General features: G+C 74.7%; 51 protein-coding genes, 1 tRNA gene and 1 riboswitch (2 of these 53 cut by a window edge). Of the genes, 33 read left to right on the top strand and 19 right to left on the bottom strand.

Annotation, left to right across the window (positions count from 1 at the left end):
• The 8 genes from hpnE to ACF1BN_RS01090 form a co-directional block, all read left to right on the top strand.
• Positions 1-1,135, top strand: the 3' portion of a protein-coding gene (gene hpnE / locus ACF1BN_RS01125; RefSeq protein WP_392329484.1) for a hydroxysqualene dehydroxylase HpnE. 269 nt of this gene lie to the left of the window's left edge; only the last 1,135 of its 1,404 coding nucleotides appear in the window; the start codon falls outside the window, past its left edge; the stop codon is at positions 1,133-1,135.
• Positions 1,132-2,232: a polyprenyl synthetase family protein gene (locus tag ACF1BN_RS01120; RefSeq protein ID WP_392329483.1), complete on the top strand. Its 1,101-nt coding sequence runs from the start codon at positions 1,132-1,134 to the stop codon at positions 2,230-2,232. Before hpnE ends, ACF1BN_RS01120 begins: the two co-directional genes overlap by 4 nt.
• A 108-nt stretch (positions 2,233-2,340) precedes the next feature.
• Positions 2,341-4,362, top strand: coding sequence for a squalene--hopene cyclase (gene shc, locus ACF1BN_RS01115; protein ID WP_392329482.1), 2,022 nt, complete (start codon positions 2,341-2,343; stop codon positions 4,360-4,362).
• A complete protein-coding gene (locus tag ACF1BN_RS01110; protein WP_392329481.1) occupies positions 4,362-5,021 on the top strand; it encodes a 1-hydroxy-2-methyl-2-butenyl 4-diphosphate reductase in 660 nt (219 codons plus the stop codon). Before shc ends, ACF1BN_RS01110 begins: the two co-directional genes overlap by 1 nt.
• A gap of 7 nt (positions 5,022-5,028) precedes the next feature.
• A complete protein-coding gene (gene hpnH, locus ACF1BN_RS01105; protein ID WP_392329480.1) occupies positions 5,029-6,045 on the top strand; it encodes an adenosyl-hopene transferase HpnH in 1,017 nt (338 codons plus the stop codon).
• Between the two features lie 10 nt (positions 6,046-6,055).
• Entirely contained in the window at positions 6,056-7,441 is a 1,386-nt protein-coding gene (locus tag ACF1BN_RS01100) for an aspartate aminotransferase family protein (protein ID WP_392329479.1), read from the top strand.
• Between the two features lie 74 nt (positions 7,442-7,515).
• Positions 7,516-8,145, top strand: coding sequence for a helix-turn-helix domain-containing protein (locus tag ACF1BN_RS01095; RefSeq protein ID WP_392329478.1), 630 nt, complete (start codon positions 7,516-7,518; stop codon positions 8,143-8,145).
• Positions 8,146-8,165: 20 nt separating this feature from the next.
• Positions 8,166-8,330, top strand: coding sequence for a DUF6126 family protein (locus tag ACF1BN_RS01090; protein WP_189848334.1), 165 nt, complete (start codon positions 8,166-8,168; stop codon positions 8,328-8,330).
• A 24-nt stretch (positions 8,331-8,354) separates the two neighbouring features.
• Here the strand turns inward: ACF1BN_RS01090 and ACF1BN_RS01085 are convergent, their stop codons facing one another.
• Complete coding sequence (locus ACF1BN_RS01085) at positions 8,355-9,176, bottom strand: tyrosine-protein phosphatase (protein WP_392329477.1); 822 nt, start codon at positions 9,174-9,176, stop codon at positions 8,355-8,357.
• 361 nt (positions 9,177-9,537) lie between these two features.
• Positions 9,538-9,728: riboswitch (cyclic di-AMP (ydaO/yuaA leader) on the top strand.
• Positions 9,729-9,732: 4 nt separating this feature from the next.
• Between ACF1BN_RS01085 and ACF1BN_RS01080 the strand changes: the two genes are divergently transcribed.
• Both ACF1BN_RS01080 and ACF1BN_RS01075 read left to right on the top strand, forming a co-directional pair.
• Positions 9,733-10,689: a peptidoglycan DD-metalloendopeptidase family protein gene (locus ACF1BN_RS01080; RefSeq protein WP_392329476.1), complete on the top strand. Its 957-nt coding sequence runs from the start codon at positions 9,733-9,735 to the stop codon at positions 10,687-10,689.
• Between the two features lie 161 nt (positions 10,690-10,850).
• Positions 10,851-11,654, top strand: coding sequence for an SGNH/GDSL hydrolase family protein (locus ACF1BN_RS01075; protein ID WP_392329475.1), 804 nt, complete (start codon positions 10,851-10,853; stop codon positions 11,652-11,654).
• Here the strand turns inward: ACF1BN_RS01075 and ACF1BN_RS01070 are convergent.
• From ACF1BN_RS01070 to ACF1BN_RS01050, 5 genes are all read right to left on the bottom strand, one after another.
• Positions 11,641-12,504 carry an STM4011 family radical SAM protein gene (locus tag ACF1BN_RS01070; RefSeq protein ID WP_392329474.1) on the bottom strand — a complete coding sequence of 288 codons (864 nt, stop codon included), beginning with the start codon at positions 12,502-12,504 and terminating at the stop codon, positions 11,641-11,643. The genes ACF1BN_RS01075 and ACF1BN_RS01070 overlap by 14 nt on opposite strands.
• 9 nt (positions 12,505-12,513) lie before the next feature.
• Entirely contained in the window at positions 12,514-13,851 is a 1,338-nt protein-coding gene (locus tag ACF1BN_RS01065) for an STM4012 family radical SAM protein (RefSeq protein WP_392329473.1), read from the bottom strand.
• Positions 13,848-14,669, bottom strand: a complete 822-nt coding sequence (locus ACF1BN_RS01060) for an STM4013/SEN3800 family hydrolase (protein WP_392329963.1) — start codon at positions 14,667-14,669, stop codon at positions 13,848-13,850. Before ACF1BN_RS01060 ends, ACF1BN_RS01065 begins: the two co-directional genes overlap by 4 nt.
• Before the next feature lie 263 nt (positions 14,670-14,932).
• Positions 14,933-16,093 (bottom strand): STM4014 family protein, encoded by a 1,161-nt coding sequence (locus ACF1BN_RS01055; protein WP_392329472.1) that lies wholly within the window; start codon positions 16,091-16,093, stop codon positions 14,933-14,935.
• Positions 16,090-17,049 carry an STM4015 family protein gene (locus ACF1BN_RS01050; protein WP_392329471.1) on the bottom strand — a complete coding sequence of 320 codons (960 nt, stop codon included), beginning with the start codon at positions 17,047-17,049 and terminating at the stop codon, positions 16,090-16,092. Before ACF1BN_RS01050 ends, ACF1BN_RS01055 begins: the two co-directional genes overlap by 4 nt.
• Positions 17,050-17,217: 168 nt before the next feature.
• Between ACF1BN_RS01050 and ACF1BN_RS01045 the strand changes: the two genes are divergently transcribed.
• From ACF1BN_RS01045 to ACF1BN_RS01035, 3 genes are all read left to right on the top strand, one after another.
• Positions 17,218-17,544, top strand: coding sequence for a hypothetical protein (locus ACF1BN_RS01045; protein WP_392329470.1), 327 nt, complete (start codon positions 17,218-17,220; stop codon positions 17,542-17,544).
• 148 nt (positions 17,545-17,692) lie between these two features.
• Positions 17,693-18,715 (top strand): DUF6745 domain-containing protein, encoded by a 1,023-nt coding sequence (locus ACF1BN_RS01040; RefSeq protein ID WP_392329962.1) that lies wholly within the window; start codon positions 17,693-17,695, stop codon positions 18,713-18,715.
• Positions 18,716-19,576: 861 nt separating this feature from the next.
• Positions 19,577-20,371: an SIMPL domain-containing protein gene (locus ACF1BN_RS01035; RefSeq protein WP_392329469.1), complete on the top strand. Its 795-nt coding sequence runs from the start codon at positions 19,577-19,579 to the stop codon at positions 20,369-20,371.
• 429 nt (positions 20,372-20,800) lie between these two features.
• On the opposite strand, the gene ACF1BN_RS01030 is transcribed toward ACF1BN_RS01035, so the two are convergent.
• Entirely contained in the window at positions 20,801-21,406 is a 606-nt protein-coding gene (locus tag ACF1BN_RS01030) for a TetR/AcrR family transcriptional regulator (protein ID WP_392329468.1), read from the bottom strand.
• 103 nt (positions 21,407-21,509) lie between these two features.
• Positions 21,510-22,688 carry a Glu/Leu/Phe/Val dehydrogenase dimerization domain-containing protein gene (locus ACF1BN_RS01025; protein WP_392329467.1) on the bottom strand — a complete coding sequence of 393 codons (1,179 nt, stop codon included), beginning with the start codon at positions 22,686-22,688 and terminating at the stop codon, positions 21,510-21,512.
• A gap of 112 nt (positions 22,689-22,800) precedes the next feature.
• Between ACF1BN_RS01025 and ACF1BN_RS01020 the strand changes: the two genes are divergently transcribed.
• The 7 genes from ACF1BN_RS01020 (at position 22,801) to ACF1BN_RS00990 (ending at position 29,043) form a co-directional block, all read left to right on the top strand.
• Positions 22,801-24,000 (top strand): MBL fold metallo-hydrolase, encoded by a 1,200-nt coding sequence (locus tag ACF1BN_RS01020; RefSeq protein WP_392329466.1) that lies wholly within the window; start codon positions 22,801-22,803, stop codon positions 23,998-24,000.
• Between the two features lie 622 nt (positions 24,001-24,622).
• Complete coding sequence (locus ACF1BN_RS01015) at positions 24,623-24,895, top strand: hypothetical protein (protein ID WP_392329465.1); 273 nt, start codon at positions 24,623-24,625, stop codon at positions 24,893-24,895.
• A gap of 81 nt (positions 24,896-24,976) precedes the next feature.
• Positions 24,977-25,870, top strand: coding sequence for an ABC transporter ATP-binding protein (locus ACF1BN_RS01010; protein ID WP_392329464.1), 894 nt, complete (start codon positions 24,977-24,979; stop codon positions 25,868-25,870).
• A gap of 112 nt (positions 25,871-25,982) precedes the next feature.
• On the top strand, positions 25,983-26,765 hold the full coding sequence (locus tag ACF1BN_RS01005) for an ABC transporter permease (protein ID WP_392329463.1): 783 nt from the start codon (positions 25,983-25,985) through the stop codon (positions 26,763-26,765).
• Positions 26,766-26,813: 48 nt separating this feature from the next.
• Positions 26,814-28,106, top strand: a complete 1,293-nt coding sequence (locus ACF1BN_RS01000) for a sensor histidine kinase (RefSeq protein WP_392329462.1) — start codon at positions 26,814-26,816, stop codon at positions 28,104-28,106.
• The gene (locus ACF1BN_RS00995; RefSeq protein ID WP_392329461.1) at positions 28,099-28,740 is read left to right on the top strand and encodes a response regulator; all 642 of its coding nucleotides are present in this window, start codon (positions 28,099-28,101) and stop codon (positions 28,738-28,740) included. The genes ACF1BN_RS01000 and ACF1BN_RS00995 overlap by 8 nt, the downstream gene beginning before the upstream one ends.
• Before the next feature lie 114 nt (positions 28,741-28,854).
• Complete coding sequence (locus ACF1BN_RS00990; protein ID WP_392329460.1) at positions 28,855-29,043, top strand: hypothetical protein; 189 nt, start codon at positions 28,855-28,857, stop codon at positions 29,041-29,043.
• Positions 29,044-29,071: 28 nt separating this feature from the next.
• On the opposite strand, the gene ACF1BN_RS00985 is transcribed toward ACF1BN_RS00990, so the two are convergent.
• Positions 29,072-29,584: a GNAT family N-acetyltransferase gene (locus tag ACF1BN_RS00985; protein WP_392329459.1), complete on the bottom strand. Its 513-nt coding sequence runs from the start codon at positions 29,582-29,584 to the stop codon at positions 29,072-29,074.
• 318 nt (positions 29,585-29,902) lie between these two features.
• Between ACF1BN_RS00985 and ACF1BN_RS00980 the strand changes: the two genes are divergently transcribed.
• A complete protein-coding gene (locus tag ACF1BN_RS00980) occupies positions 29,903-30,154 on the top strand; it encodes a DUF6479 family protein (protein ID WP_392329458.1) in 252 nt (83 codons plus the stop codon).
• Between the two features lie 12 nt (positions 30,155-30,166).
• On the opposite strand, the gene ACF1BN_RS00975 is transcribed toward ACF1BN_RS00980, so the two are convergent.
• Positions 30,167-31,240 carry a mechanosensitive ion channel family protein gene (locus ACF1BN_RS00975; RefSeq protein WP_392329457.1) on the bottom strand — a complete coding sequence of 358 codons (1,074 nt, stop codon included), beginning with the start codon at positions 31,238-31,240 and terminating at the stop codon, positions 30,167-30,169.
• 458 nt (positions 31,241-31,698) lie between these two features.
• Between ACF1BN_RS00975 and ACF1BN_RS00970 the strand changes: the two genes are divergently transcribed.
• Both ACF1BN_RS00970 and ACF1BN_RS00965 read left to right on the top strand, forming a co-directional pair.
• Positions 31,699-33,324: an alpha/beta hydrolase gene (locus ACF1BN_RS00970; RefSeq protein ID WP_392329456.1), complete on the top strand. Its 1,626-nt coding sequence runs from the start codon at positions 31,699-31,701 to the stop codon at positions 33,322-33,324.
• Between the two features lie 215 nt (positions 33,325-33,539).
• Positions 33,540-34,805 (top strand): serine hydrolase domain-containing protein, encoded by a 1,266-nt coding sequence (locus ACF1BN_RS00965; RefSeq protein ID WP_392329455.1) that lies wholly within the window; start codon positions 33,540-33,542, stop codon positions 34,803-34,805.
• A 15-nt stretch (positions 34,806-34,820) separates the two neighbouring features.
• On the opposite strand, the gene ACF1BN_RS00960 is transcribed toward ACF1BN_RS00965, so the two are convergent.
• Positions 34,821-35,228, bottom strand: a complete 408-nt coding sequence (locus ACF1BN_RS00960) for an NTP pyrophosphohydrolase (protein WP_392329454.1) — start codon at positions 35,226-35,228, stop codon at positions 34,821-34,823.
• Between the two features lie 536 nt (positions 35,229-35,764).
• Here ACF1BN_RS00960 and ACF1BN_RS00955 point away from each other — a divergent pair.
• The 5 genes from ACF1BN_RS00955 to ACF1BN_RS00935 are packed head-to-tail and all read left to right on the top strand — an operon-like array spanning position 35,765 to position 39,610.
• On the top strand, positions 35,765-37,630 hold the full coding sequence (locus ACF1BN_RS00955; protein ID WP_392329453.1) for a sensor histidine kinase: 1,866 nt from the start codon (positions 35,765-35,767) through the stop codon (positions 37,628-37,630).
• A 7-nt stretch (positions 37,631-37,637) separates the two neighbouring features.
• Positions 37,638-38,072 (top strand): roadblock/LC7 domain-containing protein, encoded by a 435-nt coding sequence (locus ACF1BN_RS00950; RefSeq protein WP_376598372.1) that lies wholly within the window; start codon positions 37,638-37,640, stop codon positions 38,070-38,072.
• Between the two features lie 2 nt (positions 38,073-38,074).
• Positions 38,075-38,446: a DUF742 domain-containing protein gene (locus ACF1BN_RS00945; protein WP_392329961.1), complete on the top strand. Its 372-nt coding sequence runs from the start codon at positions 38,075-38,077 to the stop codon at positions 38,444-38,446.
• Positions 38,424-39,047 carry an ATP/GTP-binding protein gene (locus ACF1BN_RS00940; RefSeq protein ID WP_392329452.1) on the top strand — a complete coding sequence of 208 codons (624 nt, stop codon included), beginning with the start codon at positions 38,424-38,426 and terminating at the stop codon, positions 39,045-39,047. Before ACF1BN_RS00945 ends, ACF1BN_RS00940 begins: the two co-directional genes overlap by 23 nt.
• A complete protein-coding gene (locus ACF1BN_RS00935) occupies positions 39,044-39,610 on the top strand; it encodes a GAF domain-containing protein (protein ID WP_392329451.1) in 567 nt (188 codons plus the stop codon). Before ACF1BN_RS00940 ends, ACF1BN_RS00935 begins: the two co-directional genes overlap by 4 nt.
• A gap of 139 nt (positions 39,611-39,749) precedes the next feature.
• Here the strand turns inward: ACF1BN_RS00935 and ACF1BN_RS00930 are convergent, their stop codons facing one another.
• Positions 39,750-40,958, bottom strand: coding sequence for an acyl-CoA dehydrogenase family protein (locus ACF1BN_RS00930; RefSeq protein ID WP_392329450.1), 1,209 nt, complete (start codon positions 40,956-40,958; stop codon positions 39,750-39,752).
• Positions 40,959-41,330: 372 nt separating this feature from the next.
• Between ACF1BN_RS00930 and ACF1BN_RS00925 the strand changes: the two genes are divergently transcribed.
• Both ACF1BN_RS00925 and ACF1BN_RS00920 read left to right on the top strand, forming a co-directional pair.
• A tRNA-Pro gene (locus tag ACF1BN_RS00925) sits at positions 41,331-41,404 on the top strand.
• Positions 41,405-41,514: 110 nt separating this feature from the next.
• A complete protein-coding gene (locus tag ACF1BN_RS00920) occupies positions 41,515-42,123 on the top strand; it encodes a DNA-binding response regulator (RefSeq protein ID WP_392329449.1) in 609 nt (202 codons plus the stop codon).
• A gap of 9 nt (positions 42,124-42,132) precedes the next feature.
• Here the strand turns inward: ACF1BN_RS00920 and ACF1BN_RS00915 are convergent, their stop codons facing one another.
• Positions 42,133-43,995, bottom strand: a complete 1,863-nt coding sequence (locus ACF1BN_RS00915) for a sensor histidine kinase (protein ID WP_392329448.1) — start codon at positions 43,993-43,995, stop codon at positions 42,133-42,135.
• A gap of 135 nt (positions 43,996-44,130) precedes the next feature.
• Here ACF1BN_RS00915 and ACF1BN_RS00910 point away from each other — a divergent pair, with 135 nt between their 5' ends.
• On the top strand, positions 44,131-46,074 hold the full coding sequence (locus ACF1BN_RS00910) for a serine hydrolase domain-containing protein (protein WP_392329447.1): 1,944 nt from the start codon (positions 44,131-44,133) through the stop codon (positions 46,072-46,074).
• A 24-nt stretch (positions 46,075-46,098) separates the two neighbouring features.
• On the opposite strand, the gene ACF1BN_RS00905 is transcribed toward ACF1BN_RS00910, so the two are convergent.
• The 5 genes from ACF1BN_RS00905 to ACF1BN_RS00885 all read right to left on the bottom strand — a co-directional run bounded on the left by ACF1BN_RS00905 (position 46,099) and on the right by ACF1BN_RS00885 (position 51,809).
• Positions 46,099-47,742, bottom strand: a complete 1,644-nt coding sequence (locus ACF1BN_RS00905; protein ID WP_392329446.1) for an ABC-F family ATP-binding cassette domain-containing protein — start codon at positions 47,740-47,742, stop codon at positions 46,099-46,101.
• Positions 47,743-47,999: 257 nt separating this feature from the next.
• Entirely contained in the window at positions 48,000-48,386 is a 387-nt protein-coding gene (locus ACF1BN_RS00900) for a hypothetical protein (RefSeq protein ID WP_392329960.1), read from the bottom strand.
• A gap of 110 nt (positions 48,387-48,496) precedes the next feature.
• Entirely contained in the window at positions 48,497-49,105 is a 609-nt protein-coding gene (locus ACF1BN_RS00895; protein WP_392329445.1) for an RNA polymerase sigma factor, read from the bottom strand.
• 267 nt (positions 49,106-49,372) lie between these two features.
• Complete coding sequence (locus ACF1BN_RS00890) at positions 49,373-50,992, bottom strand: acyl-CoA dehydrogenase family protein (protein WP_392329959.1); 1,620 nt, start codon at positions 50,990-50,992, stop codon at positions 49,373-49,375.
• 208 nt (positions 50,993-51,200) lie between these two features.
• Entirely contained in the window at positions 51,201-51,809 is a 609-nt protein-coding gene (locus tag ACF1BN_RS00885) for a TetR/AcrR family transcriptional regulator (RefSeq protein WP_392329444.1), read from the bottom strand.
• Between the two features lie 239 nt (positions 51,810-52,048).
• Here ACF1BN_RS00885 and ACF1BN_RS00880 point away from each other — a divergent pair, with 239 nt between their 5' ends.
• Positions 52,049-53,389 (top strand): cytochrome P450, encoded by a 1,341-nt coding sequence (locus ACF1BN_RS00880; protein ID WP_392329443.1) that lies wholly within the window; start codon positions 52,049-52,051, stop codon positions 53,387-53,389.
• 124 nt (positions 53,390-53,513) lie between these two features.
• Positions 53,514-54,188, top strand: coding sequence for a 1,4-alpha-glucan branching protein (locus ACF1BN_RS00875; RefSeq protein WP_392329442.1), 675 nt, complete (start codon positions 53,514-53,516; stop codon positions 54,186-54,188).
• Between the two features lie 21 nt (positions 54,189-54,209).
• On the opposite strand, the gene ACF1BN_RS00870 is transcribed toward ACF1BN_RS00875, so the two are convergent.
• Positions 54,210-56,072 carry the 3' portion of an AAA family ATPase gene (locus ACF1BN_RS00870; protein ID WP_392329441.1) on the bottom strand. It continues 1,113 nt past the right edge of the window, so 1,863 of the gene's 2,976 nt are visible here — the last part of the coding sequence; its start codon lies off the right edge, out of view; it ends in the stop codon at positions 54,210-54,212.

The following is a 56,072-nucleotide window of genomic DNA, read 5'->3' as shown; positions in this document are numbered from 1 at the left end:
GCTCCAGGACCGGCTCGACGTGCCCGTCCTCGACGTCGCCCACCCCCGCGGCCCCCGCCTCGGCCGGATCCGCCGCGACCCGCTGCCGGTCCCCTTCCACCTGGCCCGCAGCCTCGCCACGTACCCCCACCTCTCCCTCGCCGAACGCGCCTCCGTCGGCCGCGCCGCCCTCGCGCTGAAGAAGCTCGACCCCGCGGACCCGGCCCTCGACGGCGTGGACTTCGCCACCTGGCTCGGCCGCCACGGCCAGTCGCCCCGGGCCATCGAGGCGCTGTGGGACCTGGTCGGCATCCCCACCCTCAACGCCCCCGCCACCGACGCCTCCATGGGGCTCGCCGCCATGGTCTTCAAGACCGGGCTGCTCACCGATCCCGGCGCCGCCGACATCGGCTGGGCCCACGTGCCGCTCGGCCACCTCCACGACACCCTCGCCGCCAAGGCCCTCGACGGCCTGGGCGTCCGGACCCTGCTGCGCACCAAGGCCGAGCGGATCTCCCGCACCGACGACGGCCGGTGGACCGTCGAGGTGCCCGGCGAGACCCTGCGCGCCGACGCCGTCGTCCTCGCCGTGCCGCAGACCGAGACCCACGGCCTGCTCCCCGAGGGCGCGCTCGACGACGCCGACCGGCTCCTCGACATCGGCACCGCGCCCATCCTCGACCTGCACGTGGTCTACGACCGCAAGGTGCTGAAGCGGCCCTTCTTCACCGCCCTCGGCTCCCCGGTCCAGTGGGTCTTCGACCGCACCGAGTCCTCCGGACTCGACGGCGGCGGCCAGTACCTGGCCGTCTCGCAGTCCGCCGCGCAGGACGAGATCGACGCACCCGTCGCCGCCCTCCGCGAGCGCTACCTGCCGGAGCTGGAACGGCTGCTGCCCGCCACCCGCGGCGCCGTGGTCCGCGACTTCTTCGTCACCCGGGAACGGACCGCCACCTTCGCCCCCACCCCCGGCGTCGGGCGCCTCCGCCCCGCTGCCCGCACCCGTGCGCCCGGCCTGTACCTGGCCGGCGCCTGGACCGCCACCGGCTGGCCCGCGACCATGGAAGGTGCCGTCCGAAGCGGCTTCAGCGCCGCGGGCGCGGCGCTCTCCGCCTTCGGCCGCCGCCACGACCATCCGCTGCAGGAGGCGGCATGAGTGTGATCACAGGAACTAGAGGAGAGACCGTGCCGACCGTGCCCCCGGGGACCCCGGCCGTCGACACCGCGGACGTGACCGCCCTGCTGGAGAGGGGGCGGGCCCTGTCCACCCCCGTCATGCGGGCGGCCGTCGGCCGGCTCGCGCCGCCCATGGACACCGTGGCCGCCTACCACTTCGGCTGGATCGACGCCGAGGGCAACCCCACCGACGCCGACAGCGGGAAGGCCGTGCGCCCCGCGCTCGCCCTGCTCTCCGCCGAGGCCGCGGGAGCCGCACCCGAGGTCGGCGTCCCCGGCGCCGTCGCCGTCGAGCTGGTGCACAACTTCTCGCTGCTGCACGACGACCTGATGGACGGCGACGAACAGCGCCGCCACCGCGACACGGTGTGGAAGGTGTTCGGCCCCGCCCAGGCCATCCTGGTCGGCGACGCGCTCTCCGCCCTCGCCAACGAGGTCCTCCTGGAGCTCGGCACCGTCGAGGCCGGCCGCGCCACCCGCCGGCTGACCACCGCCAACCGCAAGCTGATCGACGGTCAGGCCCAGGACATCTCCTACGAGCACCGCGAGCGGGTCACCGTCGAGGAGTGCCTGGAGATGGAGGGCAACAAGACCGGCGCCCTCCTCGCCTGCGCCGTCTCCATCGGAGCCGTCCTCGGCGGCGCCGACGACCGCACCGCCGACAAGCTGGAGGAGTACGGCTACCACCTCGGCCTCGCCTTCCAGGCCGTCGACGACCTCCTCGGCATCTGGGGCGACCCGGAGGCCACCGGCAAGCAGACCTGGAGCGACCTGCGGCAGCGGAAGAAGTCGCTGCCCGTCGTCGCCGCCCTCGCGGCCGGCGGGGAGGCGTCCGAACGGCTCGGACGGCTGCTCGCCGAGGACGCCAAGTCGCCCGCCTTCGACTCCTTCACCGAGGAGGACTTCGCCTACCGCGCCGCCCTCATCGAGGAGGCCGGCGGCCGTGAGTGGACCGCCGAGGAAGCCCGCCGCCAGCACGCGATCGCCCTGCGCGCCCTGCACGAGGTGGACATGCCCGCCCGGGTGCGCGACCAGCTGATCGCCCTCGCCGACTTCGTCGTCGTACGGAAGAAATGATCATCCACAACCAGATATGAGTGCGCAGTCGCCGGCCGGTGCCACCCGGCACCGGCCGACGGCAGACCCGCAGGAGCAGAGGAAACCGACTGCCACGAAGGGGAAGCCATGACAGCGACGACCGACGGAAACGCCGGGGCCCTCGGCCCCCTCGCGCCCGCGGCCAGCACCACTCCACAGCACCGCACGACCCCCGCGGACGGCCTCGCCGCCGCCCCCCGCCTCCTGGAGGAGGCCGCCGCCCTCGCCACCCGCAGGGCCACCGACCACCTCCTCGCCCGCCAGGCCCCCGACGGCTGGTGGAAGGGCGACCTGGAGACCAACGTCACCATGGACGCCGAGGACCTCCTGCTGCGCCAGTTCCTCGGCATCCTCGACCCCGCCACCACCGAGGCCGCCGCCCGGCACATCCGGAGCCGGCAGTACGAGGACGGCACCTGGCCCACCTTCCACGGCGGCCCCGGCGACCTCTCCGCCACCGTCGAGGCGTACGTCGCCCTGCGGCTCGCCGGGGACCGGCCCGAGGCCCCGCACATGGCCCGCGCCGCCTCCTGCGTCCGGGCCCGCGGCGGGATCGCCTCCGCCCGCGTCTTCACCCGGATCTGGCTGGCCCTCTTCGGCTGGTGGCGCTGGGAGGACCTGCCCGAACTGCCGCCCGAGCTCGTCCTCCTGCCGTCGTGGTTCCCGCTGAACATCTACGACTTCGGCTGCTGGGCCCGGCAGACCATCGTGCCGCTCACCATCGTCTCCGCGAAGCGCCCGGTCCGCCCCGCGCCCTTCCCCCTCGACGAGCTGCACACCGATCCCGACCGCCCGTCGCCCCCGCGCCCGCTCGCCCCGCTCACCGGCTGGGACGGCGTCTTCCAGCGCCTCGACAAGGCCCTGCACCTCTACCACCGCGTCGCCCTGCCGGGACTGCGCAGGGCGGCGATGAACTCGGCCGCCCGGTGGATCGTCGAACGGCAGGAGAACGACGGCTGCTGGGGCGGCATCCAGCCGCCGGCCGTCTACTCGGTGATCGCCCTCCACCTGCTCGGCTACGACCTGGAGCACCCCGTCATGCGGGCCGGCCTGGAGTCCCTGGACCGGTTCGCCGTCTGGCGCGAGGAGCCCGAGGGCCCGGTGCGGATGATCGAGGCGTGCCAGTCGCCCGTCTGGGACACCTGCCTCGCCACCATCGCCCTCGCCGACGCCGGTCTGCCTGCCGACCACCCGGCGCTCGTGAAGGCCGCGGACTGGATGCTCGGCGAGGAGATCACCAAGGCCGGCGACTGGGCGGTGCGCCGCCCCGGACTCCCGCCCGGCGGCTGGGCGTTCGAGTTCCACAACGACAACTACCCGGACATCGACGACACCGCCGAGGTGGTCCTCGCCCTGCGCCGGGTCCGCCACCCCGACCCTGCCCGGGTCGACGCGGCCGTCCGCCGCGCCACCCGCTGGACCGCCGGCATGCAGTCCGGCAACGGCGCCTGGGCCGCCTTCGACGCCGACAACACCGGCGTCCTGCCGAACAAGCTGCCCTTCTGCGACTTCGGCGAGGTCATCGACCCGCCCTCCGCCGACGTCACCGCCCACGTGGTGGAGATGCTGGCCCACGAGGGCCTGGCCGACGACCCCCGCACCCTCAGGGGAATCGACTGGCTGCTCGCCGAACAGGACCCGAACGGAGCCTGGTTCGGCCGCTGGGGCGTCAACTACGTCTACGGCACCGGCTCGGTGCTGCCCGCCCTCGCCGCCGCCGGCGTCCCGGCCGGCCACCCGGCGGTCCGCCGGGCCGTCGCCTGGCTCGCCTCCGTCCAGAACCCGGACGGCGGCTGGGGCGAGGACCTGCGCTCGTACGACGACCGGTCCTGGATCGCCCGGGGCACCTCCACCGCCTCGCAGACCGCCTGGGCCCTCATCGCCCTCCTCGCCGCCGGGGAGCGCGACTCCGAGACCGCCCGCCGGGGCGTGGCCTTCCTGGCCGAGACCCAGCTCGAGGACGGCTCCTGGGACGAGCCCTACTTCACCGGCACCGGCTTCCCCTGGGACTTCTCCATCAACTACCACCTCTACCGGCAGGTCTTCCCGCTCACCGCCCTCGGCCGGTACCTGCACGGCGAACCCGCGCTCCACCACGGGGAGGGGTGATGGACCACCGCCACCCGGCGGGGGACGCCGGGGCCGCCCCGCCGCTGCTGATCGCCTGCGCCCTCGGCATCGAGCGCCTCGCCCTGCGGGGCGGCGACCGGGACGGGGCGCCGGGACCGGTCCGGGTGGTCCGCACCGGCATGGGACCCGCCCACGCGACCCGCGGGGTCTCCCGGGCGCTGGCCCGGGACGGCTGGGGCGGCGCCGCCGTCATCGCCTCCGGCTTCTGCGCCGGGCTCGCGCCCGGGATGCACCCCGGAGACCTGGTCGTCGCCGAGGAGACCCGCGGCGCCGGCGGCGCCACCGCCTGCGACGGCACCGACCTGCTCGTCAAGGCGCTGACCAGGGCGCTCCCCGGGCGGACCGTGCACACCGGGCCGCTGACCGGCTCCGACCACGTGGTGCGGGGCCCCGAGCGGGCCGCGCTGGCGGCCGGCGGGGCGATCGCCGTCGACATGGAGTCCGCCGCCACCCTCCGTACGGCCCGGGCGGCCGGACCGAGGCCCGTTGCCGCCGTACGGGTGGTCGTGGACGCCCCCGAACACGAACTGGTCCGTATCGGCACGGTACGCGGGGGAATATCGGCCTTCCGCGTCCTTCGTGCCGTCCTTCCCGCTTTCTTCGAATGGCACCGTTCTCTGCTGCTCCCCAGGAGGTGAGCGAGTTATGGCCATGCCGCTCCGTCAGTCCGTCCGGGTCGGGACCTATCTCTTCGAACAGAAGCTCCGCAAGCGGGACAAGTTCCCCCTCATCGTCGAGCTGGAGCCGCTCTACGCCTGCAACCTCAAATGCGAGGGCTGCGGCAAGATCCAGCACCCGGCCGGAGTCCTCAAGCAGCGCATGCCGGTCGCCCAGGCGGTCGGCGCCGTGCTGGAGTCCGGCGCCCCGATGGTCTCCATCGCCGGCGGCGAACCCCTGATGCACCCTCAGATCCACGAGATCGTGCGCCAGCTGGTCGCCCGCCGGAAGTACGTCTTCCTCTGCACCAACGCGATGCTGCTCCGCAAGAAGCTCGACGACTTCACGCCGTCCCCCTATTTCGCCTTCGCCGTCCACATCGACGGACTGCGCGAACGCCACGACGAGTCCGTGGCGAAGGAAGGCGTGTTCGACGAGGCCGTGGCGGCGATCAAGGAGGCCAAGCGGCGCGGATTCCGGGTCACCACCAATTCGACCTTCTTCAACACGGACACCCCGCAGACGATCATCGAGGTGCTGAATTTCCTCAACGACGACCTCCAGGTCGACGAAATGATGATCTCGCCCGCCTACGCCTACGAGAAGGCGCCCGACCAGGAGCACTTCCTCGGCGTCGAACAGACCAGGGAACTCTTCAAGAAGGCTTTCGCCGGCGGGAACCGGCGCCGCTGGCGCCTCAACCACTCGCCGCTCTTCCTCGATTTCCTCGAAGGAAAGGCCGACTTCCCCTGCACCGCCTGGGCGATCCCCAACTACTCCCTCTTCGGGTGGCAGCGCCCCTGCTATCTGATGAGCGACGGCTACGTCCCCACCTACCGCGAGCTCGTGGAGGAGACCGACTGGGACAAGTACGGCCGCGGCAAGGACCCGCGCTGCGCCAACTGCATGGCGCACTGCGGATACGAGCCCACCGCCGTCCTCGCCACCATGGGCTCGCTCAAGGAGTCGCTCCGGGCGGTCCGCGAGTCCGTCCCGGGGCGCTGAGGGGCCGGCCATGACCGACGGCTTCGACCTGCGGGCGCTGCTCGCCGAGCGGGGCGGCGAGCGGTACGGGCTGCACGCCCGCCACCTCAACCCGCAGCTGCCGCGGATGCTGCACACCATCGGCTTCGACAAGGTCTACGAGCGGGCCGCCGGCGCCCACTTCTGGGACGCCGAGGGCAACGACCACCTCGACATGCTCGCAGGCTTCGGCGTCATGGGCCTCGGCCGGCACCACCCCGTCGTCCGCCGCGCCCTGCACGACGTGCTCGACGCGGACCTGCCCGACCTCACCCGCTTCGACTGCCCGCCGCTGCCCGGACTGCTCGCCGAGCGGCTGCTGGCCCACAGCCCCCACCTCGACCGGGTCTTCTTCGGCAACAGCGGCACCGAGGCCGTCGAGACCGCCCTGAAGTTCGCCCGGTACGCCACGGGCCGGCCGAGGATCGTCTACTGCGACCACGCCTTCCACGGCCTCACCACCGGCGCCCTCTCCGTCAACGGCGAGGAGGGCTTCCGGGCGGGCTTCGACCCCCTGCTCCCGGACACGCCGATCGCCCTCGGCGACCTCGACGCGCTGGAGCGCGAGCTCCGCAAGGGGGACGTGGCCGCCTTCGTGGTCGAGCCGATCCAGGGCAAGGGAGTCCAGGAGGCCCCGCCGGGCTTCCTCGCGGCGGCCCAGGCGCTGCTGCGCCGGCACGGGGCGCTGCTGATCGCCGACGAGGTGCAGACCGGCCTCGGCCGGACCGGCGACTTCTACGCGTACCAGCACGAGGAGGGGGTCGAGCCGGATCTGGTCTGCGTGGCGAAGGCGCTCTCCGGCGGGTACGTGCCGGTCGGCGCGACCCTCGGCAAGGAGTGGATCTTCAAGAAGGTCTACTCGTCCATGGACCGCGTGCTGGTCCACTCGGCCAGCTTCGGGGGCAACGCCCAGGCGATGGCGGCGGGCCTCGCCGTGCTCTCGGTGATGGAGTCCGAGGGGACGGTCGCGCACGTGCGGCGGGTCGGCGGGCTCCTGAAGGGCCGCCTGGAGGAGCTGGTGCCCCGGTACGAGCTGCTGCACGCGGTGCGCGGACGGGGGCTGATGATCGGGATCGAGTTCGGCCGGCCGAGCTCGCTGGGGCTGCGCGGGCGCTGGGCGATGCTCCAGACGGCCCGCAAGGGGCTCTTCGCGCAGATGGTGGTGGTCCCGCTGCTCCAGCGGCACCGGATCCTCACCCAGGTCTCCGGGGACCATCTGGAGGTGATCAAGCTGATCCCGCCGCTGGTGATCGACGAGGCGGACGTGGACCGCTTCGTCGCCGCGTTCACGGAGGTCATGGAGGACGCCCACGGCGGTGGGGGGCTGCTCTGGGACTTCGGGAAGACGCTGGTCAAGCAGGCGGTCGCCCAGCGCTGACGGTCACCTCCGCCGGTTTTTGCCTCTGGGGCAAGAAATTTGCCTCAGAGGCACGAACCTGGCGGAATGGACTCATGGACCACGTCCCCCGGGGCCCCGCCCCGGAAACCGCCACCCCCGACATCCTGCCGGACGTCGCCCCGCAGCTGCGGGCCCTGCGCCGGCGCAGGGGGCTCACCCTGGAGGCGGCCGCCCAGCGGGCCGGACTCTCCCCGGCGCACCTCTCGCGCCTGGAGACCGGGAACCGGCAGCCCTCGCTGCCGATGCTGCTGGCCCTCGCCCGTATCTACGGTACGACGGTCGCCGAGCTGCTGGGGGAGACCCCGCCCGAGCGCGACCCGGTGATCCGGGCCGGGCGCTCCGAGCCCGTCGAGGCCGACGGCTGGGTCTACCGGCAGGCCGGTGGCGCGGGCCGGGCCATGCAGTGCCTGCGCGTCCACGTGCCCTACGCCACCCGGGCCGACATCGTGCGCGTCCACCCGGGCGAGGAGTGGCTGCACGTCCTCGAGGGGCGGGTGCGGCTCGCGCTCGGCGAGACCGTGCACCTGCTCGATCCCGGGGACAGCGCCCACTTCGACTCGCTCACCCCGCACCGGATCGGCGCGGCCGGCCGCGCCGGTGCCGAGGTGCTGTTCGTCCATACGCTGTTGCAGAGCCCCGCCGCCGAGCTGTGTCTGGGCGGCGGCGCCCCGCATCCCCGCTGAGTTCTGAAGGGTTGACCGACATGTCCGACAAGTCAGTGAATTCCGCCCCGGTCACCGGCGAGGAGCGCGGTGAGGGCAAGTTCCCCAAGGGGCTGGTGCTCCGCCTCTTCGCGTACCTGATCGCCGGTCACCTCTTCGCCGGCTTCCTCTACCTGCTCTTCATGCTCGGCGGGCAGAACCAGTAGCCGGATCCCGGGACGGCGGCCTCCTCACGCCTCCGTGAGGAACCGCTCCCGCAGCCGCTCGCGGGTCTCGGGCGCCAGCTTGAGGCCGTCCGCGAGATAGGCGTCCACCGAGCCCCAGGTCGCGTCGATCGTCTCGAACGCGGCCCGGAGGTACTCCACCCGCGCGTCGAAGAGCGGGCTCAGCAGCTCCATCACCTCGGGCGCCATCGCGTCCCGGGCGGTGGAGCTGCGGCGCACCTTGTAGCGGCGGTGCGGGGCGTCGGACTTCACGTAGTCGGCCTCGATCGCCTCGCGCTCCACGCCCAGCGCGAGCAGGGTGATGGCGATCGAGAGCCCGGCGCGGTCCTTGCCGGCCGCGCAGTGCATCAGGGCCGGGACGGAGTCCTCGGCGAGGGCGTGCAGGACCCGGCTGTGCTCGACGGTCCGCTCCACGATCATCCGGCGGTACGAGACCGTCATCCGCTCCGCCGCCTTGCCGTCGCCCAGCAGGCCCCGCAGCGTGTCGAGGTCGCCCTCGCGCACCATCCGCCAGAACTCCTTGCCGTCGGCCGGGTCGCTCAGCGGTATGTTCACGTTCCGTACGCCCGGCAGCTCGACGTCCGGCCCCTCCACCTTCGCGTCGGCCGCGTTGCGGAAGTCGAAGATCGTGTGCAGGCCGAGGCCGTCGAGGAAGGCCGCGTCGGACTCGGTGGCGTCGGCGAGGTGGCCGCTGCGGAAGAGGGTGCCGGGGCGGACCGCGCGCCCGTCCGTCGTCGGCAGGCCGCCCACGTCCCGGAAGTTGCGGACCTCCACGAGCTCGGGCTCGCCGGGTTCGAGGGGCTGGACCTGCGGCAACTGCTGCGTCACGGATGCTCCTGGGGGTGAGGTGTTCACGGGACCGGACGAGATCGGTTCCCCCCGCAATCATCCCGGGGCGCGGGTCGCGGCGCACCCCCCTGGTCGGTAATGGGCGATCTGTCCGTATTGAAATGCCTTGGGGTAACGCGCCCTGGTTGAGGGTGAGATGGAATTCCGCGCGTGAGCAGCGTCATAAAGGTGACGGATCGTGGCCGACGCCCCGCTCCAATCACCCGCCCTGAAAAGGGATTCGAGGGACCGTCATCGACGGAGGGTGACCGGAATTCCGGGCCCGAAGATCGCCCCGGAATGCCTGTCGAATACGGCGGCTTGTTCGCGCCGACCCCGCTCGTCTAGCGTCGCCGTCAATCCGGTCGGACCGCCGAATCCTGCCACCGTCCGGAATTCGACCCCTTCCATCGCGTGGCAGGAGCGGGGGACCCAAGGAAGTACGCCGGTCCCGCGACGCAGGACGGCTCGGGGTGAAGTCGCGTGACACACGCGGCCGGACATCTCCAGTCCGAACCCGACAGCTCACCTCGCAGGCGCCGGAGAGGAATTCGCCATGCCCGTGAACGGTAAGCACCGCCGCCAGAAGTCCACCTTCCTGACCCGTGGCCTCGTGGCCGCCGGCACCGGCGGCGCCGTCGTCGCCCTGCCGCTCATCGGCGCCACCGGAGCCCACGCCGCCGAGCAGGCCGCCCCGGCCGCCGTCTCCGCCGGCGTCGTGAGCGCCGCCGCCCACGTCCAGGCCGCCCCCGCCGCCAAGGCCGCCGCGCCGAAGGCGTACTCCGTCGTCGCCGGCGACTACCTGTCCAAGATCGCCGCCGAGCAGAACGTCGCCGGCGGCTGGCAGAAGCTCTACTCCGACAACCGCCAGGTCGTCGGCGAGGACCCCTCGCTCATCCTCCCGGGCATGAAGCTCACCCTCGGCGCCAAGAACACCGCGAAGGCCGCCGCCCCGAAGCCCGCCGCCAAGGCCGCCCCGAAGGCCGCCGAGGCCGCTCCGAAGGCCGAGCGCAAGGCCGCCCCGAAGGCCGCCGCCGGCGAGCAGACCCGCGCCTCGCGCTCCGCCGAGCGCGCCGCGGCCCCGGCCGCCGCCGCCCCGGCCGCCTCCTCCGGCTGGGTCGCCCCGGTCGCCGGCGGCGTCTCCACCCCGTACCGCGCCTCCGGCTCCATGTGGTCCTCCGGCTACCACACCGGCGCCGACTTCATCGCCTCCTCCGGCACCACCGTCCGCGCCGTCGGCGCCGGCACGGTCGTCTCCGCCGGCTGGAGCGGGGCCTACGGCAACGAGGTCGTCATCCAGCACGCCGACGGCAACTACTCGCAGTACGCCCACCTCTCCTCCCTCTCCGTCTCCTCCGGCCAGTCGGTGACCGGCGGCCAGCAGATCGGCCTCTCCGGCTCCACCGGCAACTCCACCGGCCCGCACCTGCACTTCGAGATCCGCACCTCGCCCAGCTACGGCGCGGACATCGACCCGCTGGCCTACCTGCGCCAGCACGGCGTGTCGATCTGACCCGTCCGGCTCCACGGCCGCACGAAGGCCCGGCACCCCTCGGTGCCGGGCCTTCGCCCTATTCCGGCTTGGCAAATTCTTTATCGGTGGCATATATCACCCGCCGTCAACCCCTCCTTACGGTCGCGTAGGTCACATCCGAAACGGAAGGATGTGCTGCCGTGGCAGACGATTCGAGAGAAACAGACAAGAACGCGTTCGGGTCATTCGGGTCGTACGCGGCGATCGGTGACAGCTTCACGGAGGGCGTCGGCGACCCCGGACCCGCCGGCACCTACGTCGGCTGGGCCGACCGCTTCGCGGTGCTCCTCGCCGACCAGCTGCCGGACCCCGAGGACTTCCGCTACGCCAACCTGGCCGTCCGCGGACGCCTCCTCGACCAGATCGTGGCCGAGCAGGTCCCCCGGGCGAAGGAGCTCGCCCCCGACCTCGTGACCTTCTGCGCGGGCGGCAACGACATCATCCGCCCCGGCACCGACCCCGACGACGTCGCCGAACGCTTCGAGCGGGCCGTCCGGGACCTCACCTCCGCCGTCGGCACCGTGATGGTCACCACCGGCTTCGACACCCGGGACGTGCCCGTCCTCAAGCACCTGCGCGGCAAGATCGCCACGTACACGGCCCACGTCCGCGCCATCGCCGACCGCTACGACTGCCCGGTCCTCGACCTGTGGTCGCTCCGCTCCGTCCAGGACCGGCGCGCCTGGGACGACGACCGGCTGCACCTCTCGCCCGAGGGACACACCAGGGTCGCGCTGCGCGCCGCGCAGGTCCTCGGCCTGCCGGTCCCGGCCGACCCCGACCAGGCGTGGCCCCCGCTGCCCGTCCGGGGCCCGCTGGAGGTCCGCCGGGACGACATCCACTGGGCGCGCGAGTACCTGGTGCCGTGGATCGGGCGGCGGCTGCGCGGCGAGAGCTCCGGCGACCACGTGGAGGCCAAGCGCCCCGACCTCATGCCCCTGTAGCTCCCGGACGGCCGGCGGGGATCCGCTCCAGGACCCCGCCGGCGAACACGTCGTACAGCGGCAGCGTCTCCAGGTGCACATAGCCGATGTGACAGTCGCAGACGGCGAGGGGACAGGCCCGGGGGCGCAGCGCGGCACGGTACGAACCGTCGTACAGGTTGCCCAGCTCGGCCCTGACGAAGTGGCAGCGCCGCACCGTGCCCTCCCCGTCGACCGACACCACCGACTCGCCGGTCCGGCAGGGCAGCCCCGCCGAGCGGTGCGGATGCCGGCTGTAGCCGAAGAGCGGGTCGATCTCCGTCCAGGCCGCCGCCTCCGCGTCCGTGTACGTGTGCCCCTCCGCCGCGTTCACCCACAGGTAGACGTGGTCCGGCAGCGCCGCCCGCAGCCGCACCGCCTCCCCCCGGTGCTCGGGCAGGCCCACGACGCCCACGCTGAAGCGGACGCCCCGGGCGGCGAGGTCGAGCGCCTTGCCGAGGAAGCGGTCGTACGGCGTCTGGCCGGGGTGGTACGTGCACCACAGGGCCAGCGAGCCGAGATCGGCCTCGTCGAGCCAGCCGGTCCGGCAGCTCAGGTTGGTCTGGATCGCCACCCGCTCCACGTGCGGCAGCCGCGACAGCTCCACCAGCGCCCGCCGGTACCAGGAGCGGACCAGGCCCTCGCCCCACGGCGTGAACAGGATCCGCAGCCGGTCCCCGTCCTGTCCGGCGGCCCAGCCGGTGAACCGCTCCAGCGCCGCCCGGTCGGCGCGCAGCGTCTCCGGGCTGTCCCGCCGCTTGGCGAACGGGCAGTACGGGCAGTCGTAGTCGCAGGAGGCGAGCGGCCCCCGGTACAGCAGCGTCAGGTCCACGGCCGCCCCCTACTTCGGCTCGTACGCGGCCATCGCGGCCCGTACGGCGGGGGAGAACAGCTCGGGGCCGAGCCCGTCCGAGTGCGCGAGCCCCTCCGCCGACAGCCGCAGCAGCCCGCCCGGCGCCGACCCGTCCAGCCAGCCGTACCCGGCGAACCGCTCCAGCTCCGGCCCGAAGTCCTCGTACGCCCCCGCCCCGAACCGCTCCTCGTACCCGGCGAGCTCCATGCCCTCCGCCTGGAGCAGCGACTGGAGGAGGTGGCGGCGGCGCGCCTCCGCGCCGTCCACCCACCGGCCCACCTCGGCCCGCGAGAAGTCCCCGGCCTCCGTGTACGCGTCGATGATCGAGCGGATCTCCCGCATGTCCACCGCGTAGTCGAAGGAGTAGTGCAGCGCCGAGGTGTACGAGCGGGCGCCGCAGCCGAGGCCGATCATCCCGTCCGTCTGGCAGGCGTGGTCCTCCGGGCCCGACGGCCCTGTGTCCGCCCGCCGGAACATGCGCATCGACACCTGCTCGTATCCGTGCGCGAGGAGGTGGTCGCGCCCCTGCCGGTAGAGCCGCAGCCGCCGGGCGTCCCACTCTCCGTCCGACTCCGCCGGGGCCGAGCGGCCGAGCCCGGTGAGCGGCCGCACGTACAGCGGGTACAGGTACAGCTCCTCGGGGCGCCAGGCGAGCGCCGCGTCCAGCGAGTACCGCCAGGACTCCGGGGTCTGCCCGTCGATCCCGTAGATGAGGTCGATGTTGAGCACCGGCACGCCGGCGTCCCGGATCCGGCCGAGCGCCGCCTCCACGTCGGCGCGCCTCTGCGGCCGGACCGCCGCCCGCGCCTCGTCGTCCACGAAGCTCTGCACCCCGATGCTGAGCCGGGTCGCGCCGCGCTCGGCGAGGACCGCGAGCCGGTCCGCCGTGGCGGTGGCCGGCGAGGTCTCCACGGACAGCGGCACCGCCCGCAGGTCCGCGCCCATGCGGTGCTCGGCGATGTCGCAGAGCCGCTCCAGCTCGGCGGCGGTCAGGAAGGTGGGGGTGCCGCCGCCGAACGCCGCCGTCGCGAACCGCACCTGCTCCGCGCCCTCCAGCGCCTCCCGCACCGCCACGGCCTGCCGGTCGAGGGCGTCGAGGTAGCGGGTCGTCAGCTCACCGGGCGCGCCGATCCGGGTGAACAGGTTGCAGAAGCCGCAGCGGACCTCGCAGAAGGGGATGTGGGCGTAGAGCGAGAGCGCGTCCTTCGGCTCGCCCGCCCAGAGCGCGGCCAGCTCCGGCCGCTCGGGCAGCGGCCGGTACGCCGTCTTGTGCGGGTAGGCGTACACGTACGAGCGGTACGGGCGGGGGAGCGGGATCCCGGTCACGCGGCGGCCCCCTCGTCCGGGCCGGCCAGCGTGAACTGCGCGTACGGCACCGTCCACACCACCTCGTGGCCGAGCCGGTGGCCCGTGAACCCGTCGTCTCCGTAGGCCGTGCCGTGGTCCGAGCAGACGATCGCGAAGCAGCGGCGGCGGCTGCCCATCGCCGCGAAGAGGCGCCCGATGTGCCGGTCGACGTACTCCAGCGCCGCCGCGTGGGTGGCCCGGGTGTCTCCGGCCTCGGGGCTCGCGCCCGGGGTGTGGAACCAGTTGGGCTGGTGCAGCGCGGCCACGTTCACGAAGAGGAAGAGCCGGCGGTCCGCCGGGAGCGCCGCCACCACCTCCTCGGCCCGGGACACCTGCGCCTCGAACGAGGTCGGCGACGCCACCCCGAAGGACGGCTCCCAGTGGCTCTCCTGGAAGAGTCCCGGCAGCACCGAGCCGAGCGGCGGTTGCCCGTTGAAGAAGCCGACCCCGCCCACGCACACCGTCCGGTAGCCGTCGGCGGCGAGCGCCGAGACGAGGTCGGGGGCGTCGTACACGTAGGTGCCGTCCGCGGTGGTCTCGCTGCCCGCGAACCGGGCGGCGAACAGCCTGGGGTGCGGCCCCGGCGTGGCCGGGGTCGGCAGGAAGCCGGCGAAGATCGCCTGGTGGGAGGCGTAGGTGAAGCTGCCGGGGGCGTGCCGTCGCTCCCAGCGGCCGTCCGGGAGGTGACGGGCGAGGTTCGGGATGCGGCCGGCGGCGGCCAGCTCGGCGGCCACGTCGTACCGGAGGGTGTCGAGGGTGACCAGGAGCAGGTCGTGACTGCCGACGACCTGGTTCATGTCGGGTCGGGCCACGGGGTGGGACCGGCCCTCGGGGTGGGGCTGAGCCGCGGGGTCGGGTTCGCTCGCGGGGTGAGGCTGAGCCGCGGGGTCGGGTCGGTCCAGTGCGTGCGGTTGGTCCGCGGGGTCGGGTCGGCTCGTGGGGTGGGGCTGGTTCACGGCGTGGGGCCGGTCCGTGGGGTCGGGTCGGCTCGTGGGGTCGGGCTGGTCCACGGCGTGGGGAGGGTCCACGGGCCCGGGGCGGCTCGTGGGGTGGGGCTGGTTCACGTGGTGCTCGTTCCTGTGGTGCCGGGTGTACGGGGCGCGGCGCCGCCCGGGGCGGGGAAGGCGCGCAGCAGGTCGGCGACCTGAGCGCCGTAGGTGTCCAGGCCCTCCGCGTCGCCGCCCGGGAGACCGGTGAGGCCGGGCAGCAGGTCTCCGAAGGCGTTGACCTCGCCGACCGCGAAGCGGCGCCAGCCGGTGACCGGCAGCAGGTCCACGCCGACGCACCGGGTGCCGGGGAAGGCCGCCGCCGCCCGCTCGGACACCGCGAGGGCCTCCTCCCAGCGGCCGCCGGCCGCGGCGATCGCGGCCCGGGCCGCGGGCAGGTCGCCGCGCGCGCCGCCGAGGTGCAGATTGGTCAGCGGGGAGCGGCTGGTGCGGACCACCGCGTGGGTGGCGCGGCCGCCGGTCACCACCACCCGCAGGTCGGCCGCCCGGCCGCCCTGCGTCGCCTTCGGCAGCCAGCGCTCCACGTGCAGCCCGTCCGGGGCGAGCGCGTCGACCAGCGCGCCGACCTCCCGGGCACCCCTGTAGCGCCGCACCCGCAGCGAGTTGAACAGCCGTCCGGCCGCGTCCCGCTCGACCGAGGTGGCGGCCTGCACCCGGCCCCCGCCCGCCGTCTCCAGGGCGAGCACCCCGGAGGCGGACGAGCCGTGGGCCGGCTTCACGAAGACTCGGCGCAGCCCGGAGCCCTCCATCAGCGCCAGCAGGTCGTCCCAGCCCCGCACCCGCGCCCCGCCGGGGCCGGAGGTCGGCGATGCGGGCACGGGCACCCCGGCGGCGGAGAGCCGCCCGTGGGTGAGCCGCTTGTCGAAGAGCACCGCCGTCTCGGCGGGGTCGTCCACCAGTACGGCACCGGCCCGCTCAGCCTCGGCGGCGAGCCCGGCGACGGCGGCGGTGAACCGCTCGTACCAGAGGCGTCCGCCCTCGACCCGGGCCGGATCCTCGACGCCGCGCAGCAGCCGGTCCACCTCGGGCACCTCCCCGGGCGAGTCGACCCGGACGGTCTCTCCCGCCGCGAGCCCGGCCCCGCCGCGCAGCACGTCGAGCCAGCCGACGGCCCGCGCCCCGGGCAGCCCGGCGGCGCGCAACGCGTCCTGGAAGAACGCGACGCGCCGCCCCGAGGGGTCGCCGACGACGACGAGGCGCGGGCCGGCGGTCATTCGGCGACGGCGACGTAGCGCCAGACGTCCCCGTCGCCGTCGTCCTCCGGGGCCTGCGCCTCGTCCAGGACGACCCGCACCCCGTGCGGGGCGAGCGCGGCGGTGATCCGCTCGCCCATGGCCTCGGTGAGGTAGTGGTGCTCCAGGTCCAGCTCCCCCAGATGGGTGAGCGGCTGGCCGTCCAGGAGCGCGGCGGCGCCCTCGTCGGTGAGCACGCCCATGCTGAGGTCGAGCCGGTCGAGGCGGGCGACGACCGGCGCGCCCGCCACGGCCGCGGCGATCTGGTCCTGGACGACGCTGTTGCACAGGCCGAGGCTGCGCAGGGCGGGGAACGCCTCGCCGGAGAGCAGCGGCGCCAGGTCGTCGGGGGAGGAGTCGCCGCCGTACTCGTCCGTGCCGAGCCACAGTTCGAGGTTCTCCAGGGCGGGCAGGTCGCTGCCGGCGATGCCGCGCACCACCTCGGCGCCGAGCCCGCCGGTCTCCACGACCAGGGTCTCCAGGCCGGTGTGGCGCAGCGACGGGAAGGAGAGGCCGGTGCCGCCGCGCACCCCGAGCTCGCGCAGCGCCGGGTAGGCGGCGAGCAGCGGCGTCACGTCGGACTGGACGATCCAGGAGATCTCGCAGTCCTCGGAGTGCATGTCCCCGAGGAAGACCGCCTCCAGGGCCGTCAGCCGGTCGTTCGCCCCGAGGAGCGCGGTGACGGCGGCGGCCGAGGAGTTCTCGTACGCGTCCTCCCAGCCGCCCACGACGATCGCGCGCACCCGGCCGGTGTCCACGGTCCTCAGGAAGCGCTCGAAGCGGGCGGCCCACTTCTCCTCCCCGGGGTCGGAGTACGTCGGGCTCGACACCCGCCAGGCGACGGCCGCCGCGTCGGGCAGTCCGGCCACCGCGTCGGCGTCCGGGAAGTCGAGGACGGGGAGGCCGTGGAACTCCTCCAGGTGGACCCCAATGGTCATGACGGTGCTCCAGACGACGGACGGCTGTACGGACTGACGGCAAGAGTTCTACCAAGTCCCGCCGACAGAGGGCGGCACAGGGGGGCGGATCCGACGCGTTGTCAGTGGCGGCCTCTAGCGTCGTTCTCGTGTTCGGGCGAGGAGCTCCGGACGGGAAAGGGGAGAGCCATGTACCGGCAGGGGGACGTGCTGATCGTGCCCGTCGACGAGCGGGCCGTGCCCGCCCGGGCGAAGGACGCGCGGGGCGAGCCGAGGGACGGCAGGGGACGGCTCGTGCTCGCCTTCGGCGAGGTCACCGGGCACGCCCACGCGGTGCCGGGCCCCGGCCGGCTGGTGCGGGAGCCGGGACCGTACGGCCCCTTCCTGCTCGAACTGCCCGAGGGCGGCCGGCTGGTGCACGAGGAGCACGCGCCGATCGTGCTCCCCAAGGGCTGGTACCGGGTCGTGCGGCAGCGGGAGTACGTGCCGGGGGCGTACCGGATCGTGGCGGACTGAGCGGGACGGGCGGGGACGGACCGGAGTGAAACGGAACGGACCGTACTGGAACGGGGCGGACCGGAACGAGGGAGAGGACATGGGGGACGTGGGAGTCGTGGCAGAGGTGGGGGACGTGGCAGTCCTGGCGGAGACGGGGGACGGGACGATGAACGACGGGGACGTGTACGAGAAGTGGAGGGGTGTCGCGGCCGCCACCGGGCCCGCCGACCGGACCGCGGTCGAGGCCGGCATCCGGCTGGCCTACGGCGCCGCCGGGCTCCCCGCCCCGGAGCGGGTGGTCTGGGCGGAGTCGCCGCTCGCCGGGGTCGAGCTGGTCGCGGGTCTCACCGACCGCGGCCGGCCGGTGCGCGAGGAGGTGCGCACCCTGCCGTGGGCGGAGGAGCGGCGCCGGCTCCACGACGCGCTGGGGCCGGCCGGCTGGACGGCGCACTGGCAGGCCACCGGCGCCCGGCTCTGGGACCCGACGCGGGCGCTCGCCGAGCGGGTCAGGACGGGGGTCCTCGACGTGCTCGGCGAGCGGGAGGAGCCGGGCGGCCTCACCGAGCGGGTCGGCCGCGAGCTGCTGTACGACGCGGTGCTCGGCCAGCACGACGCAGCCTGGCTCGCCGCCTTCGACGGACGGGGCGGCAGGCTCGCCGGGCTCGCGGCGGTCGCGGAGCAGGCCGGCTGGTGGTGGCCGTACGAGAAGGTCGCCGTCGTCTGCGAGCGCCCCGTCGAGCTGCACCGGGACGAGGCGGGCCGGCTCGACCGGGGCGACGGCCCCGCCCTCGCCCACCGGGACGGCTTCGCCCTCCACGCCTGGCGCGGGATGCCGGTCACGCCCGGCTTCCTGGCCGGGCTCGCGGACCTCGTCCCGGAGCGGATCCGCGAGGAGGAGAACGCCGAACTGCGGCGGGTGATGCTGGAGTTCTACGGCTACGAGCGCTACCTCGACGACTCCGGCGCCCGCCCCGAGGGCCGGGACGAGACGGGCGTGCTGTGGCGGATCGAGCTGGACGACGACGAGGACGTCGTCATGGTCGAGGTGGTCAACTCGACGCCCGAGCCCGACGGCAGCCACCGCACCTACTGGCTCCGCGTGCCGCCCGCGACCCGGACCGCCCGCGAGGGCGTGGCCTGGACCTTCGGCCTCGGCGCGGAGGCGTACGAGCCCCTCGTCCAGACCTGAACCCCCCGCCGGGCCAGTGCTGAGAGCACTTCGCGGACGCGTGCTGCCGCCGGGGGGACCCCGGCCCGAGCGGGCGGGGGCCGTGTCCGGGGCCCTCTGCCTCTGCTGCGGGGCGGGTCGCGCGGGGCCCAAGGTTGTGGACGTCTGTGCGGGAGTGTGAGCGGGAGCGGGACCCTGCGCGCGGGCGGGGGCGTCGGCGGCGGGGGAGTCCCTGGCCGCGGGGTGGGGCTGCGCCGGGGGCGGGGGCTGCGCTGTGGTGCCTTTCGCGCGGGGTCGGGGATGTGGCTGTCTGCACGGGACCGGTGCTTCGGCGTGGGAGCCAGGCCCACCCGGTCGGGGGCCGTGCACGGAGGCAGGGAGCTCCGCCGCGCGGCCGGCCGCGCGGGGCCGGGGATGTGGCCGCCCGTACGGGATCGGGGCGTCGTCGGGGGATCCCGACCCATCGGGGCGGGGGCCTGCGCTGCGGGGCCTGTCGAGGGGGCGGGGATGTTGCCGCCTGTACGGGGCCGGGGCGTCGGCGGGGATCCCGGCTCGTCGGGGCGGGGGCCGTGCATGAGGGCGGAGGGCTCCGCCACGCGGCCGTTCGCGTGGGCTCGGGGATGTGGCCGCCTGTACGGGGCCGGGCGTCGGCGGGGGGGATCCCGGCCCACCCGGGCGGGGGCCGCGCCCGCGTGGCGCGGGGTCTCCCTCGCGGGAGCGGGCCGAGGGCCGGAGACGGACGGGCCGGGGCGGACGCCCGGTCGCTGGTACGGAGAGGTGAAGGGCGGCGGTGGTCAGGAGTGGCGCCCGGGAGGCGGCGGCTCCGGGTGCTGGGATGTGCCCGCCGGAGCCCACCGGCACCCACCATCGAAGGGACCGCCCGTGCCGCACCGCCCCGTGCCCGCCCGCCAGGACCGCCGCGTCCGCGCCGCCCGGCTGTTCGCCGCCACCACGGGCGGCGTCGTCCTCGGAGCGATCCTGCTGGGCACCGCCGCCCCCGCGCAGGCCGCGGTCCCGGAGCGGTCCGCCCCGCGCTCGGCCGTCCGGGCCGAGACCCCGGCGACGGTCACCGTCACGGGCAGCGGCAGCGCGACCGCCGCGCCCGACCTGGCGATCCTCTCCGTGGGCGTGGAGGCCGCCGAGCCGACGGCGAAGGAGGCGATGGCGACGCAGACCGCCGCCGCCGAGGCGCTGCTCGCGGTCCTCCGCAAGGAGGGCATCGAGGACCGGGACATCCGCACCGACAGCCTCTCCCTGGCCCCCGTCTACACCCAGGCGGCCGGTGGCCAGTCCAAGGTGAGCGGCTACCAGGCCAGCCAGGCCTTCTCGGTGAAGGTCCGGCGGATCGACCGGGCGGGCCAGGTCATCGGTGCCGTCAACGACGCCACCGGGGACGCCGGCCGGGTGAACGGCGTCGTCTTCGACGTGGCCGACCCGAAGGAGCTGCGCGCCAAGGCCCGCGAGGCCGCGTACCGGGACGCGTACGAGAAGGCGTCCCAGCACGCCAGGCTGAGCGGGCACCGGCTCGGCCGACTGGTCTCGCTCAGCGAGGGCGAGTCGCTGCGGCCGGGCCACGGGGCGCTCCCGTCGATGCCGTCAGACGAGCCGAGCATGCCGCTCGCCCCCGGAGAGATCGAGGAGCAGGTCTCCGTCTCCGCCGTCTTCGAACTGCTCTGAGCCGCGCGCCGGACCGTGCCCGGACCTGTGCCCCGGGCCCGCGCGCCGGGGGGAGACCCGGGCGGTGGCGCGGGTCGTGCGCGGCCCCGCGCACCGGCCCGAGCCCCCGGCAGCGGGTCGGATCGTGCCCCGGTCCGCTCCTTGCGCACCGGCCCGATGCTCAGGGCCGTGGGCGCGGGGCGCGGGGCGCGGGGCGGGACCGTGAGTCCGGCCGAGGCCGGTCGGCCCGCCCAGGACCGCGCGGCGCGCCCGGACGGTCGGGGGCCAGGCCTCGTACAGGGTTCAGCCTTGGGACGAGGTCCAGCCCTCGGCCGGGGTCCAGCCTCCGGCCCAGGTCCAGCCTCCGGCCCAGATTCAGCCCCCGGCCGGGGTCCAGCCAGCGGCCGGGATCCAGCCGTCAGCCCGGCTTCGGCCCGCGGCCGCCCGGGTTCAGCCCTCGGCCGGGGGCAGGCCGAGTTCGCGGGCGAGGGCCGCGTCCGCCCACCGGAGCATCGCCGTCCGGGAGAGGCCCCCGGAGTAGACCGTGGTCTGGACGGCGAGGCCGTCGAGGTAGGCGGTGAGCCGCCAGGCGGCCCCGCACGGATCGGGGCAGGGGAACTCGCCGGCGGCGACCCCCTCCTCGATGACGGCGGTCAGCGCGCTCTTCCACTCCCGGTCGAGAGAGGCGGCGACCCGGCGCAGTTCCGGATCGCGCAGCCCGGCCGCCCATGCCTCGATCCACAGCCGCCAGCCCTTCGCCTGCCCGGTGGGGGCGTACCAGCGGACGGCGGCGCGCAGCCGGCGCTCCGCCGTCGAGCGGCGGCCCAGGATCCGGCGCAGCTGGGCCAGGTCGCCCTCCGCCGCGTGCGTGAAGGCCGCCGCGACCAGCTGTTCCTTGGTGGAGAAGTGGTAGAGCACCAGGGCGTTGCTGACGCCGAGGGCGGTGGCCACGTCGGCGATCCGGACGGCGGTGGCACCCCGCGCCTCGATCTGCTCGACGGCGGCCCGCAGCAGCTCCTCGCGCCGCTCGGCCACGCTCAACCGCACTCTCGCCACGCTCAGCAGCCTACACAGCACAGGCCGGAGCCATGATCATCGCGGTGAGCGGGCGGGTCGGTCGGTCGGTACCGGCCGTAGCGCTCAGTACCGGCCGTAGCGCTCAGTACGAGCCGTAGCGCTCCGCGATCACCGGAAGCCGCTCCGCCACCAGGGCGTGTGCCGCCGCGCGCGGGAGCACCCCGTCGGCCTCGGCCCGGTCGAGCACGGCGCCGGTCAGGGCCCGCATCGCGCCCCGTACCCGGGCGAACGCCTGGTCCGCGTCGGCCTCGACGTCGCCGAAGAGCGTCCACCACCACCAGGCGTTGGTGCAGGAGTTGACCACCACGTCAGGCAGCACCGTCACCCCGCGCGCGGCGAGGGCGGCCTCGGCCTCCGGGAGCACCGGCATGTTCGCCGCCTCGGCGATCCAGCGGGCGCGGATCCGCTCCTGGGCCGTGGCGTCGATCGCGTACGAGACGGCGGCCGGCACCAGCACCTCCGCGTCGACGGCGAGCCAGGCGTCGCCGGGCTCCTCCCGGTCGCCGGGGCGCAGTGCCGCCCGGTCCAGGCTGGCGTGGGCGTCCCGGGTCGCGATCAGCGCCTCCACGTCGAGCCCGTCCGGGTTCACCACCGTGCCGCGCACGTCGGCGACGGCCACCACCGTGAGGCCGGCCCGGGAGAGGAAGCGGGCGGTGGCCGCGCCCATGGTGCCGAAGCCCTGGACGGAGACCCGGGTGCCCTCGTACGGCCGGCCGGCCCGGTCCAGCGCGACCAGCACCGACTCGGCGACGCCGAGCCCGCCGCCCAGCGCGTCCAGGCCGATGCCGTCGACCTCGACGGCGAAGGCGTCGGCGAGCCGCTTCCGGGCCGCCGCCTCGTCCTCCAGGAGCGGGAAGACGGCCTGCACCGAGGAGTCGATCCCGGCCTCGGCCATCGCGCGGTCCACCGTCTCCTGGCTGAGCCCCAGGTCCTCCCCGGTGGTCCAGAAGCGCTCCACGTACGGCCGCGTCGCCCGCAGGAAGCGGACCAGGACGCCGTACGCCTCGGGGGAGCGCGGATCGCAGTCGATGCCGCCCTTGGCGCCGCCCAGCGGCACGTACCGGGCGGTCGGGTCGTAGTGCAGCGCCTCCTTCATGGTCATCCCCCGGGCGAGCCCGGCGACCTCCTCGGCGCCGCACCCCTCCCGCATCCGCAGCCCGCCGCTCGCGACACCCCTGACCAGCCGGTCGACGACCAGATACCCCCGGCGACCGGTGACGTGGTCGGTCCAGGTGAGGGAGATCAGCGGGGCGGCGGTCATGAGGCTCCTCCGGAGGGTGTTACTGAACGATGGTTCAGTATGACGGACGGGGCGGGACGCTCCCCGGCCCGTCCGCCCATAATGGAACGACCACCGTCGACCTGGAGGTCCTGTGACCGGTACCGGCTCCGACCGTTCGCTGCGGGCCCGGCTGCGCGCCCTGCGGCCCGAGTCCTTCGGCGCCGAGCCCGCGGGGGAGCGGCTGGCCCGCATCCGCCGCTCGCCGCACTTCGCCGACGGCGTCTTCCAGAACCCCGAGCAGGCCCGCCGCGGCCCCTCCGGCTCCGCCTCCGAGCTCGCGAAGATCTACTTCGAGAAGGAGGCGCGCGTCCGCCGGGCCCCCGCCGGGGTGATCCCCGTCCACCCGACGACCGTCGCCGACCTCGCCCGCCCCGCCGCCACCGGCCTGCGGATCACCTGGCTCGGCCACTCCAGCGTGCTCGCCGAGATCGACGGTGTGCGGATCCTCTTCGACCCCGTCTGGGGAGAGCGCTGCTCGCCCTTCGCCTTCGTCGGCCCCAAGCGGCTCCACCCGGCGCCCGCGCCGCTCGCCGCGCTCGGCCCGGTCGACGTCGTCGTGATCTCCCACGACCACTACGACCACCTCGACCTGCCGACGATCAAGGCGCTGGCCGGCTCCGACACCCTCTTCGCGGTCCCGCTCGGCGTCGGCGCCCACCTGGAGCACTGGGGCGTCCCCGCCTCCCGGCTGCGCGAGCTGGACTGGCACGAGTCCACCGAGATCGGCGACCTCACCCTCACCGCCACCCCGGCCCGCCACTTCTGCGGGCGCGGGATCCGCAACCAGCAGCACACCCTCTGGGCCTCCTGGTCGGTCCGCGGCCCCCGCCACCGGATCTTCCACAGCGGCGACACCGGCTACTTCCAGGGCTTCAAGGACATCGGAGCGGCGCACGGCCCCTTCGACGTGACCATGATCCAGATCGGCGCCTACTCCGAGTTCTGGCCCGACATCCACATGACCCCCGCCGAGGGCGTCCGGGCCCACCTCGACCTCCAGGGCGGCCGTCCCGGCGGCGTCCTCCTGCCCATCCACTGGGCCACCTTCAACCTGGCCCCGCACGCCTGGGCGGAACCGGGCGAGTGGACGCGGGACGCCGCCGGGGAGGCGGGCCAGGCGGTCGCCCTCCCGCGCCCCGGGCAGCCCTTCGAGCCCGCGGGCAAGGTGCCCGCGGAGCCCTGGTGGCGCTCAGCCTCCCGACCGCTCGCCACCCCGTGGCGCGCACCCGAATCCGTCCAGAAGCCCGACGCGGCTCCCCGGCGCGACCTCGACCTGGCGGGAGACCGGTGACGGCGCCGGATTGAGCGCGACCGTCGCGCCCGCAGACGGGCCCGGCATCGCCGCGCGCGGCCGGCGTGTTCCGCAGGCCCGGCGTGGGGCCGTGTACGACCGTCCTGCCCGCAGGTGGCCCGGTGCGCGGCTGTGCACGACGGTCGTACCCGGCGCGGGGGTTGCGTACGACCGCTGCCTGAGCGGGCGAGCCCGGCATCCGCCTGATCGGGACCGTCCTGTCCCCCGGTCCCGGTATGGGGTCGGGCGTGACCGCCGTGCCCACGGGCCCCGGCACTGGTTTGAGCATGACCGCCGTGCCACGGAGCCCGGCATCAGGCCGGGCGTGACCTTAGCGCCCAGCGGTCCGGCATCGCGCAGGCGAGCCCGGTGGAGGCAATCGGTGTCCGATGGGTGAGACGGTTCTCTCACCTATCGGTGTGCGTGGGACACTCCGGGCATGCAGCGGCGGCTCATTACCAGCGCCCGCGTGCCGGCACCGGTGTGACCGGGAGGCGACCCCTCCCGGCCGACGCCACCGCCCGCACGCAGACCTCTCGTGTTCCACGAGGGGTCTTTTCGTTTTCCCGGAACCCCTGACACGAAGGCCCACCCGGCCGGCAGACCTGGACAGGAACACCCCATGGCACACGACAGCTCGACCCTCCCCGGCACGTGCACGCTCGTCGTCTCCCTCCGGGACAGCCCCGGCGCCCTCCGCAGGATCGCCGCCACGCTCGGCAGCACGCCCGTCCTGGCGCTGGCCTACGTCGTCACGGGACCGGCGCGGGCGCTCGCCGAGATCAGGGTGGAGCGGAGCCACGTGACACGTGCCCGGAAGAAGCTGAGCCGCATGGTGGACACCACGGACGTGTCGGAGCTCGCCGTCGTCCCGCCCGGCCGCCGGTCGTCGTAGCGCCATCAACCGATCGGTTGACCGCGGTTCGAGCGGGACGGCCGATACCGGGCGGGGTCCGCCGGGCGCGATCGTGGGGACATGCCGATGATCGAAGTGCGGGAACTGCGCAAGGCGTACGGGGAGCGGAAGGCCGTCGACGGCGTCTCCTTCTCCGTGGACGAGGGTGAGATCTTCGGGATCCTCGGGCCCAACGGCGCCGGTAAGACCACCACCGTCGAATGCGTGGCCGGACTCCGGACCGCCGACTCCGGCACGGTGCGGGTGGCGGGGCTCGACTCCGTCGCCGACCACGACCGGATCACCCGGCTGCTCGGGGTCCAGCTCCAGCAGAGCGAGCTCCAGGCCAAGCTCACCGTCCGCGAGGCGCTGGAGCTCTACGCCTCCTTCTACGAACGGCCCGCCGACTGGCGCGCGCTCGCCGGGCGGCTCGGGCTCGACGCCCATCTGGACGCCCGCTTCGCGAAGTTGTCCGGCGGGCAGAAGCAGCGGCTGTTCATCGCCCTGGCGCTCGTCGGCGATCCCCGTGCCGTCGTCCTCGACGAACTCACCACGGGGCTCGACCCCCGGGCCCGCCGTGACACCTGGGCCCTCGTCGAGGACATCCGGGCGGGCGGCGTCACGGTCCTCCTCGTCACCCACGTCATGGAGGAGGCCCAGCGGCTCTGCGACCGGATCGCGGTGATCGACCGGGGCCGGGTCACGGCCCTCGACACCCCGGCGGGCCTCATCGGCCGCTCGGCCACCGCCCGGGTGATCTCCTTCGCCGCCGACAGCCCTCTGGAGACCGCCGAACTCACCGCCCTGCCCGGCGCCGCCGACGTGGCCTCCCGCGACGGCCGCACCGTCGTGACCGGCACGGACGCCACCGTCGACGCCTTCGTGTCGCTGCTCGCCCGCCGCGCGGTCACCGCACGCGGACTCCGCATCACCGACACCACCCTCGACGACGCCTACCTCGACCTCACCTCCTGAGCACCGACCGCCCCCTTGCCGTCCACCCCCGACAGCCCCCGGTCCCCAGCCGTTCCGCGCCGCCCTCGGTCGTCTCCCGCCCGGCCGCCCGCCTCCCGACAGGAGCAGTCCCATGGCCAGCACCACCGCACCGGCCTCCACCACCACCGCACCGGCTTCCGCCACCCGCGCGGTCCTCAGGACCGAGGTCCGCCTCTTCGCCCGCGAACCAGGCTCCCTGTTCTGGGTGATGGTCTCGCCGACCCTCCTCCTCTCGATCGTCGGGCTCATCCCGGCCATGCGGGAGGTCTCACCCGAGCTCGGCGGCCGACGCGTGATCGACCTCTACGTCCCCATCTCGGTCCTCTTCGCCCTGATCGTGGCCGGACTCCAGGCCATGCCGCCCGTCCTCGCCGGCTACCGCGAGCGCGGGATCCTGCGGCGTATGTCCGCCACCCCGGTCCGCCCGGTCGCGCTGCTCACGGCCCAGCTCGTGCTGCACGCCGCCGCCGCGCTGATCTCCGCGCTGCTGGTGATCACGGTCGGCCGGGCCGCCTTCGGCGTCGCCCTCCCCGGGAACCTCCCCGGCTACCTCGCCGCGCTGCTCCTCGCCGTCGCGGGCGCCCTGGCCCTCGGCGCGGCGGTCTGCGCGATCTCCCGTACCCAGAAGATCGCCACCGCCGTCGGCATGGCCGTCTTCTTCCCGGCGATGTTCACGGCGGGCATCTATGTGCCCGTCCAGGCCATGCCGGATACGCTGCGCCGGATCGTGGAGTTCGCGCCGTACGGTGCCGCCTCGCGGGCCCTCGACGAGGCGGCGCGCGGCGGCTGGCCGAGCCTGCTCGCGGTCGGGGTGATGGCCTCCTGGGCGGTCGCGCTGACGGCGGTGGCGATCCGCCGCTTCCGCTGGGAGTGAAGGAGGGGCGGTACGGAGGTCGGCACGGGCGGTGGAGGGGGACGGGGAATGGCGGCGACGGTCGAGGAACGGTGGCGGCAGTTCTACCGCTGGGGGCCGTACGTCCTCCTGAGCATCGCCCTGGCCCTGGCCGCGGCCACCGCGGGCGAGTTGATGACCGGCACCGAGATGCGCGTCGCCGCCGTCCTCGTCGTCGCCGTCCTCGTCCTCCAGCTGTTCCGGGAGCTGCGGCCGACGCCCGCACCGCCACCCGCGAGCGAGGACGACCCCGGCGTGAGCGTGCCCGTCCCGGGTGTCCCGGGGCCCGCCTCCGTCGGCTACTTCTCGCTGCGTACGGCGCTCGCCTTCGCGCTCACCTGGCTCAACCCGTTCTTCGCCGTCTTCGCGTGCGTCGGCTACTTCGACGCCGTCCATCTGCTGCCGCGTCGGCCGGTCTGGGTCCGGGCCGGACTGCTCGCGGTCGCCCTCACCATGGCGGGATCCCAGTCGGGCGGGCTGCCGCCGTCCTCCCCCCTCCAATGGGCGGCGTTCGCCGGGTTGTTCCTCCTCAACGCGGGCCTCGCCACCGGAGTCGCGCACCTCGAAGCGAAGGAGGCCGAGAAGGCCGCCGAACGCGCCGCGACCATCGCCCAGCTCGCCCGGGCCAACGCCAGCCTGGAGCGGGCGCTCGCCGAGAACGCCACCCTCCACGTCCAACTCGTCCTCCAGGCAAGGGAGGCGGGCGTCGCCGACGAACGGCGCCGGCTCGCCGCCGAGATCCACGACACCCTCGCCCAGGGGCTCACCGGGATCATCGCCCAGCTCCAGGCCGCCGACACCGCCGACCCCGGCCAGGCCCGCGTCCACCACGAGCGGGCCGCCGCCCTCGCCCGGCACAGCCTCGGCGAGGCCCGCCGCTCCGTGCAGAACCTCTCGCCCGTCGCGCTGGAGCACGACACCCTGCCCGAGGCGTTGGAGAAGACCGTCGCCGGCTGGGCCGAACGCACCGGCATCACCGCCCGGTTCACGGCCACCGGCACCGCGCACCCCCTCCACGACGAGGTCGCCGCCACCCTGCTCCGCATCGCCCAGGAGGCCCTGGCCAACGCCGAACGCCACTCCGGGGCGGGCCGCGCCGGAGTCACCCTCTCGTACATGGGCGACGAGGTCGTCCTCGACATCCGCGACGACGGACGGGGCTTCGACCCGGCCGCTCCGCCCTCCCGCGGCTCCCACGGCGGCTTCGGCCTGGACGGGATGCGGGCCCGGGCCGCCCGCCTCGCCGGGGCGGTCGAGGTCGAGTCGGCGGCGGGGGAGGGCACGGCGATCTCCGTTCGCGTACCGTTGGGCGGCCATGACTGAGATCACCCTGCTCCTCGTCGACGACCACCCCGTCGTCCGGGACGGCCTGCGCGGCATGTTCGACGCCGACCCCGGATTCCGCGTCCTCGGCGAGGCGTCCGGCGGCGTCGAGGCCGTCGAACTCGCCCTCCGGCTCGACCCGGACGTCGTCCTCATGGACCTGCGCATGCCGGCGGGCGGCGGTGTCGACGCCATCGCCGCCCTCGCCCGGCACGGTGCCCGCGCCCGCGTCCTCGTGCTCACCACGTACGACACGGACACCGACACCCTCCCCGCCATCGAGGCCGGCGCGACCGGCTACCTCCTCAAGGACGCGCCCCGCGACGAGCTGTTCGCCGCCGTGCGGGCCGCTGCCGAGGGCCGCACCGTCCTCTCCCCGGCCGTCGCCACCCGCCTCGTCAGCGCCGTGCGCCGACCCGCCGCACCCGTCGACGACTCCCTCTCGGCCCGCGAGCGCGAGATCCTCGTCCTGGTCGCCCGGGGCACCTCCAACCGCGAGATCGCCGCCGAACTCTTCATCAGCGAGGCCACGGTGAAGACCCACCTCACCCACATCTACGCCAAGCTCGCCGTCAAGGACCGGGCGGCGGCCGTCGCCGCCGGCTACGACCGGGGCATCCTCGGCCGCGGCTGACCCACCGCCGCGAGGGACGCGTGGCGTCTCTCACGCTTATGAACCGCTCCGTCCGCCCGCCGGACGGGTATACCCGCCACGAGCCGTCGCGGGGCGGCGGGGGAGGACGGGACCATGGTGGAGATCGTGGACGTGGCGGTCGTCGTGCTCGTCGTCTGGGCCGTCGTCCGGGGCATCGGGCGCGGCGGCTCGGACAAGGGCGGCGACAGCGGCAGCGGCAGCGGCGGAGCCGGGGGCAGTAGTAGTAGCGGCAGCACCTGCGGGGGCGGATGCGGAGGCTGCGGAGGGTGCGGGTGCGGCTGAACCCCGAAGGCGCCCCGCCGGCGTCGGCTCAGCGCACCAGCTCGGCCGCCAGCAGGTCCATCAGCAGGCCGTCGTGCCAGGTGCCGTCCGCGCCCCGCTCGTACCGGCGCATCACCCCGACCGGGCGGAACCCGACCTTCTCGTAGCAGCGGATCGCCGCCGCGTTGTCGGCGGCGGGGTCGATGACCAGCCGGTGGAAGCCGTGATCGTCGACGAGATGGCGGGCCAGGGCGCGGACGGCGTCCGTGCCCAGACCCCGGCCGTGCACCGACGGATCGAGGAACAGGTCGATCCCCGCGTGCCGGTAGTCCGGCTCCTCCTCGGCGTACCACTGGATCATGCCGACGATCCGGTCGTCGTGCCGGATCGTCAGACAGCGCGTGCCGGGGTCCTCCAGATCGGAGGCGACCTCCCCGGCCAGGTCGTCCCCGCCCCGCCAGCGGGCCCGCACCTCGGGCGTGGCGCGGACGGCGGCCAGGGCGGGGACGTCCGCCGGGACGGCGGGACGCAGGACGACGGCGGCACCGTACAAGTCGCTCATGCCCCCAGCTTGCCCGACACCCGCCGGGTACGGGCCGCCCATGGGCACCGGTCTTCCACGGGCACCGGTCTTCCAGGGGTACGGGTCTTCCAGGGGTACGGGCCCCCGGCGGGCCCAGGCCCGGTGGGAACGGGCTTCCGCGGCACGGGGCCCCCGCGGTCACGGGAGGTCCGTCGAGCCGTACGCCGGTCCTCATCGGTACGTCCCGGGCACCGGCACGTTTGTGCCGACCGGTACGGGAGAGACGCGCCCTGTGTCCCGGCGCGCGGGGATCGCCCGAAATGCCCCCCGCGCCCCCGTCCCGACCGGAAGGCGCCCATGACCAGCGCAACCCTGCACACGGCCGGACCCGTGCTCGCCTCGGCGGGCTCGAACGCCCTCGGCTTCGGCCTCGCCATCGGGGTGATCGTCGTCGCCCTGCTGCTCGCCGCCTTCTGGTGGGGCTCCCGCCGCGCGGCGCGACGGCGCCGGCCCGTCAGCGACCCCTCGGGCACGCAGCCCGGCGCGCCCCGGGACGACTCCTGGTCCACGCCCGACGAGCGGCGGGAGGACGGAGACGCCCGGGGCTGAGCGCACCGCGCCTCAGCCGACCGGCGCGACCGGGGACGATCCGCCCTCGCCTCGCGGGGGCGGACCCATGACGATCCTCGGCAGCGCGGCCGGGTGCTCCCGCGCGAGCCAGCGGACCAGCTCCTCGCGGACGGCGCAGCGCACGGTCCACAGCTCGTCCGGATCCTTCGCCGTGACCAGCGCGCGGAGCGTGATGCCGGTGGGCGAGGTGTCCGTGACGGCGAGGTCCCAGCCGCGCCCGTCCCAGCCGGAGCACTCGTCGAGGAAGTCGCGCAGATGCGCGCGGAGCGCCGCCACGGGGGTGGCGTGGTCGCAGTGGAGGAAGACCGTGCCGGTCATCTCGGCGCCGCCGCGGGACCAGTTCTCGAAGGGGCGCGAGGTGAAGTACGAGACCGGCAGCGTCACGCGCCGCTCGTCCCAGGTGCGGACCGTGAGGAAGGTCAGCGTGATCTCCTCGACCAGGCCCCACTCACCGTCGACGACGACGGTGTCGCCGATCCGGACCATGTCGCCGAAGGCGATCTGGAAGCCCGCGAAGAGATTGCCGAGCGTCGACTGCGCCGCCACGCCGGCCACGATGCCGATGATCCCGGCCGAGGCCAGCAGAGACGTGCCCAGGGCCCGGAACGACGGGAAGGTCACCAGCGCCACCGCGCACGCGATGACCCCGACGGCCACCGACACCACCCGGGTGATCAGCGTGACCTGGGTCCGGACCCGGCGCACCCGCGCCCGGTCCAGGGTGCGCCCGGCGTAGCGCGCGTACGAGGACTCCACCAGGGCGGTGGCGACCCGGACCGTCAGCCAGGCGCCGCTGCCGATCAGGCAGAGCACCCGGATCCGGGCGACGAGCCCGGCGTGGTCCTGCGCCGGGGCCCACTCGGTGACGCGCACCGCCCAGCCGAGCAGGGCGGTGAACAGGACGACGAACAAGGGGGTGCGGCAGCGGCGCAGCAGCGCCCACAGGGGCGTGCCGGGACGCCGCGCGTCCGCGCGACGGGCCACCAGGTCCGCCGCGCGGACGACGGCGTACGCGGCCAGCGCGGAGCCGCACAGGGCGATCAACAGCCGTAGCGAGTTCTCCATGCCCTCCGCCTCACCGCCGACGCCCGTGACAAACAATCCGGTGACGGACGAGGTGGGTTGGGGCTCGCCGGGACGGACGAGGCAGCGGCCGGGCGCCGGGCGCGGGACGGCGGTCGGGCGCCCGGCGGGGGAGTGGCACGGGGACGGGACTTCGGTCGGACGCCCGGCGGGGGAGCGCCACGGGGACGGGACTTCGGTCGGACGCCCGGCGGGGGCGCGGCCCGGCGGCGGGACGGCGGTCGGGCGCCCGGCGGGTAAGTGGCCCGGCGACGGGAGGCGGTCGGACCCCGGACGCGAAAGCGGTGCCGCGCGTTCGCCTCCGCAGGGACCATTTCGCCGCGTGCTTCTCCTCCCGGAGACGTACACGATCCGCTCCTCGCGCGGGATTCCTTCCCGGCGCGATCCGCGAAAGGGTGCTGCGGACCGATCCCTCCGCACCCATGAGGAACTGACACCCTGTGCGCACCCGGATAGCCTCCGTCGTGGCGGTCACCGCCGCCGCGACGCTCCTGCCCGCCCTGACCCCCGCGGTCGCCGCCCCCGCCCCCGCTCCCACGCGGGCCAAGGCGACCGCCGCCTCCGCCGCCTCCGCCGTCGGAGCGTTAGCTCCGTACACCCGGCAGAAGCTCCGCTGGGCGCCCTGCGACCCGCAGGCGCCCGCCGAGCTCGAATGCGCCACCCTCAAGGTCCCCCTCGACTACGGCGACCCGGCCGGGCGGAAGCTCGACCTCGCCATCTCCCGGGCGAAGGCCACCAGCCCCCGGGACCGGCGCGGAGTCCTCCTCCTCAACCCCGGCGGCCCCGGAGGCCCGGGGCTCGACATGCCGCTGTGGATGGGGCCGCAGCTGCCCGACGCCGTGAAGCGGACGTACGACCTCATCGGCTTCGACCCGCGCGGTGTCGGCCGCAGCTCACCGGTGACCTGCGGCCTCACCGGCGACGAGCTGCACTGGCAACGCCCCTACAAGCCCGCCTCGTTCGACAAGGACGTGCGCTGGGCGCGGACCGTGGCGGAGAAGTGCCGGGCGCGCAACGGCGCCGTCCTGCCCCACCTCACCACCCGCAACACCGCTCGCGACATGGACGTCGTCCGCGCGGTCCTGGGCGAGCGGAAGATCTCGTACCTGGGCTACTCCTACGGCACCTACCTCGGCGCCGTCTACACCCAGCTGTTCCCGCACCGCGCCGACCGCTTCGTGCTCGACAGCGCCGTCGACCCGGCGCGGATCTGGCGCGGCATGATCCAGGTCTGGGCGGAGGGCGCCGAACCGGCGTTCACCCGCTGGGCCGGGTGGACCGCGAGCCGGGACGCCACGTACCGGCTCGGCGACACCCCCGGCGAGGTCCGCGCGGCCTTCTGGAAGCTGGTCGCGCACGCCGACCGCACCCCGATCGAGCTCGACGGCCAGCGGCTGACCGGCGACGACATCAGGGCCGGTGCCCGCGCCTACTTCTTCGACCCGCAGGCCGCCGCCGAGCTGGTGGTCACGCTGCGGACCGCCGCCGAGGGCGGCACCCCGCCGTCCGCTCCGTCCCGGCGGACCGCGCCGGAGCGGCCCGTCCCGCCGTCGTTCGCGGCGGCGGCCGGGGTGAAGGCGGCGGCCGACGTGCCCGCCGACAACATGGACGCGAGCTTCTGGTCCGTCGTCTGCGCCGACACCCGCGCCTGGCCGCGCGACCCGGAGCGGTACCGCCGTGACGCGGTACGCGACAAGGCGGCGTACCCCCTCTACGGCGACATCGCGTCCCACATCAAGCCGTGCGCGTTCTGGCCGGCCGGCGCCGAGCCGGCCACCCGGGTGGGCAACGCGTCCGGCGCGCTGATCCTCCAGAACGAGTGGGACTCCCAGACGCCGCTGGTCAGCGGGCAGGGCCTGCGCCGCGTCATGAAGGGCGCCCGCATGGCCACCGTCCTCGGCGGCCAGGGGCACGGCGTGTACGGCTCCGGCTCCTGCGCGGACGCCACCGCCACCGCCTATCTGACGACGGGCCGGCTGCCCGCGTCCGACGTGAAGTGCAGGGCGACACCGCAGCAGGTCCGCAACGAGGTGCGGTTGCCGCTGCCTTCCCCGCAGGGCTTCTGACGGGTCGGGGCCTTCCCGCCACGGGAAGGCCCCGCACCACCGGAACGAAGGGTTTCCGGGCGTGTGCCCCGCGTCCGGGAACCATTCGGCGTCTCCGACCCTCATGATCGGTAGGCACGGGGGTGCGGCCGCTTCACCGGCGCGTGCGCCCGCGCCCCGCGGGCACGGAGTGCGTGCGCCGCGCCGAACACCACGTGAGCAGCCGAGGATCCACCGTGCCCCTGACCTCCCACCGCCGTCTGACCACCGGCGCCGCCGCCACCCTGATCGCCGCGCTCGCCGTCGGGCTCGCGCCGGCCGCGACCGCCGCGCCCCTCCCCGCCCCCTCCGCCTCGACCCCGGCGACCCCCGCGCCCGACCTGGCCGGCGTCCGCGCCGCCCTGGACGCGGCGATGGCCGAGGGCGCCCCGGGCGCCATGGCCCGCTTCACCGGTCCCGGTGGGGTCGAGAGGCTGACCGCCGGCGTCCGGGACCGTGTCTCGGGCGCGCCGATGGACATCCACGCCCGCTTCCGGATCGGCAGCGTCAGCAAGACCTTCTCGACCGTCGTCCTGCTCCAGCTGGTGGAGGAGGGCCGGCTGGCGCTGGACGAGCCGGTCAACCGGTACCTGCCGGGTCTGCTCCCCGACGACCGGATCACGGTCCGCCACCTGCTGACCCACCGCAGCGGCCTGGCCGACTACACCAACGCGATGTTCGCCGACACCGTGCCGGGCTTCGAGGCCGTACGGAACCGGGTCTTCACCTACCAGGAGCTCGTCGACCTCTCGCTCGCCGAGCCGCGCACCACCGAACCCGGCGTCTCCTACCGCTACTCGAACGCCAACTTCGTCGTCGTCGGCATGCTCATCGAGAAGCTCACCGGCAAGCCGGTCGACCACGCCTACGAGCAGCGCGTCTTCAAGCCGCTCAAGCTGCGCGACACCTCGTACGTCCACCCCGACACGCGCATCAAGGGCCTGCGGGTCCGCGGCTACCTGCACCCGGACGCGGCCGGCGAGCCGCTGGTGGACTCCACCGAGCAGACCGTCTCCTGGGCGCAGTCGGCCGGAGCGGTCATCTCGACCCCCGCCGACCTGAACACCTTCACCAGCGCGCTCATGCGGGGCCGGCTGCTCTCCCCGGCGATGCTGGACGAGATGACGACGGTCACCCCGACCGACACGACCAACACCCGCTTCTACGGGCTCGGCCTGCGCCGCTACGACCTGACCTGCGGCACCCAGGTGTACGGCCACACCGGCACCGTCCAGGGCTACTACACGTACGCCTTCTCCACCCGCGACGGACGGCGCAGCCTGTCGGCGGTCGCGAACACCTCCAACCGCGGCTCCGCCAACACGGCGCTCGGCGGCACCCTGGAAGCGGCCTTCTGCGGCCCGAAGCCGGCGCCGAAGGCGACCGCGCGCAGCGCGTCGGGTGCCGCGACCGCCGACACCGCGCCGCTGCCGGCCGAGCGCGACCTGCCCGAGCGCCACTGACCCCGAGGGTCCGTCCTAGGAGGCTCCGCCGGTCGTACGGGGGAGGCTGCGGGGTCCCGCGCAGCGGGCCCCGGTCTCCTCCACCCGCCGGCGCAGCTCACGGTGGGCCGTGATCACCAGACACGGCCGGCCGTCGGCGTTCCGGGCGAGCGCGGCGATCAGGTCGTCGCCGCTGCCCTCCGCCTCCTCCACCCGGACGCCCGGCACGGACGCCACCCCGCGGGCCCGCCCCTCGACCACCAGCACGATCTCGTACGGCCCCGGCCACGGCCCGTCGAGGGGGCCGCCGTCCGCGGCGAGCCGGTCCCGCAGCCGCTCCGCCGCCCCGCGCCGGTCGCGCCACCATCCGTCGGGCACGGATCCCACGACGTTGGCCCCGTCGACGACGAGCAGGGGACGGGGCGAGGGGGCTTCGGCGCTCATGGCACCAGCATGGCAGCCCCGGAGCGGATCCGGGGGAGCGGCTCTTACCGACGGTCACCAGGCGGACGGTGCCCCACCGCCCTCCGGCGGCGGAACGCGAGACTCCGGACGTGTGCACGCTCTGTGACGAAGAGGGCGGCGAACGGCTCCTCCGCGTCTTCCGGAGGGATTCCGGTCCGCTCAGGACCGAGGGCGTTTCCGCAGCGGAAGGGGATCAATCGGCGCCTCCGCCCTCTTTCGTACGGTTCCGCTCCCGGCAACTTCCGCACCGAACTGGCGACTTTAGGCCAATCGATCTCGGCCGACCGTACCGGCCTCGATAGCAGACTCCCCAGGTCTACGGGCAGGTTTGCCAACTGCGCACCCGCTGTGAACGGTTGACGACTACTCTGTGTATTCGGTGATCATCGGTAGGCTCATCGCACCTGCCATGCTCACCGGCAGTCCGTCAGCAGCCCCGCACCCCTCCCCCGACCCACGAGTACCCCCAAGTACCCCTCAGTACGCCGAATTCCGGGCACGTACCAAGGACACTCATGTCACAACTTCGCGCACCCGCCCCGCGGTCCGACCGCCGCGAGGGCGGGCGGCACGGCCGTTCGGGCGCCCGCACCACGACCACCGGCACCACTCCGGCCAGGCCCGCGACGGCCGCCCCCGCCGAAGTGCGCATACGCCCCCAGCTGCTGCGCACCTCCGTGCTCCCCGCCGTCGCCACCGCCCTCGCGGGCGCCGCCGCCGTCCTCTTCACCCTCCGCTCCACCGGTGCCGCCCCGACGGCCGGCCTCTGGGCCGCGCTCTCCGGAGCCGCCGCCCTCGCCATCGCCTCCGTGACGGCCGCCGCGCTCGGCGCCGACCGCGTCGCCCGGGCCGTCCTCGCCCGCGTCGCCGGAGTCCGCCGCGACGCGGCCCGGGACCAAGGCGAACTGCACGCGCTCATCGAGCAGTTGCGCCGAGGAGACGAGCCGGCGCCCCGGCCCGCCCTGCCCGACACCACCCGCGGCGACGAGTTCGACCGCCTCGGCGCCGAGCTGGCCCACTCGCACGAGGCCGCCGTCGCCGCCGTCGTCCAGGCCTCCCGGCTCTCCAGCAACGTCGGCAACGAGCAGAAGGTCGAGGTCTTCGTGAACCTCGCCCGCCGGCTCCAGTCCCTCGTCCACCGCGAGATCCAGCTCCTCGACGAACTGGAGAACGAGGTCGAGGACCCCGAGCTGCTCAAGGGCCTCTTCCACGTCGACCACCTCGCCACCCGCATCCGCCGCCACGCCGAGAACCTCGCCGTCCTCGGCGGCGCCATCTCCCGCCGCCAGTGGTCCAACCCGGTCACCATGACCGAGGTGCTCCGCTCCTCCATCGCCGAGGTCGAGCAGTACCCCCGGGTCAAGCTCGTCCCGCCGATCGACGGCACCCTCCGCGGCCACGCCGTCGCCGACGTCATCCACCTGCTCGCCGAACTGGTCGAGAACGCCACGGTGTTCTCCGCGCCGCACACCACCGTGCTGCTGCGCGCCCAGTACGTCACCGCCGGCCTCGCCATCGAGGTCGAGGACCGCGGCCTCGGCATGCCGGTCACCGAGCAGAACAAGATGAACGCCCTGCTCGCCGACCCCGACCAGGTCAACGTCGCCCATCTGCTCCAGGACGGCCGCATCGGCCTCTTCGTCGTCTCCGCGCTGGCCCGGCGCCACGGCATCGCCGTCCGGCTCCAGTCGAACATCTACGGCGGCATCCAGGCGGTCCTCGTCCTGCCGCAGGGCCTCCTCGGCGCCGACCCCGAAGGCCTCGCCCAGCACGAGCGGCAGACCGCCGCCGTCACCGGCGGAGGCGGCACGCCGCTGCCGCCCCAGCAGCCGCAGCCCCAGCCCCAGCACGACCGGCCCCGGACGGACCAACCGTCGTACCCCGGGACCGACGCCCCCTCGGCGCCGTTCCCGCCGGCCGCGGCGCCCACCCCCGCGCCCGCGCCCGTGGAGGCCCCGGCACCCGCCGCGTACCCCTACCAGGCCCCCGCGCCGATCGCACCCCCCGCGCCCGCCGTCCCGGAGCGTCCCGCGCTCCTGCCGGAGGAGCCCGTCGGCCCGAACCCCTTCGTCCCCTCCGGCGCCGGAGCGCCCGCGGGGTACGCGGAGCACGCCCCCGCCCCGGCCGGCTTCGGCAGCCCCGTACCGCCGGCGCCCCCCGCGCCCCGGACGGAGGCCCACGGCCGGCCGAACCTGCCCAAGCGGCGCGCCCAGGAGCATCTGGCCCCCCAGCTGCGCGACCAGCCGCAGACCCGCGCCGGCGAGGAGCACGCCCTGCACGACCCCGGCCTGATGGCCGCCTTCCAGCGTGGGATCGGCCTGGCCGAATCCCAGCCCACCCCCCAGGAGTCGCTGCGTCACGGCGACGCGCACAAGGAGTAGATACACGATGGCGAGCAATGTGCCGAACGGCCATTCCTCGGATCTCGACTGGCTGTTGAGCGGTCTGGTCCAGCGCGTCCCGTACACCCGGAGCGCGGTCCTGCTCTCCTCCGACGGCCTGGTGAAGTCCGTCCACGGGCTCGACCCCGACGCGGCCGACCACATGGCGGCCCTCGCCTCCGGGCTCTACTCGCTCGGCCGCAGCGCCGGCGTGCGCTTCGGCGACGGCGGCGAGGTCCGCCAGGTCGTCGTCGAGCTCGACTCCACCCTGCTCTTCGTCTCCACGGCCGGATCCGGCACCTGCCTGGCCGTGCTCGCGGGCCGCGAGGCCGACGCCGCCGTCCTCGGCTACGAGATGGCGATGCTGGTCAAGAGCGTCCGTCCGTACCTGGTGACGCCTGCCCGGCAGGCGGCCACCGCGGCGGGTGGCGCCGGTCAGTGAACGTGTCTCCTCCGCAGGAAGGGCCCTGGCTCGACGACGCGGCCGGCCGGCTGATCCGTCCGTACACCGTCAGTGGCGGACGGACCAGGCCCACCGCCTCGCTCGACCTGCTCTCCCTGGTGATGGCGACCGGATCCGGCCCACAGGCCCACATGGGACCCGAGCACAGCCTGGCCCTCGGACTGTGCGCCGGACCCACCTCGGTGGCCGAGATCGCGGCGCACTTAAAGCTCCCGGCCGTCGTCACCAAGGTCCTCCTCTCCGACCTCGTGGACTGCGGTGCCCTCACCGCGCGCGCCCCGCGCTTCCACGCCAACCCATCCGACCGTTCCTTGCTGGAGGCAGTGCTCGATGGCCTACGACAGCGGCTCTGAACGCCATGACGGCTTCGCGGCCGATCCCTTCCCCACCGCACTGAAGATCCTGGTGGCGGGCGGTTTCGGCGTGGGCAAGACGACCTTCGTCGGCGCCGTCAGCGAGATCGAACCGCTCAGCACGGAGGAGCTGCTGACCTCGGTCAGCGCTGCCACCGACAGCCTGGAAGGCGTGGAGAACAAGTCCACGACGACCGTGGCCATGGACTTCGGGCGGATCACCCTCGACGACCGCAACGTCCTCTACCTCTTCGGCACCCCGGGCCAGGAGCGGTTCTGGTTCATGTGGGACGAGCTGTCCGAAGGAGCGCTCGGCGCGGTCGTCCTCGCCGACACCCGCCGCCTCCAGGAGTGCTTCTCCGCCATCGACTTCTTCGAGCGGCGGGGCATCTCCTTCGTGGTGGCCGTCAACGAGTTCGACGGGGCCTTCCGCTACGACCGGGAGGAGATCCGGCAGGCCCTCGACCTCGACGCGCACGTGCCGATCGTGCTGTGCGACGCCCGGATCTCCAGCTCGGCCATCAGCACCCTCCTGACCCTCGTCCAGCACCTCCTCAATTCGACCCCGGCCCACGCGCCGAGCTTCGGAGTCACGCCATGACCTACGACCCGACGGGTCACCTCCTCCTGACCCCCATCGACAAGGAGGCCCCGGACCGGGTCCGGCGGCTGCGTGAACTCGGCCTCGGGGAGCGGCCGGACCCGGCGTTCGACGAGTTCGCGCACCGGCTCGCCGACGTCACCGGCGCCCCCTTCTCGATGGTCAACTTCATCGACGAGAACCGGCAGTTCTTCGCCGGACTGCACACGCCGGGCGGCTCCCACTCGGGCTCCGACCTCGGCGCGGCCGGAGCGGGCGGCGTGGGCCGGTTCATGGCGCGTGACCACGGCTACTGCCCGCACGTCGTCGTCCGGCGCAAGGCGCTCGTCCTGGAGGACGTCTGCGACTACCCGCGCTTCGCCGGCAACCCGGTCGTCGACGAGATCGGCATCCGCTCCTACATGGGCGCGCCGCTGATCGACCGCACGGGCGTGGCGCTCGGCACCATCTGCGTGGTCGACACCGACGTCCGGCCGTGGGGCCGGTCCGGCCTGGAGACCATCAAGGCGATGGCGGCGGAGCTGGTGGAGCAGATCCACCGCCGCGAGGACTCGATGTTCTGAGCCCACGAGCCTCTTCCGGCCCGTTCCCGCCCGGCTCCGGTTCCGGTTCGGGTTCCAGTTCTGGTTCCGGTGTCCGGTCCGAATCCGGGCAGGGTGAGGGCCCGTACGGCAGTCGCCGTACGGGCCCTCACTCGTTCCGTCACACGGCGGCGGGCTCCAGCTCCGGGGTGCGGACCAGCTCGGAGAGCCGCTCCGACCAGCTGCCCTTGTCCTGGCCGAGCGCGACCTCGCCCAGCCGGAGGAGCTGGACGTCGGAGGTGCCGGCCGGCGCGAAGATGTGGTGCGCGTCGCGGAGGTACCGCTCGATGGACCGGTCGGTGAAGAGGCCGGCGGCGGCGTGGATCTCCATGGCGTTGCGGCCCGAGTCGATGGCCGACTCGACGTTCACCAGCTTGGCGTTCATCAGCTCGGTGTCGCAGGAGAGACCCTGATCGAGCAGGTGCACCGCGTGGTAGGCGGCGAGCCGGGCGGTCATCAGCCGGGACTGCATCTGGCCCAGCTTGAGCTTGACCGTGGGCAGCTCGGAGAGCGGCTTGCCGTAGCGGATCCGCTCGGTGGCGAAGCGCGTGGTCTCCTCCAGGATCGCCTGGTGGATACCGAGGGAGACGGCGGTGAGGTTGGCCCTGCCGTACAGCACGCTGGAGGAGTACGCGACGGCGAGGCCGTCGCCCTCGTCGCCGAGCCGGTTGGAGGCCGGGACCCGGCAGTCCTCGAAGATCAGCTCGCCGAAGCTGAAGCCGTGCAGCCCCATCGCGGGCTGCTGCGGGCCGAGCCGGAAGCCCGGTCGGTCGGACTCGACGAGGAAGGCGGTGAGCCCCTTCGAACCGGGCCCGGTCCTGGCCACGACGCCGTGCAGGTCCCCGACGTGGCTGTTGCCGACGTACACCTTGCTGCCGTTCAGGATGTAGTCGTCGCCGTCCCGCACCGCGCTCGCCGACATGCCGAGCACATGACCACCGGACTCCGGCTCGGTCACGGCGATCGTCGGCAGGCAGGCACCCGCGGCCACCTTCGGGAGCCAGGTCTTGCGCTGGGCGTCCGAGCCGAAGTGGACGATCTTGGCGGTGCCGAGCTGGGAGGCCTGGACCATGGCGCCCATGGCGCCGCTGACCCGGGAGAGCTCCTCGATGATGATCGTCTTCGCCAGGTGTCCGGCGCCCATGCCGCCGTACTCGGGGCTGATCGTCGCGCCCAGCCAGCCCTGCTCGGCGATGAGTCGGGACAGCTCGTGGTGCACCGTCCGGGAGGCCTCCATCTCGGCTATCCGGGGTCTCACCTCGCGTTCCGCGAAACCGCGGACCGTCTCGCGGAGCTGATGATGAAGCCGGCTGCTGAAATAGCTGTCCATACGAGTCCCTCCCTGCGAATCGCCTGCCTGGCATGGTCCGGGCAGGTGGTGCATCGGCAGTGGTCCCGTCCCGAACAGGCCGACTCTTCATGGTGTTGATCTTTCCGGGATGGATCAATATTGCCCCAGTTTTTGTCCGAAACCGATGCTGTTGACGATCACTCCGGACTGTGTTTCGGGTGATCCGGAGCCCCCGCGTCCGCAGGGGCGGAAGCGTCCAGGGACGACTTCCTGCCACGTATGCCCGGCAGGACCTCGCCTTCCGGCCACCGCCCCGCGTGACGCGGGTAAAGCGGTTCGTGACCACCAGGGGAAGTGCGGTATTGTTCTCTTGCACGCCGGGCCGGGGGAAACCCCAGGTCAGACGGGCATCGGGACGTGGCGCAGCTTGGTAGCGCACTTGACTGGGGGTCAAGGGGTCGCAGGTTCAAATCCTGTCGTCCCGACTCGAGAGAGTCGTGGTTCAAGGGGCCGTCTCAGAGCGATCTGAGACGGCCCCTTGATCGTTCGTGGGCACGGTGTGCCGGTGGTCGTGCCCCGCAGGCGGGGGAGCCTCATGATCCGGATTCTGCTGGCCGAGGACATGCATCTGATCCGCGGGGCCCTGGTCGCCCTGCTGGGGCTGGAGCCCGACATGGAGGTCGTGGCCGAGGTGGCCCGGGGGGATGCGGTCGTCCCCGCCGCCCTCGCACACCGCCCCACCGTCGCCGTCCTGGACGTCGAGATGCCCGGCGGGGACGGCCTGACGGCCGCCCGCGACCTGGGCGCCGTGCTGCCGGAGTGCCGGATCCTGATCCTCACCGCCCTGGGGCGCCCCGAGGTCCTGCGGTCCGCGCTCGCGGCCCGGGCGAGCGGCTTCATGCTGAAGGACGCGCCGCCCGACCGGCTCGCGGACGCGGTGCGCAGGGTGGCCGCCGGGGAGCACGTCATCGACCCGAAGCTGGCCGCCGCGGCGCTCACGGCCGAGCGGAGTCCGCTGACCGCGCGGGAGACGGACGTCCTGCGCCTGGCCGCCGACGGCGGTGGGCTCGCCGAGATCGCCCGCGAACTGCACCTGTCGCAGGGCACGGTACGCAACTACCTCGGCGCGGCCGTCACCAAGCTCGACGCCCGCAACCGGCTGGACGCGGTCCGGATCGCGCGCGAACAGGGCTGGCTGGCCTGACGGGTCCGGTCAGACCGTGGCCGTGGGAGCGGGGGACGGCGCCATGAGCAGCGTCAGGGCGTAGCCGCGCCCGTCCGAGGTCGGTCCGGCCCGCAGACGCGCGCCGAGGAGGGCCGCCCGGTCGCGCAGGTTCCCGATGCCGTTGCCGCCGTTGCCGCCGTTGCCGTCGGGGGCGTCGGCGGGGGTGTCGGAGACGGGAGGCGACGGTCGGGCGGTCGGGTCGGCCTCGTTGGTGACGCGGAGCGACCCGGTTCCGAACGCGATCTCGCACCAGCGGGTCGCGGGCGCGTGGCGCAGGACGTTGGTCATGGCCTCCCGCAGCACCGTGGCGCACAGCGCCTCCGCCGCCGGGCCGAGGGCCCCGGCGGTTCCCCGCACCCGCACCTCGATGCCCGCCGAGGCCAGGACCTCGCGGGCGGAGGCCAGTTCGGCGTCGAGCGTGAGCGCGGCCCCCTCCCCGGGGATCGCCCTCAGGTCGGCGAGGGCCCGGCCCGCCAGCCGCGCCGCGTCGGCGAGGTGGCCCTCGGCCTGCCGCGCGTCGGGCACGCGGTCGGCCAGCTCGCCCTTCAGGGCGATCGCGGAGAGCCCGTACCCGAGCAGGTCGTGGACGTCCCGCGCGATGCGCCGCCGCTCCCGCGCCACGGCGAGCGAGGCCAGCGCCTCACGGGCCTCCCGCACCTGGTGGACGAGTCCGGTGAGCAGGGCCAGCCCGTGGAAGACCAGGGTGATCACCACGATGTCCAGGACGAGGAGCGCGGTGCCGTGCGCCCCCGGGCCGTCGGCCCGCGCGAGGACCACCCCCGCGGTGAGCAGGGTGAGCGCCGCCGCGGCCGGCCAGGCGGCCCGCGCCGGAAGGACGATCAGCGCGGACGCGGCGGCGAAGGCCGTCAACTGGGGGTAGGGGCCGTCGGGGGCGACCGGCATGCCCAGGGCCAGGGCGACCTGGACGCCGAGCGTCCAGCCCGCGTACCTCGGCCGGACGCCGGGCGGCCGGGGCAGGGAGTGGTACGCCTGCAGGGCCATGGTGACGACGAGCGCGGTCACGTACAGGGCACCGCGCCAGAGCGGTATCCCCTCGCCGAGGAGGAACACGACGCCCACGGCCAGGTATTCGAGATGGGTGGCGATCACGATGGGCCAGGCCAGCCGGGGCGTCATGGCCCGGGGTGAGGTGTCCGCGTCCCTGGCCGACTGCGGCGCCGGTGCGGCCCGTACGCGCTCCGCCGCCTCCCGCGCCACCGTCACCAGCTCCCGCGCCGCCCCCCGGCCACGACCGGCCAGCGCGATGACCGAGGCGAGGGCGGAACCCAGCACCGCCTCCAACTCGCGCCCGGTACGCCTCCGTTCGGCGGCCACCCGGGCGGCGGCCAGCGCCCCGCGGGTGGCGCTCAGTTCGGCGTACAGGTCGGTGAGCCGGCTGAGCGCGTAGATGACCAGCCCGTGGGCGAAGGCGTTGCCGATGCCGTTGAGCACGGGGAAGACGCCGCCGTCGCCGGGCGCGAGCGGTCCCGCGGCGAGGACGACCAGGGTGAACAGCGGCCACCTGACCGGCCGTTCGACCGCGAGGAGCACGGAGGCGGCGAGGAAGCCGGGCAGCCCCGCCCACGGGGCGAGAAGGATCTGCGCGGCGAGCGTCCACGCCCCGCGCAGCCGCCGCGTCCAGGGCAGGCAGGTGACCAGCTGCACCAGCAGCACCAGGACGGCGGCGGGTCCCGGAAGCAGCCGGCCGGGCTCGACGGCGAACCCGGACAGCACGAGCACGAGCACCACCGAGACGACGACCACCGGCCCCCGCGACGACTCGGCCGCGTCCCCGTCCGCCCCCGGCGGGCTGCGGCGCCGGTTCCGCGCCCCGTCTCCCCACGTGATCACGGAGCCACGCTAGTGGCAGCCGACGGCCGCACCCACCCCGCACCCGCACCGCCCGCGCCCCACCCGTGTGAAATACACATCGACCGGTGCGCCTCGCACTGCCGCCGACCCGTGCCCCGACGGGATCGTCGACGCATGCGTACGAAGCCGATACGGGCCCTCGCCACGATGGCCGCCACGATCACGATCAGCACGACCGCGCTGCTCGCCGGTGCCGCTCCCGCGCCCGCCCGACCCGCGCCCCCCGCCCGGGCCGTGACCCCCGCCGCACTGGAGTCCCTGGTCGACACCGCCGTCGCCGGACACCTGAGGGACGACCGCATCCCGGGCGCGGCCGTCACCGTCGTCCGCGGCGGGAGGACAGTCCTGGCCAAGGGGTACGGCGTCGCCGACGTCCGCACGGGGAGGCCCGTCGACGCCGAGCGCACCGGCTTCTTCCTCGGCTCGCTCGCCAAGCTGTTCACCGCCCAGTCCGCGTCCCGGCTCGTCACCGAGGGGCGGATCGACCCGGAGGCCGATGTCAACGACCGCCTCCGCGGGGTCGTCGTCCCCGACACCCACCCCGGTCGCCCCGTCACCCTGCACCACCTGCTCACCCACACCGCGGGCTTCGACAGCGACCTCGTCGGCCGCAACAAGGCCGCGCCGCAGGACGTGGAGCCGCTCGCCGAGAGCCTCACCACGCGCCGGCCGGCCCGCGTGCGCGCCCCCGGGGAGACCGCCGCCTACGACAACTACGGCTACGCCCTCGCCGGCCGGCTCGTCGCCGACACCTCGGGACAGGACTTCCCCGCCTACGTCGACACGCACATCCTCCGGCCACTGGGCATGACCGGCACCACCTTCGCCCAGCCGCAGCCCGAGCGGATCGCGGCGCACCTGGCCCGCGGCTACCGGCCCGACGGCGCGTCGGGATGGATCGAGGCCAGGGGTCAGTACGGGGCGTGGAGCCCGGCGGGCCCGGGCGCGGTCGGCACCGCGGGCGACATGGGCCGCTGGCTCGTCGACCAGCTCACCGCGGACTCGGCGGCGAACCATCTGATGCGGCGGGTCCACCACCGCCAGGACCCCCGCCTCCCCGGCGTCGGCTACGGCTACGAGGAGTGGCGGCGCGGCGGACACACCGGCTGGTTCAAGGACGGCGACATCCCCGGCTTCCACTCCGCCCTGCTGCTCCTGCCGGACCAGGACCTGGGCGTCTTCGTCGTGTTCAACGGCGACGGCACCGACGGACGCGCCGCCCGGGACGGCAGGAAGCTGATCGACGAGGTCGTGGACGCGCTCGCGCCGCCGGGACCCGCGCCCGCCACCCCGCCCACCGCGGCGGGCCCCGACGCCGCGACGTACAGCGGCAGCTACCGGTCCGCCCGGGTCAGCCGCACGAGTCTCATGGCCGTCGAAGGGCTGGTGGGAGCGGTCACGGTCGAGGCGGACGGCCCGCGCGGACTGCGCACCACCGGTCTCTCCCTCGACCCCGACCGGAGCGAACAGCGCTGGACCGCGCTGGGCGGCGGGCTCTTCCGGGAGCGCGGCGGCGAGGCCACCCTCGCCTTCACCGCCGACGGCGTCCTCGTCTCCTCGGCGACGCCGACGACGGCCTACGAGAAGCTGTCGTGGCGCCGGTCCCCGGCCCTCCACCTGGCCCTGTTCGGCTCCGGCCTGGCAGTGACCGCCCTCGGCGCCCTCGCCTTCCCCACGACGGCGGCCGTACGACGCCTCCGCTGCCGGCCGCCGCACCCGCGCGCCGCGCGCGCCGCGCGCGCCGCGGCGGCGCTGACCGGACTGCTCGCGGTGGCCTTCGCGGCGGCGCTCGCGGCGGTCGTCGCGGACGGCAACGCCATGATGGAGATGGTGCCGCTGGGCTCCCCCCTGCTGTCCGCCGTCACCGGCCTGGGTACGGTCCTGGTCGCGGCGCCCCTCGGCGTGGTGGCGGGCGCGGTCGCGGCCTGGCAGCGGGGCTGGTGGACCCGCACCGCCCGGGCCCTCTTCACCGTCACCGCGGCCGCCTCCGTCACCACCGCGAGCATGCTCCTCGCCTACCACCTGGTGGGGGCGCCGCTCGACCGGCTGGCCGGCTGAGGGCCCGGGGCGGCGCCGGACGGGTCACTCCGGGGCCCCCGTCGTGCGGAGCACCCCGTCCTCCAGACGCAGCCGGCGGTTCACCCCGATCGCGGAGAGGAACCGCTCGTCGTGGCTGACCACCAGGAACGCGCCCCGGTACGCGTCGAGCGCGCTCTCCAACTGGCCCACGCTGACCAGGTCGAGGTTGTTGGTCGGCTCGTCGAGCAGCAGCAACTGGGGCGCGGGGTCGGCGCACAGCACGCACGCGAGGGTGGCCCGGAGCAGTTCCCCGCCCGACAGGACACCGACGGGCAGGTGCGCGCGGGCGCCCCGGAAGAGAAAGCGGGCCAGCAGGTTCATCCGCTCCGCCTCGGGCCGCTCGGGCGCGAACGCGGCGAAGTTCTCCGCCACCGTGTGCTCCGGGTCGAGCAGGTCGAGGCGCTGGGAGAGCGTGGCGATCCGCCCCTCGCCGCGCTTGACCAGCCCGCCGTCCGGGGCGAGTTCACCCGTGACCAGCCGCATCAGCGTGGTCTTGCCGGAGCCGTTGGGGCCGGTCAGCGCGATCCGCTCGGGACCGCGCACGGACAGGTCCACCCCACCCCCGGCGAAGACATCCCGCCCGTCGTACCGGACCCGCATGCCCTCCCCGAGGAAGAGGTTCCGCCCGGCGGGCACCCGGGTGTCGGGCAGGTCCAGGACGAGGCGCTGCTCGTCCCGGACGGCGCGCCCGGCCTCGTCGAGCCGGGCCTGTGCCTCGCCCACGCGGGAGGCGTGCGTCTGCCCGGCCCGGCCGGCGGACTCCTGCGCGCCGCGCTTCATGGTGCCGGCGAAGATGCGTGGCAGCCCGGCGTTCTTGAGGTTGCGGGCGGCGTTGCTCGCCCGCCGCTCGGCGCGCTCGCGGGCCTGCTGGAGCTCCCGCTTCTCCCGCTTCAGCTCCTGCTCCGCGTTCCGCACGTTCTTCTCGGCGACCTCCTGCTCGCCGCGCACGGCTTCCTCGTAGGCGGTGAAGTTCCCGCCGTACAGGCGCAGTCGGGAACCGCCGAGCTCGGCGATCCTGTCCATGCGGTCGAGCAGCGCCCGGTCGTGCGCGACCACCAGGAGCAGTCCGTCGAAGTCGTCCAGCGTGTCGTACAGCTGGTGCCGGGCCTCCCGGTCGAGGTTGTTCGTCGGCTCGTCGAGCAGCAGCACGTCCGGCCGCCTGAGCAGCTGCGCGGCGAGACCGAGGGAGACGATCTGGCCCCCGCTCAGGGTGCCGAGGGTACGGTCGAGGGCGAGCCCGCCCAGACCGAGCCGGTCGAGCCGGTCGCGGCTGCGCTCCTCGATGTCCCAGTCGTCGCCGATGGTGGTGAAGTGCTCCTCGCTCACGTCGCCGGACTCGACGGCGTCCAGGGCGCGGATCACGTCGGCCACGCCCAGGACGTCGGCGACGGTGAGTCCGGCGGTCAGGGGGAGGCTCTGCGGCAGGTGTCCGAGCGTGCCGCCGACGGTGACCGAGCCCGCGGTGGGGCGCAGTTCACCGGCGATCAGCTTGAGCAGGGTGCTCTTCCCGGAGCCGTTGGGCGCCACCAGGCCCGTACGGCCGCCGGTCAGGCTGAACGACAGGTCCTGGAAGACGGGAGTGTCGTCGGGCCAGGAGAAGGACAGGTCCGAGCAGACGACGGTGGTGGGGGAGGGGGAGTGGGACATGGCGATGACCTCGGGGGAGGACAAGGGGGCGGGCGGCGGACACGGCTCCGCCCCGGGCGGACGAGGGAAAAGGGGTACGACGATCGGGCCACTCCGGCGTCGCGCTCCTCGGCGCGTCCGGTGGCCGTCAGCTCCGGATCTCACCCGGAGATGTCGTCGTCACCCGCCACGTCTGCTGCTCCTCGTCGAGAAATCCGGCCCCGCAGGGCCAAGGTCACTTCCACCGTAACAGCCGCTCCTCCCGGAGCGCCGGTAATTTACCGCCGGGGCGTACCGGCGGGCCGGGAGGCGGCCGGGGCGAGGGTGCACACGCCGTCCTCGCACCGGCGCTCCAGCCGACCGCGGGAGACGGTCTGCGCCAGGCCGACCGCCCAGCACGTGGGGCAGCCGCGGAAGGCGATCAGAGCGAGGGGTGCCAGGAGCAGGCTGACCGGACCGGTCACCGGCACCAGGGCGAGCGAGCCGGCGATCAGCCCGAAGCCGACGGCGCCGCGCGCGAGGTGGCGGGGGACGGACTTGCTGGCGTAGTCGGGGACTCGGGCCGGCCTGCCGGCGCGGCCGGGGCTCTGGGCGAGCTCGTGGGGATGGCCGGGGTTGCGGGTGTGCTCGTGGGTGTGGCCGGGGCTCTGGGCGAACTCGTGGATGTGGCCGGGGCCCGGGTCAGGGCTCGGGGCGGGGTTCGAGGCGGGATGTGGGGTGGGCTGCGGGGTGGGCGCCGGGGTGGGCTTCGTGGCGGTGAGGGTGGGTGGGGTGGTCACGGTCGCTGGGCTCCTTCGTCGGGACGGGGGTCGGGTGGAGTCGTCGGGAGGGGGATCGGTCCGGGGGCCGTCAGGGCGTGGCGCAGGGCGGCCCGTGCCCGGTGCAGCCGGGACTTCATCGCCGCGTCGCCGATGCCGAGCGCGCGGGCGACGGTCCTGCCGGGCAGGCCCTGCACGTCGCGCATGACGAGGACCTGCCGCTGGTCGCGGGGGAGGGCGCCGACGGCGGCGGCGATCCTCTGCGCCTCCAGGCGGTGCAGGACGGCCTCCTCGGCGGACGGCCCGGCCGCCGCCTCCGGCCCGGCCTCGGGCTCCTCGCCCCGCCGGACGAGCTGCCGGACCTGCCGGAGGCATTCGTTGCGCACGATGCGGAACATCCACCCCGCGAGCGCCCCCGTCGCCCGCAGGGTGCCGATCTTCCGGTACAGGATGATCAGCGCCTCCTGCGCCGCGTCCTCCGCGTCCTGCGGAGAGGCGCAGAGCGACAGGGCGAACCTCCGCACGTGCGGCTGGGACTCCATGACGACCGTGGTCAGCGATGCGACGTCGCCGTCCTGGGCCGCCCTGACCAGCCGCTCGTCGGGCCAGGAGAAGCTTCGGTTCATGTGCGGTCTCTCTTCCTCGTGGTGCTCCGCGCGCCCCGGTGGGGGCGGCCGGTCAGGCTCGGCTCCGGTACCGGCGCAGCAGGTGCCAGCTGCACGCCCCGACGAGGACGGCTCCGACGACGACGAGTGCGACGACCATGGTGTCTCCTTCCGCGGACCGGCCCGTGCGGCCGGTACGGGGAAAGGAGTCGGCGGGGCACGCGAAGGATTCACCCCCGCCGCGGAATTCTTCGCGGCGGGGGTGGACGGGGCGGGAGCGGCCGGCCGTCAGACCGGGAGCCGGGCCAGCACCCCCGCGAAGTCCGTCGTCGCGGGGAGGGTGCCGAAGGCGAGGCCCTGGTCGCCGGCGAGCCGCGACGCGCAGAACGCGTCGGCCACCGCCGCCGGGGCGTGCCGGACCAGGAGCGAGCCCTGGAGCACCAGCGCGGCCCGCTCCGCGACCCGGCGGGCCCGCAGCGGCGCGTCCTCGGTGACCCGCAGCTCGCCCCGGAGCCCGGCCCAGGCCGCGTCGAGCCGCCGGTCGGCACCGGCCGCCGCCTCGATCTCGGTACGGAACGCCTCCACGGCCTCCGGCTCGCGGGCCAGGGCGCGCAGCAGGTCGAGGGCGCTGACGTTGCCGGAGCCCTCCCAGATGCTGTTGAGCGGGGCCTCGCGGTACAGGCGGGGCATGCCCGAGGCCTCGTCGTAGCCGTTGCCGCCGAGGCATTCGAGGGCTTCGGCGACGGCGGCGGGCTGCCGCTTGCACACCCAGTACTTGCCGACGGCGGTGGCCAGGCGCAGGAAGGCGCGCTCGCCCTCGTCGCCCAGCCGGGCGCGGTCGGCCGCGCCGGCCAGCCGCAGTCCGAGGGTGGTCGCGGCCTCCGACTCCAGCGCCAGGTCGGCGAGGACGTTCCGCATCAGCGGCTGGTCGATCAGGGTCGCGCCGAACACCGAGCGGTGGCGGGCGTGGTGGGCCGCCTGGGCGAGCGCCCCGCGGATGCCGGCGGCCGAGCCGAGGACGCAGTCCAGGCGGGTCATCGTCACCATGTCGATGATGGTCCGCACGCCCTTGCCCTCGGCGCCGACCAGCCAGGCCACGGTGTCGTCGAACTCCGGCTCGCTGGAGGCGTTGGAGCGGTTGCCGAGCTTGTCCTTGAGCCGCTGGATGCGGAAGGTGTTGCGGCCGCCGTCGGGCAGCACGCGCGGGACGAGGAAGCAGGAGAGGCCGCCGGGCGCCTGCGCGAGGACGAGGAAGAGGTCGTTCATCGGCGCGCTGGTGAACCACTTGTGCCCGCGCAACCGCCAGGTGCCGTCCGGTAGTTCGACGGCGGTCGTGGTGTTGGCGCGCACGTCGCTGCCGCCCTGCTTCTCCGTCATGCCCATCCCGGCGAGCAGTCCGCGCTTTCCGGCCGGGGCGCGCAGCCCGGGGTCGTACGAGCGGCTGGTGAGCAGCGGGACGTACGTCTCGGCGAGGGCGGGGGAGTGGTGCAGCGCGGGGACGACCGCGTACGTCATCGAGACCGGGCACAGGTGCCCGGCCTCCAGCATGCCGGCGAGCATGAAGCCGGCGGCGCGCGCCACGTGGGCACCGGGCCGGTCGTCGGCCCAGGCGGCGCCGGCCAGGCCCTCGGTGACGGACAGGTCCATCAGCCGGTGGTACGCGGGATGGAACTCGACCTCGTCGACGCGGTTGCCGTACCGGTCGTGGGTGCGCAGCTCCGGCTCGTGGCGGTTGGCCTGGTCGGCCCAGTGCTGGGCCTCCTCGCTGCCGACGATCCGGCCGAGGCGGTGCAGGTCCGGCAGGTGCCGGCCGGCGCCCTCGCGCTCGACGCCTTCGAGGAGGACCGGGTCGTCGGCGGCGTCGTGGCCGGTCAGCGGCGGGGCCTGGTTGGTGACGGAGTGCGTCACGGCGGTGGGGCGACTCCGGGGCGCGGCGCCGGTGGCGCCGGCGGACGCGGGGGCGGAGCCGGGAGTCCTGGTCACGGTGGTTGCTCCTCCGGAAGGCGGGTCGGTACGGGACGGTGACGACGCGGGGCCGGGCGGGCCCGTCCTGGTCGGCGTGGGGCGAAGTGCGTAGGACGAAGGGCGAAGGGCGTACGGCGGGCCGGTGGCCGGGCTAAGGGGGCGGGGCGCCCGCGCAGCGCAGGGCCATGGCCGTGAGGTCGGCGAGGAGTTCCTCGGTGGTGGGGGCGCCGACGGCGCCGAGCGGGTCGACCAGGACCTCGCCGACGGCGCCGGTGAGCGCGGCGGCGGTGATCTCGCCGTTCTGTTCGGGGAGCGCGCCGTCGGCGATGCCCTCGCGGATCACCTCGGCGAAGAGCGCGCGGTAGCGGCGCCGGAAGTCGAGCCGCTCGGCGCCGACGGCGGGCTCGGCCGGGGCGGCCAGCAGGGCGTAGGCGAGACCGCGGTTCTCCAGGGCCCGGCGGGCGAAGACGTCGATGCCCCGGCTCAGCCGCTCGACCGGGTCGCCGGGGGCGGCCAGGACCTCGCCGAGGACCTCGACCTCCCGCCCGGCGGCGCGCCGGAAGACCTCCACGGCGAGCGCCGCCTTGGAGGGGAAGTGCTGGTAGACGGAGCCGGCCGCGATGCCGGCGGCGTCGGCGACCGCGGTCACGGACGCCTGTGCCCAGCCCACCTCGGCGACGACCGAGGTGGCGCAGGCGACCAGACGCTCCCGCGCGGCGTCGAGCCGGCGGACTTCGGCGGGGGTCTTACGGTAGGCCACGAGAAGAAGTGAACCACCATTCAGAGTTTCCCGCCATGGTCCGCGGCCCGGGCTCCGGGGGCTCCGGGGGCTCCCTCCGCTCCCAGGGTGTTCCTGCCGGTACGAAGCGCAGCTCAGGCCACCCGTCCACCGCCGCGGCCGGAACCGCGCTGTCGTCACGGCCTTCCGCGCCCCTACAGTCGAGGGGACCGCGCCACCCCGCACGCGAGGGCGTGCGGACGCCGAAGAGGAGCCCCGCCGTGGCCATCCCCGCACCCCCCGGAGCCCGCGAGGGCTCGGGTCCGGCAGGACGCCCGGTCCCCGAACTCGCCCCCGAACTCGTCGCCGACTGGCACGAGCGGGGCGGCGAACTCGTCGAACTCCTCGCCCTCGTCCGCGAACGGCTCGGCGGCGTCGCCGCGTTCCGCCCCGGGCCCGGAGCCGCCCCCACCGTGCTGGTCACCGACCCCGATGCCGTCCGGCACGTCCTCGCCCATCACCCCGACCGGTACGTCAAGCGCTCCCACCGCGCCCGCGTCCTCGTCGGCGACGGCGTCCTCTCCGCCGGCGGGGACGCCTGGCAGAGCCAACGCCGCCTGCTCCAGTCGCAGTTCACCGGCCGGGGCATGCGCCGGTACGAGGCCCGGATCACTGCCGCCGCCCGGGTGACCGCCGCCCGCTGGGAGACGTACGCCCGCACCGGGGAGGTCTTCGACCTCGGCGACGAGATGCGCCGCTTCGCCCTCGACACCATCTGGCGCGCCCTCACGGGTCGGCCGCTCGACCCGGACACCGAGCGCGAACTCGGCGCCGTCGCGGGGGTGGTGGCCGCCCTGCCCAGCCTTCCCGCCGACAAGGTCGCCGCCCAGGCCGCCGTCGCCGCCGACATCGCCCGCATCGACGCCGTCGCCGAGCACGCCGTCCGCGCCGCCCGGGACGACGGAGCCGGGCCCGACGCCCCCGGCCTGCTGCACGTCCTCGTCGAGGCGTCCGCGACCCGCCCCGAGTACACCGACCGGCTGATCCGCGACGAACTCGTCACCCTCCTCATGGCCGGCCACGAGACCACCGCCACCACCCTGACCTGGCTGTACCTGCTCCTGGACCGGCACCCGGAGGCCCGTGAACACGCCCTCGCCGCCGGACCCGACGGCTCGCCCGAGCGCCGGGAGGCCGTCCAGGCCCTCGTCCACGAGACGCTCCGCCTCTACCCCTCGGCCTGGATCCTGCCCCGCCACGCCACCGAGGCCGACACCCTCGCGGGCCACACCCTCCTCGCCGGCACCGACCTCCTCGTCTGCCCCTACCTCGTCCACCGCGATCCGGCCCTCTGGCCGTCCCCCGAGACCTTCGACCCGACCCGCTTCACCACCCCCGGCCGCCGCCCCGCCCACCCGGGCGCCCACCTCCCCTTCGGTCTCGGCCCCCGCGCCTGCCTGGGCCTCCAGTTCGCTCTCCGCGAGTCGGTCACCCTCCTCGAACACCTGCTGCCCGGCCCCGTCCCCCGCTTCCGCTCCGTCCCCCGGAAGGCCGTCCACGGTCTCACCGTCCGCCCCGACGGCCCCACACCCGCCGTCCTCGACGGCGGTCGCGGGGCCTGATCGGGCCGGCCCCGGTCACGGTGGCCGGCGGGGTGGACGCGGGGGCCGGCGGAGGCCGACTGCCCCTTTCCGCCGCTCTGTTACGTTGGCGCTCCTGGTCCCGAGGAGAGGAAGCGACCCGCACATGGCCGTCATCCACCGCACCACGATGCAGCCGACCAAGCTGGAGCTCATCGCCGACTGGCTGCCGACCCGGGCCTGGTACGCCGCCGGGCCGGAGGCGCCGCGCCCGGTGAAGTCCGGCGGGTTCCGGCTCGACGACCCCGCGGGCGAGGTGGGCATCGAGTTCATGGCCGTCACCGACGGAGAGGGCCCGGACGCGGCCACGTACCTGGTGCCCATGACGTACCGGGGCAAGCCCCTCGAAGGCGCCGAGTCCGCCCTCATCGGCACCTCCGAGCACGGGGTCCTCGGCACCCGGTGGATCTACGACGGCGCCCACGACCCGGTCCTGGTCGGCCAGTTGTACGAGCTCCTCGCCGGCCGTGCCGTGCCCCAGCAGCAGTCCGTCAGCGACGCCGCCGACCCGACCGTCACCGCCTCCCTCGACGCCCCCGCCCCGGAGGGCGACGCCGCGGTGCTCGACACCGCCGACGGGCCCGAGGGCACCGACGTACGGATCGAGGTGCCCGGCACCGGCGCGCCCCTCGCCCTCCGGTTCCACCGCGCCCTGCGCCCGGCCGAGGACGGGGAGCGGGACGACACCGGTGTCCTCGGCCGGGTCACCGCCGAGTGGACCCCGGCCGGAGCCGAGGGCGCCACGGCGCGGGGCGCGTACCTCACCGTCCGCAGCGCCTGACGCGGGGCGCGCGCTCCGTCCTCAGGGGCGGAGCGCCGTCGCCAGCTGGGACCGGGAGCGGACGTCCAGCTTCTGGTAGATGCGGGTCAGCCGCGCCTCCACGGTCTTCACACTGAGGAAGAGCTTCGCCGCCGCCTCCTGGTTCGAGGCGCCCTGCCCCACCAGGCGGGCCAGCCGCAGTTCCGCCTCCGTCAGCGAGGCCAGCGCCGTCGGCGCCTCCTCACCGCCCGGCGCCGCCCCCGGCAGCTCGCCCGCCGGCGCCTCCGTGGCCAGCGCCAGCCACGGCGCCGCCCCCGCCCGCTCGAAGACCGTGGCCGCCCCGTGCAGCGCCGACTGCGCGGCGGACCTCCGCCGCCGCTTCCGCTCCACCCGGGCCAGCGCCATCAGCGCCCGCCCCTGCTCCAGCGGCAGTCCGGCCTCCGCGAAACGGCCGGCCGTCCGGGTCAGCAGCTCCGCCGCCTCGTCCGTCCGCCCCTCCGCCGCCAGGCACAGCGCCTGCGCCCGGTCGCAGCCCAGCAACACCGTGGTACGGCCCAGCCGTTCGGCCACCGGGCGCACCTCCGCGAGGAGTGTCAGGGCGTCCTCGACGGCGTCGTGCGCGAGCAGCGCCTCGGCCAGCTCCTCGTGCCAGCGCAGCATCGACGGGTCCACCGTCGACTGGGCGCGCTCGTCGGTCTGCACCCGGCGCAGCGTCTCCAGGGCCGCCGCCACGTCGCCGTTGATCAGCTGGACGCGGCCGAGCGCGTACCGGCTGCGCGAGAGGAAGACCCGGTCGCCCTCCTCCTCCGACGCCTGCACGCTCCGCCGCGCGTAGCTCGCCGCCCGCCCGAGGCTGCCGCCCGCGGTCTCGGCGAGCGCCAGCGCGTACCAGGCGGGGCCGGGGGACAGGCCCGCCTCCAGGGTGAGCGCCAGCGACTGGCCGGCGTGGGCCAGGGCGGCGGCGCAGGCGCCGATCCGCGACTCGATCTCCGCGAGCGTACGGAACAGTTCGATGGCGTCCTCGACGGAACCGCGCCGCTGCACCAGCGGCAGCAGGGCGTTCAGCTCGTCCCGGGCGTCCGTCAGCCGGTCGTCGAAGAGAGCGTGACGGATCGTCAGGATTTGGGCGGCGTTGCGGATGCCGAGCGGGCGCTCGGTGAGTTCGAGCTCCCGCGCCCTGGCCAGGACCGGCTCGGAGTCCGGGGATCCCAGCGCCCGCTCCATGCGCGCCTGCACGGTCAGGGCCTGCGCGGCGGTGCGGGGGTCGCCGACCGAGGCGGCCAGCGCGGCGGACTCCATCGCCGCCGTCCGGGACCGCTCCGGATCGCCGTCCGCCAGCACGTACTTGACGGCCAGTCGGAGCTGGACGGCGGCCCGGAGCGCGGTCTCCCCCTCGGAGTCCTCCATGGCGTGGACGTACATGTCGTCCAGGTCGGTGAGGCCCTGTCCCGCGGTGTCCAGGACGGCGAGGCGGGCCCGCACCCGGTCGGTGGGGGACGCGTCCCGCGCGAGGAGGTCGGTGGTGGCGCGCATGGCCAGGTCGGCGCGGGCGGCCCGGGCCGCCTCCTCGGCCGCGTCCACGAGCCGGGCGATCCGCTGCGCGCCGTCCCGGCCGGGTGTCGACTCGGCGGCCAGCAGCGCCAGTTCGGCGGCGAGCGCGTTGTTGCCGCGCCGGCGCGCGGCCTCCGCCGCCGCCGCGACCTCGGCGGCCAGCTCCTCGTCCGGCCGGTCGGTGGCGAGCGCCCTGTGCCGTACCGCCTCCACCGGGTCGTCGACGACCTCCGCGAGCGCGGCGTGGCCCGCGCTGCGCTCGGCCCAGCAGGCGTCGTGCACCAGCGTGGACGGCAGCAGCCCGGCGGTGAAGGCGAGCGAGCCGTCCTCGGCGAGCGAGATCAGCCCGGCCCG

The sequence above is a fragment of the Streptomyces sp. NPDC014861 genome, assembly GCF_043081625.1.
Classification (GTDB): domain Bacteria; phylum Actinomycetota; class Actinomycetes; order Streptomycetales; family Streptomycetaceae; genus Streptomyces.
This window is presented reverse-complemented; position numbering and strand designations above follow the sequence as displayed.

Coding starts and splice junctions, on each gene's coding strand:
- ACF1BN_RS01055 (WP_392329472.1), bottom strand. CDS start 16,093: ATGACCGCCGGCCCGCGCCTCGTCGTCGTCGGCGACCCCTCGGGGCGG.
- ACF1BN_RS01000 (WP_392329462.1), top strand. CDS start 26,814: ATGGCGGCGACGGTCGAGGAACGGTGGCGGCAGTTCTACCGCTGGGGG.
- ACF1BN_RS00990 (WP_392329460.1), top strand. CDS start 28,855: ATGGTGGAGATCGTGGACGTGGCGGTCGTCGTGCTCGTCGTCTGGGCC.
- ACF1BN_RS00895 (WP_392329445.1), bottom strand. CDS start 49,105: ATGAACCGAAGCTTCTCCTGGCCCGACGAGCGGCTGGTCAGGGCGGCC.
- ACF1BN_RS01050 (WP_392329471.1), bottom strand. CDS start 17,049: ATGACCATTGGGGTCCACCTGGAGGAGTTCCACGGCCTCCCCGTCCTC.
- ACF1BN_RS01095 (WP_392329478.1), top strand. CDS start 7,516: ATGGACCACGTCCCCCGGGGCCCCGCCCCGGAAACCGCCACCCCCGAC.
- ACF1BN_RS01005 (WP_392329463.1), top strand. CDS start 25,983: ATGGCCAGCACCACCGCACCGGCCTCCACCACCACCGCACCGGCTTCC.
- ACF1BN_RS00955 (WP_392329453.1), top strand. CDS start 35,765: ATGTCACAACTTCGCGCACCCGCCCCGCGGTCCGACCGCCGCGAGGGC.
- ACF1BN_RS00930 (WP_392329450.1), bottom strand. CDS start 40,958: ATGGACAGCTATTTCAGCAGCCGGCTTCATCATCAGCTCCGCGAGACG.
- ACF1BN_RS01015 (WP_392329465.1), top strand. CDS start 24,623: ATGGCACACGACAGCTCGACCCTCCCCGGCACGTGCACGCTCGTCGTC.
- ACF1BN_RS00940 (WP_392329452.1), top strand. CDS start 38,424: ATGGCCTACGACAGCGGCTCTGAACGCCATGACGGCTTCGCGGCCGAT.
- ACF1BN_RS00950 (WP_376598372.1), top strand. CDS start 37,638: ATGGCGAGCAATGTGCCGAACGGCCATTCCTCGGATCTCGACTGGCTG.
- ACF1BN_RS01040 (WP_392329962.1), top strand. CDS start 17,693: ATGAACGACGGGGACGTGTACGAGAAGTGGAGGGGTGTCGCGGCCGCC.
- ACF1BN_RS01010 (WP_392329464.1), top strand. CDS start 24,977: ATGCCGATGATCGAAGTGCGGGAACTGCGCAAGGCGTACGGGGAGCGG.
- ACF1BN_RS00995 (WP_392329461.1), top strand. CDS start 28,099: ATGACTGAGATCACCCTGCTCCTCGTCGACGACCACCCCGTCGTCCGG.
- ACF1BN_RS00960 (WP_392329454.1), bottom strand. CDS start 35,228: ATGAGCGCCGAAGCCCCCTCGCCCCGTCCCCTGCTCGTCGTCGACGGG.
- ACF1BN_RS01060 (WP_392329963.1), bottom strand. CDS start 14,669: ATGAACCAGGTCGTCGGCAGTCACGACCTGCTCCTGGTCACCCTCGAC.
- ACF1BN_RS01045 (WP_392329470.1), top strand. CDS start 17,218: ATGTACCGGCAGGGGGACGTGCTGATCGTGCCCGTCGACGAGCGGGCC.
- ACF1BN_RS00920 (WP_392329449.1), top strand. CDS start 41,515: ATGATCCGGATTCTGCTGGCCGAGGACATGCATCTGATCCGCGGGGCC.
- hpnH (WP_392329480.1), top strand. CDS start 5,029: ATGGCCATGCCGCTCCGTCAGTCCGTCCGGGTCGGGACCTATCTCTTC.
- ACF1BN_RS00875 (WP_392329442.1), top strand. CDS start 53,514: ATGGCCGTCATCCACCGCACCACGATGCAGCCGACCAAGCTGGAGCTC.
- shc (WP_392329482.1), top strand. CDS start 2,341: ATGACAGCGACGACCGACGGAAACGCCGGGGCCCTCGGCCCCCTCGCG.
- ACF1BN_RS01025 (WP_392329467.1), bottom strand. CDS start 22,688: ATGACCGCCGCCCCGCTGATCTCCCTCACCTGGACCGACCACGTCACC.
- ACF1BN_RS01110 (WP_392329481.1), top strand. CDS start 4,362: ATGGACCACCGCCACCCGGCGGGGGACGCCGGGGCCGCCCCGCCGCTG.
- ACF1BN_RS00985 (WP_392329459.1), bottom strand. CDS start 29,584: ATGAGCGACTTGTACGGTGCCGCCGTCGTCCTGCGTCCCGCCGTCCCG.
- ACF1BN_RS00975 (WP_392329457.1), bottom strand. CDS start 31,240: ATGGAGAACTCGCTACGGCTGTTGATCGCCCTGTGCGGCTCCGCGCTG.
- ACF1BN_RS00935 (WP_392329451.1), top strand. CDS start 39,044: ATGACCTACGACCCGACGGGTCACCTCCTCCTGACCCCCATCGACAAG.
- ACF1BN_RS00980 (WP_392329458.1), top strand. CDS start 29,903: ATGACCAGCGCAACCCTGCACACGGCCGGACCCGTGCTCGCCTCGGCG.
- ACF1BN_RS00910 (WP_392329447.1), top strand. CDS start 44,131: ATGCGTACGAAGCCGATACGGGCCCTCGCCACGATGGCCGCCACGATC.
- ACF1BN_RS01090 (WP_189848334.1), top strand. CDS start 8,166: ATGTCCGACAAGTCAGTGAATTCCGCCCCGGTCACCGGCGAGGAGCGC.
- ACF1BN_RS01100 (WP_392329479.1), top strand. CDS start 6,056: ATGACCGACGGCTTCGACCTGCGGGCGCTGCTCGCCGAGCGGGGCGGC.
- ACF1BN_RS01080 (WP_392329476.1), top strand. CDS start 9,733: ATGCCCGTGAACGGTAAGCACCGCCGCCAGAAGTCCACCTTCCTGACC.
- ACF1BN_RS01120 (WP_392329483.1), top strand. CDS start 1,132: ATGAGTGTGATCACAGGAACTAGAGGAGAGACCGTGCCGACCGTGCCC.
- ACF1BN_RS00905 (WP_392329446.1), bottom strand. CDS start 47,742: ATGTCCCACTCCCCCTCCCCCACCACCGTCGTCTGCTCGGACCTGTCC.